The sequence below is a fragment of the Mesorhizobium sp. M7A.F.Ca.US.010.02.1.1 genome (assembly GCF_004023085.1).
Classification (GTDB): domain Bacteria; phylum Pseudomonadota; class Alphaproteobacteria; order Rhizobiales; family Rhizobiaceae; genus Mesorhizobium.
The window spans coordinates 1-55,441 of record NZ_RZRV01000009.1; the positions used below are offsets into that span (position 1 = coordinate 1).

62 protein-coding genes and 1 tRNA gene (1 of these 63 cut by a window edge) are annotated in these 55,441 nt (G+C 61.9%); 31 read left to right on the plus strand and 32 right to left on the minus strand.

Annotated elements, in window-relative coordinates:
- On the plus strand, positions 1-458 hold a 458-nt coding region (locus EOA19_RS11735; protein WP_164892908.1), incomplete at its 5' end, for a 3-keto-5-aminohexanoate cleavage protein.
- Positions 455-883, plus strand: a complete 429-nt coding sequence (locus EOA19_RS11740) for an acyl-CoA thioesterase (RefSeq protein WP_128303675.1) — start codon at positions 455-457, stop codon at positions 881-883. The genes EOA19_RS11735 and EOA19_RS11740, both read left to right, overlap by 4 nt.
- A gap of 283 nt (positions 884-1,166) precedes the next feature.
- Here EOA19_RS11740 and EOA19_RS11745 read toward each other — a convergent pair whose 3' ends face one another.
- Together EOA19_RS11745 and EOA19_RS11750 are read right to left on the minus strand one after the other, a co-directional pair.
- Entirely contained in the window at positions 1,167-2,402 is a 1,236-nt protein-coding gene (locus EOA19_RS11745) for a site-specific integrase (RefSeq protein WP_128303676.1), read from the minus strand.
- 3 nt (positions 2,403-2,405) lie between these two features.
- Positions 2,406-3,032 (minus strand): hypothetical protein, encoded by a 627-nt coding sequence (locus EOA19_RS11750; RefSeq protein ID WP_128303677.1) that lies wholly within the window; start codon positions 3,030-3,032, stop codon positions 2,406-2,408.
- Positions 3,033-3,151: 119 nt separating this feature from the next.
- On the opposite strand from EOA19_RS11750, the gene EOA19_RS11755 reads away from it, so the two are divergent.
- The 13 genes from EOA19_RS11755 to EOA19_RS11815 all read left to right on the plus strand — a co-directional run bounded on the left by EOA19_RS11755 (position 3,152) and on the right by EOA19_RS11815 (position 12,566).
- A complete protein-coding gene (locus EOA19_RS11755) occupies positions 3,152-3,343 on the plus strand; it encodes a DNA-binding protein (protein ID WP_128303678.1) in 192 nt (63 codons plus the stop codon).
- 1 nt (position 3,344) lies between these two features.
- Positions 3,345-3,542, plus strand: a complete 198-nt coding sequence (locus EOA19_RS11760) for a hypothetical protein (protein ID WP_023748812.1) — start codon at positions 3,345-3,347, stop codon at positions 3,540-3,542.
- Complete coding sequence (locus EOA19_RS11765; RefSeq protein WP_164892909.1) at positions 3,529-4,266, plus strand: DUF3102 domain-containing protein; 738 nt, start codon at positions 3,529-3,531, stop codon at positions 4,264-4,266. The genes EOA19_RS11760 and EOA19_RS11765 overlap by 14 nt, the downstream gene beginning before the upstream one ends.
- Positions 4,263-4,712, plus strand: a complete 450-nt coding sequence (locus tag EOA19_RS11770) for a hypothetical protein (RefSeq protein ID WP_128303680.1) — start codon at positions 4,263-4,265, stop codon at positions 4,710-4,712. The genes EOA19_RS11765 and EOA19_RS11770 overlap by 4 nt, the downstream gene beginning before the upstream one ends.
- 173 nt (positions 4,713-4,885) lie before the next feature.
- Positions 4,886-5,287 carry a hypothetical protein gene (locus EOA19_RS11775; RefSeq protein WP_128303681.1) on the plus strand — a complete coding sequence of 134 codons (402 nt, stop codon included), beginning with the start codon at positions 4,886-4,888 and terminating at the stop codon, positions 5,285-5,287.
- 59 nt (positions 5,288-5,346) lie between these two features.
- The gene (locus EOA19_RS11780) at positions 5,347-6,606 is read left to right on the plus strand and encodes a hypothetical protein (RefSeq protein WP_128303682.1); all 1,260 of its coding nucleotides are present in this window, start codon (positions 5,347-5,349) and stop codon (positions 6,604-6,606) included.
- A 276-nt stretch (positions 6,607-6,882) separates the two neighbouring features.
- Complete coding sequence (locus EOA19_RS11785; RefSeq protein WP_023667640.1) at positions 6,883-7,377, plus strand: hypothetical protein; 495 nt, start codon at positions 6,883-6,885, stop codon at positions 7,375-7,377.
- 35 nt (positions 7,378-7,412) lie between these two features.
- Entirely contained in the window at positions 7,413-7,934 is a 522-nt protein-coding gene (locus tag EOA19_RS11790) for a hypothetical protein (RefSeq protein ID WP_128303683.1), read from the plus strand.
- 3 nt (positions 7,935-7,937) lie between these two features.
- Positions 7,938-10,844: a phage tail tape measure protein gene (locus EOA19_RS11795; protein ID WP_128303684.1), complete on the plus strand. Its 2,907-nt coding sequence runs from the start codon at positions 7,938-7,940 to the stop codon at positions 10,842-10,844.
- The gene (locus EOA19_RS11800; RefSeq protein ID WP_128303685.1) at positions 10,841-11,149 is read left to right on the plus strand and encodes a hypothetical protein; all 309 of its coding nucleotides are present in this window, start codon (positions 10,841-10,843) and stop codon (positions 11,147-11,149) included. The genes EOA19_RS11795 and EOA19_RS11800 overlap by 4 nt, the downstream gene beginning before the upstream one ends.
- Positions 11,150-11,352: 203 nt before the next feature.
- Complete coding sequence (locus tag EOA19_RS11805) at positions 11,353-11,655, plus strand: DUF4258 domain-containing protein (RefSeq protein WP_128303686.1); 303 nt, start codon at positions 11,353-11,355, stop codon at positions 11,653-11,655.
- 16 nt (positions 11,656-11,671) lie between these two features.
- Entirely contained in the window at positions 11,672-12,124 is a 453-nt protein-coding gene (locus EOA19_RS11810; protein WP_128303687.1) for a transcriptional regulator, read from the plus strand.
- 79 nt (positions 12,125-12,203) lie between these two features.
- Positions 12,204-12,566 carry a hypothetical protein gene (locus EOA19_RS11815; protein WP_128303688.1) on the plus strand — a complete coding sequence of 121 codons (363 nt, stop codon included), beginning with the start codon at positions 12,204-12,206 and terminating at the stop codon, positions 12,564-12,566.
- Between the two features lie 4 nt (positions 12,567-12,570).
- Here the strand turns inward: EOA19_RS11815 and EOA19_RS11820 are convergent, their stop codons facing one another.
- Entirely contained in the window at positions 12,571-12,792 is a 222-nt protein-coding gene (locus EOA19_RS11820; protein WP_128303689.1) for a hypothetical protein, read from the minus strand.
- Entirely contained in the window at positions 12,789-13,001 is a 213-nt protein-coding gene (locus EOA19_RS11825) for a hypothetical protein (RefSeq protein WP_128303690.1), read from the minus strand. Before EOA19_RS11825 ends, EOA19_RS11820 begins: the two co-directional genes overlap by 4 nt.
- 383 nt (positions 13,002-13,384) lie before the next feature.
- Here EOA19_RS11825 and EOA19_RS11835 point away from each other — a divergent pair, with 383 nt between their 5' ends.
- Positions 13,385-13,876 (plus strand): hypothetical protein, encoded by a 492-nt coding sequence (locus EOA19_RS11835; RefSeq protein ID WP_128303691.1) that lies wholly within the window; start codon positions 13,385-13,387, stop codon positions 13,874-13,876.
- The gene (locus EOA19_RS11840) at positions 13,873-14,097 is read left to right on the plus strand and encodes a hypothetical protein (protein ID WP_128303692.1); all 225 of its coding nucleotides are present in this window, start codon (positions 13,873-13,875) and stop codon (positions 14,095-14,097) included. Before EOA19_RS11835 ends, EOA19_RS11840 begins: the two co-directional genes overlap by 4 nt.
- A gap of 23 nt (positions 14,098-14,120) precedes the next feature.
- Here EOA19_RS11840 and EOA19_RS11845 read toward each other — a convergent pair whose 3' ends face one another.
- Positions 14,121-14,717 (minus strand): hypothetical protein, encoded by a 597-nt coding sequence (locus tag EOA19_RS11845; RefSeq protein WP_128303693.1) that lies wholly within the window; start codon positions 14,715-14,717, stop codon positions 14,121-14,123.
- A gap of 158 nt (positions 14,718-14,875) precedes the next feature.
- A tRNA-Met gene (locus EOA19_RS11850) sits at positions 14,876-14,952 on the minus strand.
- A 240-nt stretch (positions 14,953-15,192) separates the two neighbouring features.
- On the opposite strand from EOA19_RS11850, the gene EOA19_RS11855 reads away from it, so the two are divergent.
- Positions 15,193-16,158, plus strand: a complete 966-nt coding sequence (locus EOA19_RS11855; protein ID WP_128303694.1) for a Gfo/Idh/MocA family oxidoreductase — start codon at positions 15,193-15,195, stop codon at positions 16,156-16,158.
- A gap of 40 nt (positions 16,159-16,198) precedes the next feature.
- Here EOA19_RS11855 and mnmA read toward each other — a convergent pair whose 3' ends face one another.
- Positions 16,199-17,389 carry a tRNA 2-thiouridine(34) synthase MnmA gene (gene mnmA / locus EOA19_RS11860; protein ID WP_023809913.1) on the minus strand — a complete coding sequence of 397 codons (1,191 nt, stop codon included), beginning with the start codon at positions 17,387-17,389 and terminating at the stop codon, positions 16,199-16,201.
- 288 nt (positions 17,390-17,677) lie between these two features.
- On the opposite strand from mnmA, the gene EOA19_RS11865 reads away from it, so the two are divergent.
- Positions 17,678-17,953 carry a DUF1153 domain-containing protein gene (locus EOA19_RS11865; RefSeq protein ID WP_013529904.1) on the plus strand — a complete coding sequence of 92 codons (276 nt, stop codon included), beginning with the start codon at positions 17,678-17,680 and terminating at the stop codon, positions 17,951-17,953.
- A gap of 64 nt (positions 17,954-18,017) precedes the next feature.
- Here EOA19_RS11865 and EOA19_RS11870 read toward each other — a convergent pair whose 3' ends face one another.
- Positions 18,018-18,944, minus strand: coding sequence for an NADP-dependent oxidoreductase (locus tag EOA19_RS11870; protein ID WP_128303695.1), 927 nt, complete (start codon positions 18,942-18,944; stop codon positions 18,018-18,020).
- Positions 18,945-19,029: 85 nt separating this feature from the next.
- On the opposite strand from EOA19_RS11870, the gene EOA19_RS11875 reads away from it, so the two are divergent.
- Complete coding sequence (locus EOA19_RS11875; protein ID WP_023809911.1) at positions 19,030-19,428, plus strand: helix-turn-helix domain-containing protein; 399 nt, start codon at positions 19,030-19,032, stop codon at positions 19,426-19,428.
- Positions 19,429-19,514: 86 nt separating this feature from the next.
- Here the strand turns inward: EOA19_RS11875 and EOA19_RS11880 are convergent, their stop codons facing one another.
- A complete protein-coding gene (locus EOA19_RS11880; protein ID WP_013529907.1) occupies positions 19,515-19,892 on the minus strand; it encodes a flagellar export protein FliJ in 378 nt (125 codons plus the stop codon).
- 452 nt (positions 19,893-20,344) lie between these two features.
- Between EOA19_RS11880 and ctrA the strand changes: the two genes are divergently transcribed.
- Complete coding sequence (ctrA, locus tag EOA19_RS11885; protein WP_006203583.1) at positions 20,345-21,040, plus strand: cell cycle two-component system response regulator CtrA; 696 nt, start codon at positions 20,345-20,347, stop codon at positions 21,038-21,040.
- Positions 21,041-21,142: 102 nt separating this feature from the next.
- Here ctrA and EOA19_RS11890 read toward each other — a convergent pair whose 3' ends face one another.
- On the minus strand, positions 21,143-21,547 hold the full coding sequence (locus EOA19_RS11890) for a response regulator (RefSeq protein ID WP_128303696.1): 405 nt from the start codon (positions 21,545-21,547) through the stop codon (positions 21,143-21,145).
- A 239-nt stretch (positions 21,548-21,786) separates the two neighbouring features.
- Entirely contained in the window at positions 21,787-22,416 is a 630-nt protein-coding gene (locus EOA19_RS11895; protein WP_024504504.1) for a histidine phosphotransferase family protein, read from the minus strand.
- 391 nt (positions 22,417-22,807) lie between these two features.
- Between EOA19_RS11895 and EOA19_RS11900 the strand changes: the two genes are divergently transcribed.
- A complete protein-coding gene (locus tag EOA19_RS11900) occupies positions 22,808-23,344 on the plus strand; it encodes an EipA family protein (protein WP_245273156.1) in 537 nt (178 codons plus the stop codon).
- 189 nt (positions 23,345-23,533) lie between these two features.
- Complete coding sequence (locus tag EOA19_RS11905) at positions 23,534-24,670, plus strand: hypothetical protein (protein WP_128303697.1); 1,137 nt, start codon at positions 23,534-23,536, stop codon at positions 24,668-24,670.
- A gap of 91 nt (positions 24,671-24,761) precedes the next feature.
- Here the strand turns inward: EOA19_RS11905 and EOA19_RS11910 are convergent, their stop codons facing one another.
- The 6 genes from EOA19_RS11910 to EOA19_RS11935 form a co-directional block, all read right to left on the minus strand.
- The gene (locus EOA19_RS11910) at positions 24,762-25,577 is read right to left on the minus strand and encodes an RNA methyltransferase (protein WP_128303698.1); all 816 of its coding nucleotides are present in this window, start codon (positions 25,575-25,577) and stop codon (positions 24,762-24,764) included.
- A gap of 164 nt (positions 25,578-25,741) precedes the next feature.
- Positions 25,742-26,086: a metalloregulator ArsR/SmtB family transcription factor gene (locus tag EOA19_RS11915; RefSeq protein ID WP_023809905.1), complete on the minus strand. Its 345-nt coding sequence runs from the start codon at positions 26,084-26,086 to the stop codon at positions 25,742-25,744.
- Between the two features lie 152 nt (positions 26,087-26,238).
- A complete protein-coding gene (locus EOA19_RS11920; protein ID WP_128303699.1) occupies positions 26,239-27,018 on the minus strand; it encodes a HugZ family protein in 780 nt (259 codons plus the stop codon).
- Positions 27,019-27,049: 31 nt separating this feature from the next.
- Positions 27,050-28,225 (minus strand): CaiB/BaiF CoA-transferase family protein, encoded by a 1,176-nt coding sequence (locus EOA19_RS11925; RefSeq protein ID WP_128303700.1) that lies wholly within the window; start codon positions 28,223-28,225, stop codon positions 27,050-27,052.
- 6 nt (positions 28,226-28,231) lie between these two features.
- Positions 28,232-28,993 (minus strand): 3-hydroxyacyl-CoA dehydrogenase, encoded by a 762-nt coding sequence (locus EOA19_RS11930; protein ID WP_128303701.1) that lies wholly within the window; start codon positions 28,991-28,993, stop codon positions 28,232-28,234.
- A 61-nt stretch (positions 28,994-29,054) separates the two neighbouring features.
- Positions 29,055-29,591, minus strand: a complete 537-nt coding sequence (locus tag EOA19_RS11935) for an N-acetyltransferase (RefSeq protein WP_023809901.1) — start codon at positions 29,589-29,591, stop codon at positions 29,055-29,057.
- 275 nt (positions 29,592-29,866) lie between these two features.
- Here EOA19_RS11935 and EOA19_RS11940 point away from each other — a divergent pair, with 275 nt between their 5' ends.
- Positions 29,867-30,859: a glutathione S-transferase family protein gene (locus EOA19_RS11940; protein WP_023809900.1), complete on the plus strand. Its 993-nt coding sequence runs from the start codon at positions 29,867-29,869 to the stop codon at positions 30,857-30,859.
- Between the two features lies 1 nt (position 30,860).
- Here the strand turns inward: EOA19_RS11940 and EOA19_RS11945 are convergent, their stop codons facing one another.
- Complete coding sequence (locus EOA19_RS11945; RefSeq protein WP_023809899.1) at positions 30,861-31,355, minus strand: NUDIX domain-containing protein; 495 nt, start codon at positions 31,353-31,355, stop codon at positions 30,861-30,863.
- 53 nt (positions 31,356-31,408) lie between these two features.
- On the opposite strand from EOA19_RS11945, the gene EOA19_RS11950 reads away from it, so the two are divergent.
- Positions 31,409-32,338: a metallophosphoesterase gene (locus EOA19_RS11950; RefSeq protein ID WP_128303702.1), complete on the plus strand. Its 930-nt coding sequence runs from the start codon at positions 31,409-31,411 to the stop codon at positions 32,336-32,338.
- Here EOA19_RS11950 and EOA19_RS11955 read toward each other — a convergent pair.
- From EOA19_RS11955 to leuA, 4 genes are all read right to left on the minus strand, one after another.
- Complete coding sequence (locus EOA19_RS11955) at positions 32,322-32,939, minus strand: hypothetical protein (RefSeq protein WP_128303703.1); 618 nt, start codon at positions 32,937-32,939, stop codon at positions 32,322-32,324. The two genes, EOA19_RS11950 and EOA19_RS11955, sit on opposite strands and share 17 nt — an antisense overlap.
- Positions 32,940-33,051: 112 nt before the next feature.
- Positions 33,052-33,855, minus strand: coding sequence for an alpha/beta fold hydrolase (locus EOA19_RS11960; protein ID WP_128303704.1), 804 nt, complete (start codon positions 33,853-33,855; stop codon positions 33,052-33,054).
- Positions 33,856-34,051: 196 nt separating this feature from the next.
- Positions 34,052-35,827: a hypothetical protein gene (locus EOA19_RS11965; protein WP_128303705.1), complete on the minus strand. Its 1,776-nt coding sequence runs from the start codon at positions 35,825-35,827 to the stop codon at positions 34,052-34,054.
- Positions 35,828-36,011: 184 nt separating this feature from the next.
- Positions 36,012-37,688 carry a 2-isopropylmalate synthase gene (gene leuA, locus EOA19_RS11970; protein WP_023809894.1) on the minus strand — a complete coding sequence of 559 codons (1,677 nt, stop codon included), beginning with the start codon at positions 37,686-37,688 and terminating at the stop codon, positions 36,012-36,014.
- A 713-nt stretch (positions 37,689-38,401) separates the two neighbouring features.
- Here leuA and EOA19_RS11980 point away from each other — a divergent pair.
- Both EOA19_RS11980 and EOA19_RS11985 read left to right on the plus strand, forming a co-directional pair.
- Complete coding sequence (locus tag EOA19_RS11980) at positions 38,402-39,568, plus strand: ATP-grasp domain-containing protein (protein ID WP_023809892.1); 1,167 nt, start codon at positions 38,402-38,404, stop codon at positions 39,566-39,568.
- 4 nt (positions 39,569-39,572) lie between these two features.
- A complete protein-coding gene (locus tag EOA19_RS11985) occupies positions 39,573-40,349 on the plus strand; it encodes an esterase family protein (RefSeq protein WP_023809891.1) in 777 nt (258 codons plus the stop codon).
- A 23-nt stretch (positions 40,350-40,372) separates the two neighbouring features.
- On the opposite strand, the gene EOA19_RS11990 is transcribed toward EOA19_RS11985, so the two are convergent.
- Positions 40,373-41,908, minus strand: a complete 1,536-nt coding sequence (locus EOA19_RS11990) for an MFS transporter (RefSeq protein WP_128303706.1) — start codon at positions 41,906-41,908, stop codon at positions 40,373-40,375.
- Positions 41,909-42,055: 147 nt separating this feature from the next.
- Here EOA19_RS11990 and EOA19_RS11995 point away from each other — a divergent pair, with 147 nt between their 5' ends.
- Complete coding sequence (locus EOA19_RS11995) at positions 42,056-42,949, plus strand: LysR family transcriptional regulator (RefSeq protein WP_128303707.1); 894 nt, start codon at positions 42,056-42,058, stop codon at positions 42,947-42,949.
- A gap of 130 nt (positions 42,950-43,079) precedes the next feature.
- Positions 43,080-44,159, plus strand: coding sequence for a siderophore-interacting protein (locus EOA19_RS12000; RefSeq protein WP_128303708.1), 1,080 nt, complete (start codon positions 43,080-43,082; stop codon positions 44,157-44,159).
- A gap of 36 nt (positions 44,160-44,195) precedes the next feature.
- On the opposite strand, the gene EOA19_RS12005 is transcribed toward EOA19_RS12000, so the two are convergent.
- From EOA19_RS12005 to EOA19_RS12025, 5 genes are all read right to left on the minus strand, one after another.
- Positions 44,196-45,299, minus strand: a complete 1,104-nt coding sequence (locus EOA19_RS12005) for an AbrB family transcriptional regulator (RefSeq protein ID WP_128303709.1) — start codon at positions 45,297-45,299, stop codon at positions 44,196-44,198.
- A 90-nt stretch (positions 45,300-45,389) separates the two neighbouring features.
- Positions 45,390-45,638: a type II toxin-antitoxin system Phd/YefM family antitoxin gene (locus EOA19_RS12010; protein ID WP_128303710.1), complete on the minus strand. Its 249-nt coding sequence runs from the start codon at positions 45,636-45,638 to the stop codon at positions 45,390-45,392.
- A 24-nt stretch (positions 45,639-45,662) separates the two neighbouring features.
- Positions 45,663-45,971 (minus strand): putative quinol monooxygenase, encoded by a 309-nt coding sequence (locus tag EOA19_RS12015; RefSeq protein ID WP_023809886.1) that lies wholly within the window; start codon positions 45,969-45,971, stop codon positions 45,663-45,665.
- A 62-nt stretch (positions 45,972-46,033) separates the two neighbouring features.
- A complete protein-coding gene (locus tag EOA19_RS12020) occupies positions 46,034-46,813 on the minus strand; it encodes an SDR family oxidoreductase (protein WP_023809885.1) in 780 nt (259 codons plus the stop codon).
- A 151-nt stretch (positions 46,814-46,964) separates the two neighbouring features.
- Complete coding sequence (locus EOA19_RS12025; protein WP_128303711.1) at positions 46,965-47,402, minus strand: DsrE family protein; 438 nt, start codon at positions 47,400-47,402, stop codon at positions 46,965-46,967.
- A gap of 102 nt (positions 47,403-47,504) precedes the next feature.
- On the opposite strand from EOA19_RS12025, the gene EOA19_RS12030 reads away from it, so the two are divergent.
- Entirely contained in the window at positions 47,505-48,596 is a 1,092-nt protein-coding gene (locus EOA19_RS12030; protein ID WP_164892910.1) for a hypothetical protein, read from the plus strand.
- A gap of 245 nt (positions 48,597-48,841) precedes the next feature.
- Here the strand turns inward: EOA19_RS12030 and EOA19_RS12035 are convergent, their stop codons facing one another.
- Positions 48,842-49,789, minus strand: a complete 948-nt coding sequence (locus EOA19_RS12035) for a cation diffusion facilitator family transporter (protein ID WP_128303713.1) — start codon at positions 49,787-49,789, stop codon at positions 48,842-48,844.
- A gap of 5 nt (positions 49,790-49,794) precedes the next feature.
- Positions 49,795-51,984 carry an anthranilate synthase gene (locus EOA19_RS12040; protein WP_128303714.1) on the minus strand — a complete coding sequence of 730 codons (2,190 nt, stop codon included), beginning with the start codon at positions 51,982-51,984 and terminating at the stop codon, positions 49,795-49,797.
- Positions 51,985-52,303: 319 nt separating this feature from the next.
- Here EOA19_RS12040 and EOA19_RS12045 point away from each other — a divergent pair, with 319 nt between their 5' ends.
- Positions 52,304-53,074, plus strand: coding sequence for an isocitrate lyase/phosphoenolpyruvate mutase family protein (locus EOA19_RS12045; RefSeq protein WP_128303715.1), 771 nt, complete (start codon positions 52,304-52,306; stop codon positions 53,072-53,074).
- A gap of 273 nt (positions 53,075-53,347) precedes the next feature.
- On the opposite strand, the gene EOA19_RS12050 is transcribed toward EOA19_RS12045, so the two are convergent.
- Entirely contained in the window at positions 53,348-54,403 is a 1,056-nt protein-coding gene (locus EOA19_RS12050; RefSeq protein WP_128303716.1) for a succinylglutamate desuccinylase/aspartoacylase family protein, read from the minus strand.
- Positions 54,404-54,489: 86 nt separating this feature from the next.
- On the minus strand, positions 54,490-55,441 hold the 3' portion of the coding sequence (locus EOA19_RS12055) for an MFS transporter (protein ID WP_128303717.1). 221 nt of this gene lie beyond the right edge of the window; only the last 952 of its 1,173 coding nucleotides appear in the window; the start codon falls outside the window, past its right edge; it ends in the stop codon at positions 54,490-54,492.

A 55,441-nucleotide genomic window follows, 5' to 3' on the forward strand; every position in this document is an offset into this window, starting at 1 on the left:
AAGTCGGCCAGGCTTATGGCACGAAATTCGAGTTCGAGTGCTACGATGTCAGTCACCTCTACACGCTTGCGCACTTTCTAGACCGCAAGCTGCTGAAGCCGCCGCTTTTCGTCCAGACGATCTTCGGGCTGCTGGGCGGAATCGGCGCCGACCCAGAAGACATGATGCACATGCGCAGGACGGCTGATCGGCTGTTCGGAGACGACTATCTCTGGTCGATCCTTGCCGCGGGCAAGCACCAGATAAATCTCTGCACGATGGGCGCGATCATGGGCGGCAATGTACGGGTCGGTTTGGAAGACAGCCTCTATGTCGGCAAGGGCACGCTCGCTAAGAGCAATGCCGAACAGGTTGCCAAGATAAAGCGCATTCTCAACGAGTTGTCGCTCGAAATCGCGACGCCCGACGAAGCCCGTCAACTGCTGGATCTCAAGGGCGCAAACGAGGTCGGGTTTTGACGCCCGGCATCGAAACCTATGTCGGCGTCGTGCATCCTTGGATGTGCGACGCGATGGGCCATCTCAACGTTCGTCATTATGTGGCCATGTTTGATGACGCCAGTTTCCAGTTGCTGGGCAGGATTGCCGATCCTCGTTTGACGCCGACCCTCGGCTGGGCGGATGTGAGGATGGAGATCGACTACGTGCATGAAACCGCGGTGGGAACTCTGGTCACCGTTCGCAGCGTTATAGAAAAGCTTGGGAAATCGTCGCTGGCTTATCTACATGAAATGCGCGGTACGCTGGACGGAGTCCTGCATGCGCGCATGCGCACCGTAACGGTGCGCTTCGATCTTCAAGCGCGGAGCAAGATCGAGATCGAAGGCGAAGCCCGGCAGGCGAGCGCGAAACTCCCGAGGGGTGAAGCCGATACGCGTGGGTGACGGCGAGAATGTCTGGTGACGCCATCGTTAGCCACATTGGCGTCACTGAGCGAGATGATGTAGGTCGCTGAAGGCTTCTACTCGCCCTAGGAAGGTCAGATATAGCCGCTATCGCACAGGACACCGCATTGGGCAGCCCGCCACAATCGGCCATTGCGTACGATAGTGGGGTTTGAAGTGGTAGCGGGAGAGGGACTTGAACCCCCGACCCCAGGATTATGATGCTTGGGGCAAATACTGATTTCGTTGCGGAATTTGGCTCTTTGTCGCGTCTATGTCGCACTCAACCCAAAAGCGACCGCTCTGCTGCAGCCATTTCATCGGCATCATCGCCGCGCGGGAATAGGTGCCCATAGACGTCCATCGTCATCATGATCGAGCTATGCCCGAGCCGTTCCTGAATGACCTTTGGGGGAAGACCGAGCCCGCCATCCTGCGGGCGATTGATCGACCATGAGGCATAGAAATGGCGAAGGGCGTGCATGCCGCCATACTTGCCCACCATGACGACCTCGCCAGCGTCGTCTCGCTCATCGCTCGGCACAGTCACGCCGGCTAGCACCTGGGTCGGCAGGAAACCGCGCTTGGTCATGTTCGAGCGGCTTTCGATGTTGCCGCTTCCCGTCGGGAAAACGTAGTGCAGTTCTCTCACCGGATTGCCGTCAATGTCGTTGCCAGTCAGGCGGCGAGGGCAGGCGAGCTTCCATTCTCTCAGGGCGTTGATGACCATCGGCGGAACCGGAATCGTCCTTTCTCCCGCTTCCGATTTTGGCCGGCCGATCTCGCCATAGTCGTCGGCGCGCTGATGCACGCTGATCTGCGCACGCTCGAAATCGACATCCTGCCAGCGAAGGCCGCGCAGCTCTGATGATCGCATGCCTGTGAAAATTGCGGTGATCAGGAGAGGGCGCCAGCGGCCCGTCGCCGCGCCGACGATAGCCTTGATCTCCTCACGGGTTGGAATGTCGACACCAATCTTGAGTTTGCTTTTCTGGCGCTTGTCGGCTTGGCGTTCCTTGCCTCTCCGGCGGGCGCCGCGGAGATCCTTGACCGGATTCCGGGTAGCAAGGCCGCGTTCCTGTGCGTCTGAAAAGATGGAGGCCAATGAACCCATGACCTTTCGAACCATGGCCGGCGAGCGGCTGTTCTCTCGCAGTTTGTCGGCGAACTCGCGGGCGCCCGGCACTGTGAAATGCGATAGCAGCGTATGGCCGATGAACGGCTCGATGTGCAGTTGCAGGTGGCGCTTGCGCTGGTCGATCGAGGAACGCTCGAGCCCGTCCTGTTCACCGGTCGCGATCCAGAAGGCACCCGCAGCCTTCACAGTGACGCTCGCACTGTCAGCAACGTGCGAGCCTTCCCTGACCTCAACCTTGGCTGTTGCGGCGAAGCTGTCGGCGTCCTTTTTCTTGGCGAAGGTTTTCAACCTGCGAACGCCTTTGCCGTCGGCATAGTCGACAACCCAGGCGGTCTTTTCCTCGCCCTTGCCATTGGTCCATGTGCGCTTTCGGATGGACATTTTTCAACCTTTCTCGGCGTTTCTGGCGCGCATCGCGGCAACGCGGCACCGGTCGGAACAATAGACGGCATGTGAGCGCCGGCCGGTAAGAGGGCCGGTGAGATAGAGCTTTCGGCAATGGCTGCAGGCAGTCACCACGGCACCGACCTGATGGATGGTGGCGATCTCCATCAGCATAAAATCGTAGAGGGACTCGGCCGTGAGGACGATCTGTGGCGTCTGCGCGCCATCCGGGAAGTAGACCTGGGGTCGCAGCGACACGCTTGCCAAAAGATCATTGACCAAGCCAATCCGGTTCGGCCGTGGCGGCGCAATTCTCAGGTAGAGGTCGAAACGCTCGCGAGCTTCGTTCATCGTGAGCCACGAATTATTCCCCCCCTCGACCAGCGGGTCCGTCAACGGCCCGAAACGCTTTTGGAAAGCGTCAAGCGCCACGTCGTCCCGCGCGTTCATCAGGTGCATGACAATGGGCGAATCTGGCGATGCCGCCGAGCCGGCCAGATCGTTTAATTCGTAGGTGACGAGATCAAGGCGATTCTCCTTGAGCGCCTGAAGCAGGTCGACCACGTCGCCGAATTGAGCCTGCTCCCCTTCTGGAAAGCGCCGCCAATTCAACCTGATAGGGACCATGTTACGCTTTCTTAGCCGAAAACTGTATGTGGAGTTTTACCAGCGCTTTCAGAATGGCGCAATGCCTACCCGTTTGTTACATTTATTTTCATTAAAACGTAACCGATAGGAGATGGCAGTTGAACGCGACAAACGACATTGAGCTTGTGTGGGGAGCCGAAGCTATCGCCCTCGTTATCGGGGCGAAACCACGCCAGACATTCCACCTTCTGGAGACAGGTCAGATCCCCGCAAAGAAGGTCGGCGGCCGCTGGGTGGCCGACCGGGGTAAGCTCGCGCGTTTCTTCATGGATGAAGGGGAGACGGCATAAAATGGGCCAGACCGACCTCGACCCGAACTTCGTCATCCAAGAGGCAGCGCGCTTCATCGTCGAGACGCCCAAGGCGCAGCGCCCTGGCGCGGCCATCGTAGAGATCAGGAGCCGGTACCCGCTCGATGCGCAGGACGCCTGCGCTGCGATCCGCCTCGCCAACCTCATTAGGGCAGGAGGTGTGGATGCAGCCGCCTGACATGGAAAACCCGGCGCCGCGGGCAGGCGGCAACCGGGCAGATTTCGAAAGCAGCAGTGTTCAAGAAAATAGTGAAAATCCCGGCGATCGTCAAGGAGCGATGAACAGTAACCGTCTGCCGGTCCTCGCTGCTGAGATCAAAAACGCCAGTGTCGTTTTTGCCCAGGCTCAGCGGATGTCGGCGGATTGCATCATCGTCATGGGCAAATCACTGGTCGAGGCGAAGGAACTCTGTGCGCATGGAGAGTGGACGGGCTTCCTGAAAGCGGCCGGCATTTCGCCTCGGTCCGCACAGCGCTACATGCGAATCGTCAAGTCTGGAATCGGCTCCGACTATCTTTCGATCGTCGGTCTAACGGATGCGCTCGATGAGATCGACGCCGCGGTTGCGGCTATGCCGGATCCAGGATGGGCGACGTTCATCTCCTATGAAAACGAAGACGGTCCCCCAGATGTCATGATGTGGTGGTCGACTGGGTCGCTCACCGGCGGCTTCCTCCAGACATGGAAAAACTATGAGGAGCCGGACAGTCATACGTGCCTAATCGTCGAGAGCATGCCGGTCTTCTACATCGCGTTCATAGCGGAGGTGATGGCGTCGGGTATCGAAGGCAACAACCCACGCCGGCAGATCGTCCGCCAGTCGATCCCGTTTTCGGAGCGCGATGAGAAGATCGCCTTTGCCCGCTCAGAAATCGCGCGCTACCGGGAAACTCGCCCATGAGCCGGCGCGAGTTCTCCAAGGTGTCGTCGGCTCTGTGGCGATCAAAGCGCTTCCTGGGCCTCACCAGTGATCGCGCGCGCCTATTGCTGGTGTATTTCATCACATGCTCGCACCAGAACAGCGCAGGCGCCTATAGCCTGCCGGTTGGCTATGCGCTGGCCGATCTTGGATGGACGGCGGAGGAATACCGGCAACACCTAGACGAGCTTATTGAGGCCTGCCTGGTCGCCTATGACGAAGAGACCAGTGAGATATTCGTGACAGGCTGGTTCAAGGTCTGTCCACCGATGAACGAGAAGCACGCGTCAGGCACGATGACGCGCGTGAATGAGATCGAGAGTGAGCAGGTCCGCGCCGTCGTGATCGGCGAGTTTAAGGCGGCTCAAAAGGTCCGGTTGTTGCTCCAGGGAGAGGCTCGACGCCAGCGCGCGGAGATCGAGCAATGACCAGCCAGAGATACGCTATCGATACGGTATCCAAAGGGTATCGATATATAAGACACAGACACAGAGCAGACACAGAACGGAGACGCAGACCAGAGAGCGAGACGCAGACACAGATTCAGACCGTCTCTTTCCAATGCCATAGCGCTTCCTCTGCGCGCGCGAGGGGCTGACCGATGTTCGCCGCGATCCTCGCCGAGGCGACAGCCGAGATCGTGCTGGCTGATCTGGCGCCGGCCGACCAGGCTGCGCTCGTCGGCGTTCCGGCGACATCACTGCTCGCCTTCGCCGGCCGATGTTCCCCGACGCTACGGCAACGCGCTGCGCTGCTTGTGCGTGATCGCTGCCTCGTTGCTCTTGCTGAAGATGGATTCTCGGCTGCCGAGATCGCCCGCGACATGGAACGCTACGCCGGCAACGGGTGGAAGCGGGATCTGACTTTGGACGCGTGTCCGGACCGCTATTCCGGCCGACCGCAAGGCTGGCTGTGGCTCGCGTTCAAGGCGTATCCGGAGCCTCTTTCTCGCCGGCGTATCGCCGAAGTCATTGAAAACATTGAATCCATGTGGCGGCCGTAGGCCTATTCGTACCGCCAACCATGTCGGCGATACTGATTCGAACGAAGGAGTTTCACCCAATGTCCGACCGACCCGACACGCTCGCCGCCGCCATGTTCGGCAACTCGCCTTTCCCCGAAAGTTCGGAACCCGCGAAAGGCTCGTCTGCATGGGCCGACTTCCGCGCCAAGCAGTCCGGCGCAACCTGGGATGACGCAATCGCCAAGGTCAACGCCGAGATGGGCTATCAGGCGCCAGCGCCGACCGCGCGCAGCAGCGCCAGTGCCGATGCCGGATGGTCGGCGCCCGCGGCATCTCCCACGCCGGCCGCGCCACATGGCGGGATCAATGCGGGATCATCGGAGGGCTATCCGGTCAGCAATCTGATGAGCCGTTTTTCCAACCCGGCGATGATCGCGGAAAAGCTGCCTGGCCTTGGCGCTGAGCGCTATCGCACCCTCACCGAGAAAAAGGACGAGTGGTTCCTACTCGGCCGCGCGGTGCAGGACACCATCAACGAGAAGGTGCTCGAGCGCCAAAAGGTCAACATCCGGCTGCGCCAGATCGAGCGCGACACGAATTCCCAAAAGCTCGACGAGAACAGGGAATACCAGAATTTTCAGTCGAAGCTTGCTGACCTCACCGCGGAAATCGAGCGACTTGAGCAGCGCCGCGACCCGTGGATATCGAAAGCCAATGTCGTCGGTCGACTGATCAATACGCTCGACCGCTACCTCGGCGAGACGTCGATCGCAGCGCTGAAGGAATGGTCATCGCCGATCAAGGCAGGCAAGGCCGATACCATCCCTGCCGTGCTTGATCGCCTCACAGGGTTGCGCGCCGACTTGGCCGACGTCGAGACCCGGCCCTGGCCGGCTGCTGATGCCAAGCGCCGAGCACTCGAGGAGATCGAATACCTCGCACTGAAGGGCACGGTCTCGGTTAGCAAGTCCATCGATTATCGGAACCAATTGGGATGGCCTCTCGCCTCTGCCGACGTGGTGCTGCGCGGCTACGGTAAGCGTGACGCGCAAGGGCGGCCGGACCTTTACAACGAACACACGGTATCGCCTGACGTCGCGCTGACTGTCTGGCTGTTCAAGGACCAGGTGACCGCACGCATCCTTGGCGAGATCGACGAGTTCGCCAACGAGGAGCGCGCACTATCCGAAGAGCAGCGGGCCAGCATGACCGCACGCATCAATGGCAGCCTGCTTGCCGAACAGCGTCTCCTCTCGCAGTTGGTGTGGGCTGATGATCTTCATGACCAATGGCCGGATGACATCGACCCGCGCGCCGTCCTCTCTCTCGACGGGCCGGGTCTGCGTGCGGATTACTAGTATGCTTCGCGCTCTCGAGCTGGGTGACGCGATGCTGATTGGACGGCGGATACTCGCGAGGTTGAGCCGTCCATCACTGTCGATCGGATCTTCTCCGTTCGATTGGCAGTCAAGGGCGGCCGGTGACTCTGGACGGTGGCCGGCCGCCACCACCCACCCCCCCATTAAGGTTCCGGTTGAATTTTCGTACCACGGATACGGGACCGCGAGGGGCATTTTTTCTGCGTTTTTGGGATTTTCGAAATCGCACTTTCACTTTCACACGGGTGTTCACAAATGCTGAACGCCGACGAGCTCGTTTCCACCGGGTTCCTGGCCGATTTGCTGGGCATTTCGAAACAGGCAATCGCGCGTCTGGCGCGGACAGGCGTGCTGTCCAAGGCCTCCCGAGGACTGTTCCCGCTCGGCGAATCCGTCCGCTCATATCTCGACTTCAAGGTGGCCGGCGAGGCGGCCCGCCGCGGCACCGGCTCATCCGACCGCGTTCGCGATGCCAGGGCGACCGAGATCGAACTCAGGATCGCCCGAGAAGAGCGAAAGCTCATCACCATGGACGAGTGCAACGGCTGTCTCGACCAGGTGGTCGGCGGCTTCATCACCATGCTTTCCGTGCTGCCCGCGCAAATCACGAAGGACATTCGCGAACGCCAGCGCATCGAAACGATCATCGATGCCGGCCGGCAGCGGCTTTCCGACAAGTTCGACGAAATGTCCAACAACCTTCGCGCCGGCCTTCCCGACGACGAGCCAGACGACGAGGAGGATTCCTGATGCCTTTCATTCTCGATCAATGGGGCCAGCCCGTCTTGATCAGCCAGCAGCGAGCGTTCATCGGCGACGACGACGTGGCCCCGGTGCAGATCGATCACGATCTCATTGCAGCCATGGAGCGCCGGCATCTGGCGGCTTATGAGCAAAGCGGCATTGATGCCGACCGAATCCGTAGTGAGCCGCCTTCCTTCGACTGGAACGCGCACAAGGCTCAGAACGCGGCCAGACAAAAGGCCGAACGGGAAGCCGAGCGCGCCGAACTCGAACAGGCCAAAGCGGCGGGCTATGCCGAGGGCAAGGCCAGCGGTCTGGCAGAGGGCAGGAAGATCGGCCGCAAGGCTTTCTACCAGCGCATGACTGACATCGTGCGCGGTGCCCATGGCAACGGAGCGCTGGCACAGGCCGCGCTCGAGCTTGCCCTCGATGCTCCCGACATCTCGGCCGCCGTCGCGATCAGCATCGCAAGTCGTGGCGTTCGCGGATCGGCTTCGCTGGCAAATCGCGACACGCTGCCGGACAGCCTGGCAATCGCCAAATCTCAACTTGCGGGGGCATAACCCATGGCCGCGACGATCAAGCAACGCATCGAACTGGACGGCGGAAAAGAATTAAAGCGTGAACTCCAAGAATTCGGCGCGGCCGGTGAGAAAGCCTTTCGCGCACTCCAGAAAGCAGCCGCTGAGACCAAAGGGCTATCGCCCGGGTTTTTCAATTCGCTCAAACAAGCCCAGGTCCAGCTTCAGAGCCTCGGCAAGCAGTTCAACGACGTCGGCAAGAGCGTGCAGAACCTCGGCAAAACCTTTGCCACGCACCTGACTCTTCCTCTCGTCGGCGCCGGTGTGGGCATCCTGAAACAAGCGGCCGACTTCGAGAAGGCCGGCAACAGTTTTGCCGCGAACGCCGGTGTCGTCGGCAGCGCGTTTGAAGATGCCACAAAAAAAGCTCAGGAACTCGGCCAGGCGTCAGTGTTTTCCTCGACGGAAGCCCTTCAGGGGATGACGGAGCTCAGTAAGGTCGGTATCGACTTTCAGACCATCATGGGCGGCGCGGCGAAGGCGATGGTCGATCTCGCCGCCGCCAATGATACGCAACTGGCGCCGGCAGCGACTGCCATAGGCGATCTCATCAACCAGTTTGGCCTGAAGGTCTCACAGCTTCCCGCAATTGTTAATTCCGTCACCGGCGCGACCATAGAATCCAAGCTGTCGTTTGAAGGTTATGCTCTGGCCCTAGGCCAGGCCGGCGGTGCCGCTGGTGCGCTGGGTGTGAACTTCGAAGAATTCAATGCCGTGCTGGCAGCGACGGCGACCAGCTTCAGTTCCGGCTCCGACGCCGGCACCTCTTTTAAAACCTTCCTCACCAGGCTGGTGCCTCAGTCCAAACAAGCCGCGGCGATGATGGAAAAGCTCGGCATCCGTTTCTTTGACGCCTCTGGCAAGATGAAATCCATGTCGGAGATTGCCCAGATCCTGCAGGACAAGCTTTCGAACCTCTCCCAGGAAGATCGAAACGACGCCGTCTCCACCATCTTCGGCACCGATGCGCTGCGCACCGCATTGGCTCTGATGAAGTTGGGCGGCAAGGGCATCGACGAAATGATGGCGAGGTTGCTGGCGACAAACGCCGCCGATATCGCCGCCACCAGGGTGAAGGGCCTTGCCGGCGAACTTAACCAATTCAACAGCGCCGTTGAAAACCTGTCGATTGCGATCGGCAAGTCAGGCCTGCTCGACTTCGTCACGAAGCTTGTGGAGAAGGCCACAGACCTCACGCAGAAAATCAGCAACCTCGACCCGGCCATGCTCCGGCTCGGCACGCAGGTCGCCGCTGTCGCTGCGGCGATCGGTCCGGTGCTCATTGCCCTGGGCCTACTCGGTCGCGGAATCGGTTTCGTTTTCGGCGGCATCGGGCAGTTGATCGGAGCGATTGTCTTCCTGCGAAACGCCTTCCTGACGCTGACCCCGTTGGGCCGGTTGATCCTGCTTATAGCCGCCGGAATCAAGGGCGCCGGGATTGTTCTCGACCTCATCAAGAACAAGCAATTTGACAGCGCAGCTGCGGCCGATGCGCATAAAAAGGCGCTTTCCGAACTCGACGGCGCCATCCGCAATGTGAAGGCAGGGGTTCCTGGCGCGGAAGAAGCGCTGAAACGTCTGGCGCAGTCGCATGTCGACGCGGCCAAGGCAGCCATTGCGGACGCCGAGGCTCAGGCTAAGGGTGCACGCGCAGCTTTCGAAGCGGCGAAGTTGAGCCAGGAACAGAGCGCGCTCGGCCCTATGGAAAAGCGGCTTGGACTGGACGTCGACCCGGCGCTTGAACAGTTGATTATCCGTGAGAAAGCCGTTGCTCAGGCGAAACGCGAACTCGAAGAAATTCAGGCCAAGATTGATGGCAAGGTCGTCTCGAACATCATCGATCTGCGGAACAATGCGGCTGCCACGGAAAGCAGCTTGAAGGGTGTCGCCGCGGCTACAGGCGAGACCGCCGCGCAAGTCGGCAACCTCGACCATCAAATTCGTGTTTTCAGGGGCGGCGGCGCCGACGGCAAGCTTACCTCCGAAACCTTCAACGTCATCGATGGCGTTGCGCATCGTGCCGAGGAAGGCAAGAAAGCCCTCGACGGTCTCAAGAGCAGCGTAGACGATACCAGCGGTGCAGTGGGCGGCGTCTCCGATGAAATCACCAACTCAATCGGCACCATTGCGCCGGCCGCACAGCAGGCCGCAGACGGCTTCACCAGTGCACTCGGCAACCTCGACGCTGGAGCCGCCCAGGCGGCCGCAGAGGCCATTGTGGCGCCCTTCACGACGCTGCCCGGCAAGATCAGCGCCATCTTGAGCGGCATTCGTGCGCTGCTGCAAGGCGGCTTCTCTGGCCTTCAGGGCATCGTGTCCAGCCTGGCCAGTCAGATCGAAAGCGCCATCAACCGGATTCTTGCATCGCTTCGCGCGGCAGCAGCGGCCGCACAGTCGCTCCGCGCGGCGGCGGCAGGCTCTGGGTCATCCGACGGCGGCGGCTCGCATGGCGGCTTCGCTCGTGGCGGACATCTCGCCCATGGTCCTGGCACCGGTACGAGCGACAGCATCCTGGCCCGGCTGAGCGTCGGCGAATTCGTGGTCAGGGCGAAAATCGTGAAAGCTCTTGGCGCTGATTTCTTTGCCGCCCTCAATGCCGGCATCATGCCCAATATCGACGCCTTCCGCGGCCTGTCGAAGGGCTTCAGCATGGGCGGGATCGCCGATGGCCTCACTCGTGGCATGTCCGTCCAGCGCTTTGCCGGAGGAGGCCTCGCCAAGATGCAGATGGCGCCGGCATCGGCCGGCAACAACCGAACGCCCATTGTCCTACAACTGCCAGGCGGCGAGCAGATCGACGACCTTACGATTGGCGACATCGCGCTCAACAGGTTGCAGCAGTTCCTGGTCAAAGAATCCTATACGAGCCTAGGCCGGAGGCCACGCCGATGACCGACAAGCCCGAAGCATGGTGGCGGCCGACAACGCCCGAGGAAGCCGCTGATCTCGAACAGCAACAGGCCGGTTTCAAGGCGCAATTCGGCGACTTCACGTCGGTGCTGGCTGATGGCTTCTGGCTGGGGTGTTCTCCCGATGGGCAGTACCTCGCTTTCCAGTTCAAGGGCCTCGACGGATCGATCCATCGACACACCCTGCCGTGGCACATCGTCGACGTATTCTTCACGCAGTTCTCCGTCGCAGTCGACGAGATGGGGCAACGGCAGTTTGCGCTGAAGGAACCGGCGGGCGCCGCATGATGCACAGGGGCTGATCGTAGCGAATACGCGACGCGGATCTCCGTAACGGCAACTCACTGCGACGAATGGCGTGTACCAAACGTGGAAATTGGCTACGGCAATTAACGACGAACTCCGTTTTTCATCGAAATCACCCAAAACGTGCCTACTGGAACCAAAGTGTTCATTGACTGTTTACATCTGCCTATCATATTGATAGGTGCATGGCAGAGATCGTACCGCTCAGATTGACGACCAACCAAGCCTTGCAGATGATCCGCAGACTCGCTGCGGACACCGAAAACATCGTTGTGATCGGTCATGCAAAGAAGCGACGTCATCAGCGTAGGATCTCCCGAAGGCAAATAGAGCTGTGTGTGCAGCGTGGAACGATCACAGAGGGGCCCTTCTATAACTCGAAGGGCAACTGGCAGGTGAATCTGTACCGACACGCTGCCGGTGAAGAGTTGACGTGTACCGTCGCCATAGAGTGGGCGACCCGCCTTATCGTGGTGACGGTATTTTAGAAAGGAAGACAGGGAGATGGCTTACCACTATACCGATAGCGGTCTCGACAACGTATGGCTCGAGAATGGCTATACCAAGCACGAAACAGCATACGGTGAAGGTATCTCTATCCAGGACACCGAGGGTCTACACAAAGCAATCGGCGCGTGGCTAATCGAAGCCCCAAAGCCGCTTACCGGAGCCGAGCTACGCTTCATCCGCATGGAAATGGAACTCACGCAGCGCGACCTCGCAGGCATCCTAGGGGCCGACGAGCAAGCCGTACGTCGATGGGAGAAGCATCGGAATAAGCCATTCAACGGTCCCGCCGATAGGCTCCTGCGCGCAGTGTATCATGAATACCTCGACGGGGACGGCTCTGTCAGGCGTATGGTCGACCGGTTGGCTCATCTTGACCAGATTGACCGGGTCGATGTCCGGTTCTGCGAGACCACCAAAGGTTGGCAACCACAAGATTGCGCAGCCTAAGCTCGCGGGACGTGTGCGGGACTTGCCTATAAGTTTCGGCTTATGCAATATCCGCCACGTTCCAACGACGAGGCGTGGAGTGCGCGACAGCGACTTGACAGAGAGACCCGGCAAGGGCTGGACACCATGGAAAGAAGGCCCGGTCGACCTCGAAATCGATCGGGTCTGGTGGGCGGCTCGAGTTCTCCACTTCGCCAAGCTGAACGTCTCATGCTGGTTTGATGGCTCGGATCTCGTCGCGATCGAGCACTGGGGATTCCGCCGGCCGAAGTGGACGATGAAGAACAAGCCGCGCGACTGGCAGCCGCTGCCCGAGGTGTATCGAATAGCCCGTGAGGAGGAGCAGGCGGCGGCCCTGGAGCGGTTCCGTGCTTCGCAGGCAGTGAACAGGGCAAGGGTGCTGAAGCTCTCGGAGGGACGCCCTACGCCAGCGCAGCCTTGAGTAGCTAATCCACCTTCTGAATGATCTCGTCAGTGCTGAGTATCTGAAACGTGTTTTCGTCGATGAAGTTGACAGCGCCGCCATGCTCTAAGCGAAGCTCTTTCGTCCCCGGCCTATACTGTCGACCGCTCATGCCGTCGAAGGCGACCATGTTCTGGTATTCAACGACAATGTATTCCCGCCCGTCGCTGCCGCGGCATCGATAGCGTCCAACTTCCTGCCTCATTGGTCGCCCTTGTTCGGCCAGTCGCCGCGATCGATGATCTTCTCTTGCGACACGGTCTTGATCCGCTCCTGATAGACACCACCGGCGACAAGCACCAGCACGATCAAGTAAGCCCACCAAGGCAGGCCAGGTATGAAATACCACAGGCCGCCGGTGAAGATTGCAGCCGCAATAAACGCCTGCATCGAAATCTTATCGGTCTCTTTCATTGACTTGCCCTCCATTCCCCAAGGGCAGCATTGCGCCGTTCATGTGGAAAGGCAAGCGATGGCCGGTTACGGCTTTGCGAGCCGCACGCCAGCGCCGCCGCCGTTCTCGGGGATGAACTCGACGCCGGCAGATTCGAGGGCGGCGCGCATCTTATCCACGCTGCTCACCCGAGCGTCCTGGCCTGCCTCAAAACGGTTGACCGTGTTCCCTCCAACACCAGCCGCCTTGGCGAGGTCGAGAGTGCTCCAATTGAGGGCTGCACGCCCCATGCGGCATTGAACTGGCTTCATATGGTGTTTTTATCACCAAATGTCATTGACATCAAATAGGGTATGGAATTATCGTTAATGGTGTAAATATCACCATTTGGAGCAATCACACCATGCCGAACACCCTTGTTCCGGCGGCCGGCGAAGCTATGCCCGCTGCATTTCCTGGAAGATTTTCCCGCCGCGCCGCGCTTGGCGCAATCGCCTCCCTCCCGGTTGTAGGTGGCGCTGCAGCGGCAAACGCCGCGTTGGCCAAGCACACACCCGTCGACCGCTTCCAAGCGGCTGTAGCCGAACTGAAGGCTGCCGCAGAGGCACTGGATCCCGATATCTACAACTGGACCGTCAACACCAACGGCGACAAGCAATGCGGTGTCTTGATTGCAGCGTTCCGCACGACGACGAAGTACGAGGGCGATGGCTGGTATGCGTCCCCCTACGAATGGGGCGACGTCACGCAGATCTTCGTCCGGCGCGCGCCAGAGCATGACCGCAAAGGCGAGCGCTGGTTTCGCGTCGGCCCGTCTGCCACCAGCAACCACAAGAGCGTCCTGATGACCGAGGAGCGTTTCCGCGTCAACTACGGCCCAAAGGTGCAGGCATGAGCGGCCCGAGCGACAATCTCAACGACCTCGAAGGCGATATCACGAATCTGTCGACGCTCATCAGCACGATCGTCACAGTCTCCGACGCGGGCTCAGACGATAAGACCATGCAGCAGGTCCAGCATCTGCTTTGGATAGCCCGAGACTTGACAGAGCGATTGAGCGAAACCGCTGCGGCTTGCCACCAGAAGGTGATGGACGAGCGCAAAGCCGCCGCCTGATCAAAACCTGCAAATATGCAGGATTAGCCCGCTGCCGGTGGTGGCGGGCTATCTGCTGGATATCGGAGCGGGAGATTGCTGTTGCCAATGCCGAGATACTGGCCAAGGAACAAGCGGCAGTCAAAGGTAGCCTGGAGGCGTTCCCGGTGTCCATCGTAGTTGATGACTTCAAACCCAAATACGCACTGCGTGTCGTTCAAATCGCCCACGCCAGAAAGATAGCTCTCAAGGGTATCGAAGCGAGCGCGGTCAGCAAAGTGAACTCGCAGCGTCTGTGAACCTTCGGCCGGAATGACACTTTCACCCTCCTCGAGATCGAGCCGCAGGTTTCCGCTAAAGGTCGACTTTATCGTCCCGGCAAAATGGAACTCGCCACTCACCCTGCCTATTGACGCCGGCCGATTTCCTTCATTCTCGGCAAGGAAACGCATGTACTCTTTCGTAGATGCGATTGGCCGTATTGTTACGTAGGACGTCGCGAATCCGAACCAGTCGCGATGGGAGTAGACGGCGACTGCCCCGCCAACAATGACGCCCAAACCGCCAATAGCCGCCACCGCGGCGCCGAAGTATTGCTTGGCGTAATCAAGCAGCTTCGCCGGCTTTTGCCGCTTCGGCATTCGGTCCCCCATGTCGCATCCATGTCGCACGGACTAGCCGATAGTCGCAGGAAACCCTTGGAAATCAATGGTAGCGGCTTGCAACATGGCGCGACATAGAAACAGCAACAGAGGCGCGCTGGATGGCACCTAAGTTGCTGATTTAGTTTGAAGAAATTTGGTAGCGGGAGAGGGACTTGAACCCCCGACCCCAGGATTATGATTCCCGTGCTCTAACCAACTGAGCTACCCCGCCAAGGCGGCGAAAGGCCCGAAATCCGCCTCAAATCGAAAGGCATGTCGGGGGCGTTCGCCAAGGTCGCGCGGATATAAGGTTGGGAGGGTGAGCCTGTCAAGCTTCGAAGCAACCGGCTTGGCGGCTTATCGTCATTATCGAAAAGCTTTGCCGTGCGGACATTTGGTTGCCGCCGCCGGGGTTGAGTTCGAAGGGGCACGTCGCTATGTCTCGGCCAAGAGTTTTTAGAGTTTGAAACAGATGAAGCCGCGCATAGCAGTCCTCGGTTGCGGATACTGGGGCAGCAACCACATCCGCACTCTAAAGGCGCTCGGCGCGCTGCACGCGGTCTCCGATACCAACCGGGCTCGGGCAGAAGGCTTCGCCAGCGAGCAGGACTGCCTGGCGATCGAGCCGGACCAGCTGTTCGTGCGTGACGATATCGACGCCATCGTCATGGCGCTGCCGCCGCAATTCCATGCCGACCTTGCGGTACGCGCCGTCGAGAACGGCAAGGACGTGCTGGTGGAAAAGCCGATCGCGCTGACGGTTGCCGACGCCGAGCGTGCGGTGCAGGCGGCCAAGGACAATGGCCGCGTCTTCATGGTCGGCCATGTCCTGCGGTTCCACCCCGCTTTCGAGACGCTGAAAGGGCTGATCGACAAGGGCGAACTCGGCGAAGTGCGCTACATCCACTCGCACCGCCTCGGCCTCGGCAAGTTCCACACCGAGAACGATGCGCTGTGGGACCTGGCGCCGCACGATTTGTCGATGATCCTGGCGATCACCGGCACCGAGCCGATCGAGGTGCGCGGCGAGGGCGCCGCTCTGCTCGACAGTCTCAGCGATTTCGCCCATCTGCACATGCGCTTTCCCAACGGCCTGCGCAGCCATCTCTTCACCTCGCGGCTCAACCCCTATCGCGAGCGGCGGCTCACCGTGGTCGGCACCAAGGCGATGGCGGTGTTCGACGACGTCGAGCCATGGGAACGCAAGCTAGCCGTCTACCGCCACGCGGTGTGGCAGGACAGCGGCCAATGGGCCTTCACCACCAATGAGCCGTCCTATGTCGCGGTTGCCCAGGGCATGCCGCTGACACGCGAGCTGGAGCATTTCATCCAGTGCATCGAGACGCGTGCCGAACCGCGTACCAGCGGCGAGGAAGCGATCAGGGTGCTGCGCATCCTGACCGCCGGCACGGTCACCCACACCAAGTCGAATTCCTGAAGCGCGGATTATTCGGCGGGAACCTTATTCGGCAGGTATCTTATTCGGCAGGTATCTGGGCCGGCCTGGCGGCAAGCCGGGTCAGCATCGCCTCGGCCTCGGCGCCACGCTCCGAACGCTCGATGAAGCCGCCGCCGAACACGCGAGCTTCGTTGCCGTCGTCGGAGTAGAGCACGCAGGCCTGGCCCGGCGCGATGCCGGACTCGCCGTCGATCAGTTCCACCCATGTGGCACCGGCACGATGATGCAGCACGGCCGGGCGCGGCGGCCGCGTCGAGCGGACCTTGGCGAACAGCTCCAGGCCGCCAGCAGGGACGTCTGTGAGCGGTCCGTCGCCCAGCCAGTTCATATTGCGCAGATAGATCTTGTGCGTCTCCAGCGCCTCGCGCGGGCCGACCACGACGCGAGCGCGGTCGGCATCGAGGTGGACGACGTAAAGCGGCTCGCCGGAAGCGATGCCGATGCCACGGCGCTGGCCGATCGTGTAGCGCAGGATGCCCTCATGGCGGCCGAGCACGCGGCCGTCGATGTGGACGATGTCGCCCGGATTGGCGGCGGTTGGCTTCAGCTTGGCGATGATGTCGGAATACTTGCCCTGCGGCACGAAGCAGATGTCCTGACTGTCCTGCTTGGCGGCAACCGCCAGCCCCATCTCCTCGGCAATGGCGCGAACCTGAGGCTTCGGCAGGCCGCCAAGGGGAAAGCGCAGATAATCGATCTGTGCCTGCGTGGTGGCGAACAGGAAATAACTCTGGTCACGGTCGGCGTCGACCGGCCTGTAGAGCGCGCGGTGGGCGCCGTTGGCGCCGGAACGGATGTAGTGGCCGGTGGCCAGCGCGTCGGCGCCGAGCTCCTTGGCGGTGGCCAGGAGGTCGGCGAACTTCACCGTCTGATTGCAGGAAACGCACGGGATCGGCGTCTCGCCGGCGACGTAGCTCTCGGCGAAGGGATCGATGACCGCCTTGCGGAAGCGTTCCTCGTAGTCGAGCACATAATGGGGGATGCCGAGCGTCTCGGAGACACGGCGGGCATCGTCGATGTCCTGCCCGGCGCAGCATGAGCCGGCCCGGTGCGTCGCCGCGCCGTGGTCGTAGAGCTGCAAGGTGACGCCGACGACGTCGTAGCCCTCACGTTTCAGCAGGCCGGCGACGACAGAGGAATCGACACCGCCCGACATGGCGACGACGATGCGGGTGTTTTCGGGACGTCCGGGAAGATCGAGACTGTTCATGATGCTTTCGTTCTGCACGGCGCCTCAATGCCAATGTCGAGAATATAGGTCAAGCTTTACCGGCGCGCCAGCGTGCAGGGCGATTCACCGGTTGCGTCCGATCTCCGCCAGGGGATGCATTTTCCCCGGCAAATCAGGGTTTGCGGGCAGATGTTTCAAATGCCGGCGAAAAGACTAACGCGGCGTTCATGATCCTTACCTAGTCATTAGGGTCTGCTTAGGCAATTTTTAAAGCTGTGGCGGTAACGTGGCGGGGATTGGGTCTTTGAGTTTTTTGTAGAGAGTACGATGACCGATCTGGTTAGACCGAGAGTCAAATATGTTATCGGGCCTGACGGCAGCCCTCTTACGATTGCCGATCTGCCGCCGACCAATACACGTCGCTGGGTTATCCGGCGTAAGGCGGAAGTGGTTGCGGCCGTGCGCGGCGGGCTTTTGAGCCTGGACGAGGCATGCCAACGCTACAAGCTTACCACCGAGGAATTCCTGTCCTGGCAGGCGTCGATCGACGAATATGGCCTTGCCGGGCTGCGCACGACACGCATCCAGCAATACCGGCACTGACCATTGCGAATTTAGACGAAGGGCGCGGCTAACCCCGCGCCCTTCTGTTTTTCACCGCTCCCGCTCAGAGCGATAGCACAACCTTGCCGATCGGCTTGGTGGCGAGGAAGGCGTGAGCGGCTCCCGCATGGTCCAGCGGGAAGCTCTTCGTCACATGGACGGCAAGCTTGTTGGCATCGATCAACCGAGCCAGTTCCAGCAGGCCCTCACTGTCGGGCACGACGGACATACGCTCGACCCGAATGTCTCGCGCGCCGGCCTGGGCCCTTGTGTTGTCGCTGACATCGAGCAATGACACCAGCACGCCGCCACGCTTGAGCACCTTCAGCGAGCGTTGGGCGTGGTCGCCGCCCATTGGATCCAGCACCAGATCGATGTCGCGGATCTGATCGGTGAAATCGCCCTTGGTGTAGTCGATGACTTCGTCGGCGCCCAGTTTGCGGACGAAATCGAGCTTGCCCGGGCTGGCCGTGGCGACGACGTAGGCGCTGCGCGCCTTGGCGATCTGCACCGCCAGATGACCGACGCCGCCGGCTCCCGCATGCACCAATACGCGCCGATCCGATTTCAGTCTGCCGTGACGAACAAGCCCTTGCCAGGCGGTGAGGCCGGCCAGCGGCAAGGCGCCCGTCTGGAGGTGGTCCGCGCCCTTCGGCTTCAGTGCGATTTGATCGGCAGGCACGGCAGCCAGCTCGGCATAGGCCGCCGCCTGCTTGGGGAAGCGCGGCATGCCGAACACCTCGTCGCCGATCTTGAAGCCGGTGACGCCGGGGCCGAGTGCTTCGACAGTTCCCGAGATGTCCCAACCCAGGATGAAGGGCGGCTCGCCGAGCAAGGGGTAGTAGCCGGCACGGACGGCGCCGTCGACCGGATTGATGCCTGCGGCCTTGACGCGAACCAGCACTTCGCCGGCCTTTGGCGTGGGATCCGGCTGATCGGCGATGACAAGGACGTCGGGTCCGCCGACGGAATTCTGGATAACGGCACGCATTGAGATGTCTCCTGTTGATGCCGCTATCATTTGGATAGTAATAGTCTCTTGTCCAGTATGTACCTTTCTGATACATACGCACCTCATGGATAGTGAAGATGATTGCGGTTTCGGCTATGATGCGTTCCGGCGGACGTGTCCTTCGCACACCGTGCTGGAGATGCTGGCCAGCAAATGGGTCTATCTGGTGGTTTGCGCGCTGCGCAAAGGCCGGCTGCGCAATGGCGAGCTCGCCCGCAAGCTCGAAGGCATCACGCCGAAGATGCTGACGCAGACGCTGCGGGTGCTCGAGCGCGACGGCCTGGTGCGGCGCGAGATCTTCCCGGTCATTCCGCCGCGCGTCGAATATGAATTGACCGAGCTCGGCCAGAACCTGGCGGGACTGCTTACCCAGATCAGGTCATGGGCGGAGCAGCATGCGCCGGATATCAAGGATGCCCGTGCAAGGGCAATTGCCGAGAGTGAAGGGGATTGGGCCGCGTAGGGCGGATTCATTTTTCCCGCCGGAGCCGCAAGCCGCGACAATGCGCCAGCCTGATGGCGGGCGTTGGCGCGGCAAACCGCCAGGTCTTAGCCGATCATGGCGCTGCGGCCACCGACTTCCGCTTCGCGGATCTTCGTGTCGCGCGATTCCAGCATTTCCGCCTTGGAAAGCTCCGCTTCAGCTTCGCCGAGTAATGATTCGGCGGCGCTTCGCTGCTGGGCGAGGTCGCTTTGGGAATTCCTGAGGTTGTCGCGGCGCAGGCGAGCCGCCTTGGCGAAGGTCGGATAGGCGAAATGGTTGATGTCGGTGATGCCGGCCTTCTTTTCCTCGGCGGTGATCTGAAGCTCCAGTTCGACGGCCATGCGTTCGAACTCGGCGATCATCATGTCGAGCTGCAGCAGCTGCCGCCGCTTCTCATTCACCTGAAACTGTTTCAGCCGAACGAGGTTTTCACGTGACTTCATGATTCGGTACTCCCGGAAACGCACACCCGCATCTATCGTCCAAACCACCTGGAAACGCCCAGGCCGCACCCGTGTCCACCGCCTTTCCCCTAACTATGGGAAACAAAACCCTAAAGTTTTTTGCCGACGGTAACCATTCGTTTACGGGCATTGTTAATCATACGGGTCAGGACTTAAGGCCGGGTAAAAATTCCGGCCACCGATGCGGAAGCGACGTCGATGAGTCCCTGGAGTCGCTTAGTCCAGGTTGTTAATGTGTTGCATTAGGAATTTGGTTCTGAGATTCGTTATTAGATTCAAGAGGGTGTAGAAAGAGGTTAAAAAATCTGGTACCGTCATGGACGGGAAATTAGGATTTGTTAACCATTCAATGGCAGCCTCTGCACAAGGCAACCACTGCTCCGGGTCCGGACGGGTCGTGAAATGGTCCGGCAGCAGAAAAGGGGAATGAAATGCGTGTTCTGCTGATAGAAGATGACAGTGCAACCGCACAAAGCATCGAACTGATGCTGAAATCGGAAAGTTTCAACGTCTACACGACCGATCTCGGTGAAGAGGGCGTCGATCTAGGCAAGCTCTACGACTACGATATCATTCTTCTCGATCTCAACCTGCCTGACATGTCGGGCTACGAGGTCTTGAGAACGCTTCGCCTTTCCAAGGTCAAAACACCTATTCTCATCCTCTCCGGCATGGCCGGCATCGAGGACAAGGTGCGCGGCCTCGGCTTCGGTGCAGACGACTACATGACCAAGCCGTTCCACAAGGATGAGCTGGTTGCCCGCATTCATGCCATCGTGCGGCGCTCCAAGGGCCACGCCCAGTCGGTCATCACCACCGGCGACCTGGTGGTCAACCTCGATGCGAAGACAGTCGAAGTCGGCGGCCAGCGCGTGCACCTGACCGGCAAGGAATACCAGATGCTGGAGTTGCTTTCGCTGCGCAAAGGCACCACGCTGACCAAGGAAATGTTCCTCAACCACCTCTATGGCGGCATGGACGAGCCTGAGTTGAAGATCATCGACGTCTTCATCTGCAAGCTGCGCAAAAAGCTCGATGCGGCATCGGGCGGTCAGAACTACATTGAAACGGTCTGGGGGCGCGGCTATGTGCTGCGCGAACCGGAAGACATTCGCGTCAGCGCCTGAGCGACGAATCGTTCGAATCTTTTCAAAAAAACCCGGCTTCGTCCGGGTTTTTGCATGACGGGCTGGTAACGGTCTGTTTTTGGGCTTCCGAGCAGGAAACCGTCACGCACTTTTTCTGGAATTGCTCAAGGGTGCCGAATCAGTTGCGCTCTTCAAGGTGCGAAAGCGCTCGAGCAGTTGCGGGCGGTTGAACGGCTTCAAGAGATAGCCCTGGGCGCCGGCGCGCTTGGCCCGCATGATCGAAGCAATATCGAGCTCGACCAGGGAAATCAGGATCTGCGGCCTTATCGGGCTCTCCATGGCGCGGACGCGACGGATGAGATCGACCGCCGGTACGTCGGGCAAGGCGCCATCGACGACGATGATGTCGGGCATGTCGGCGGCGCACATCTCCAGCGCGTCAAGTCCGCTGGCGGCCTCGATGACAATCATTTCGGAGCCGCCCAGGATGCGTTTTGCAACCTTCCTGATGACGCTTGAATCGTCGACGAACATGCAGCGTTTCATTTCCGGGTCCTCTTTGCCTTCTGGCAGTCCGGTAGCGTCGGGGGCATCCAGGGCGGACCATAGGCCAATCTGGTAAAGAAGCCGAAAAGGCGTTAGGTAAAATTTTTACAAAGATAGGCAGGTGCCTGCTTTTATTCGCGAATGCTTTGGCACTGCCTGGACGACCAGATGCATCTCAAGTCGATGAGCTGGAATTACAGATTTCAATGTAGAAATACTTCGCTTTATCGGCTGCGCAATCAGGCCGCAGAAAGGACGATTTCTTCCGGCGTCGCGTGGATCGATATCGTCATGCCGGCTTCGCGCGCCAGAAGCAGCGTGTAGTAGGGCTGCACGGAATGCGCGTCGATCGGTTCCTCCGGCTTGTGGCCGGAATGCAGTTCGAGGAACTTCGGCGGCACACGCAGCATCGGGCCGGCCGACGCAAGCGCGAAACGCGGTTCGGTCTCAAGATTTTCCAGCGTCACGGAAAGCTTGCCGCCGCGCGGAATGGCGGCATTGGCGACGAGGATCAGGTTGAGCAGCAGCTTGACCTTGTTCTTGGGCAGCAACGCGCGGGGCCCGTTCCAGGTCAGTTCCGGCTTTTCGTTCTTGAGGAAGGCGATGGCGACCGCTTCGGCATCGCCGGTATCGATCAACATGCCGGCCGAGCCGGCGGCACCGAAGGCGATGCGGGCGAACTGCAGGCGGGCCGAAGCGTTGCGGGCGCTCTGGCGGATCAGCTTCATCGCGTCCTCGTCGGCGCCGCCTTCATCAAGCAATTCGAGCCCGTTGTTGATCGCGCCGACCGGCGAGATGATGTCGTGGCAGACCCGACTGCACAAAAGCGCTGCCAGATCGGGTGCGGAAAGGGTGAACAGATCGGCCATCGGCGAAAAATCCCTGCAAAATCTCACAACTCATGGCCGGGCGATCGATCGTCGCCTGCCACACGAATCACGCACTCTCTCCTCGGGCTTTCTGAATACACAGCGCCCGTGCGTGCAGCAACAAATCCAAATTGTGGTTGTGGCAAATGGCGTGTTCACGCAGGCTGCCGGCCCCACTTGAGCGACCCCAAACAGCCTTCGAACCGCCATGTTCATGTGTGAGCTTAATGGTTGAAAAAGGATTACGGCATAGTTTGCCCCTAACAGTTACCCTTAACGGCCGGCTAAAAGAGCCGTACGGGGTGCGAGGCGTCGGCGAAGGTGCTCCCTGACGGAGATTGGAAGCATGTTTTCCCGATACTACGACCGGAGCTTTCTCCGTGTCTTCTCAATGGCGGTCACGCTCCTGGGCGTTCTCGTCTTCTCGACTTCAGCCCTGCGGGCCCAGGAATACACCGCTCAGGAGATTGTCGATTCCGGTCACAAATTTTTTGGCGCGACATCGGGCGGGCTCGCCACGGTGATCGAGAAGATTTTTGCCTCCTACGGCCTGCCCAACGGCTATCTGCTGGGCGAAGAAGGCTCGGGTGCGCTGATCGGTGGCCTGACCTATGGCGAAGGCACGCTCTACACCAAGAATGCCGGCGACCACAAAGTGTTCTGGCAAGGCCCGTCACTCGGCTGGGATTTCGGCGGCGAGGGGTCGCGGGTGATGATGCTGGTCTACAATCTCGACGATGTGGGCAGCCTCTACAACCGCTATGGCGGCGTCGCCGGTTCGGCCTATGTGGTGGCTGGCGTCGGCTTCAACGTGCTGAAGAACAACAATGTGATTTTGGTGCCGATCCGCACCGGTGTCGGTGCCCGGCTTGGCGTCAATCTCGGCTATCTGAAGCTTACCGAGCGCGCCACCTGGAATCCGTTCTAAGCTGAAGTCCTTGGCTGTCGTTGCCCAAAACCGGGACCGCTTTTGGGTCGACATGCATTAAACTCGTGGCGTTGCGGCAAACCCTTGCCGCAACGCTGGATTTCCGCCATGTCAACGTGGCACAGTCAAGCGCTCTATGCGCTTTTGGTTTATCTGGTTTGATGCTTACCGGCCACAACGGGTAGTCACTTGGTCCAGTCGGTCCTGTTCTTCGTCCTCGGCTTTCTCTGCGCTGGCTTTCTGGCGCTCATGGTGGCTCCGGCCATATGGCGTCGTGCGGTCGCGCTTACACGCAGACGCGTCGAATCCTCGATCCCTCTGACGCAAACCGAGATCCAGGCGGACAAGGATCGCATCCGCGCCGAATACGCTATGACGACGCGCCGCCTGGAAATCAGCGTCAAGGCGTTGCGAGAGAAGGCGGCCGAACAACTCGTCGAGATCAATCGCGGTCGCGAGGCCATGAAGGGCCTGGCGGTCGAGCGGACGGACAAGAACCAGGCGCTGACCGAGCTGGGCGCGAAGAACGAAGCGCTGCGCCAACGAGAGGGCGAGTTGCAGCAGCTTTCGGAGCGGCTGAAGGAAACCGAGCGCAAGCTGGAAAAGCGCGCAGTTGAGCTGGAAAAGCTGGAGCGCATGTATGACGACGCCAGTTTTTCCTCAAGCAGCCGGCAGATCGAGCTCGTGGCGCGAGAGTCCGAAATGCAGAAGCTCGCCAGTGACATTGCGATGCTGCGTGGCCAGCGCAAGGAAGCCGACAGGCGCGGCCAGGAAATCGCGGCTGAAAGCAAGGCCGCGCGGGAGGCCCTGAAAGCCGAGAAGAAAAGGACCGCCGAGCTCGACAAGAAGGTCGAACGGCTGCTGGCCACACTTGCCGATCGCGAAGACAAACTCGACCGCCGCGAAAAGGAACTGGCACGCATGCGCGAAAGATCGAAATCCGAAGACAGCGCGCCAGCCTTGCGGCTGGTCGGCAAGGGCGGCGATGTCGCGGGGAGCGATGATTTCGACAAGGCAATCGCCAAGCTCGACAGCGACCGTGAGCAGCTCGAGGCGAGGCTGGCGGCGCTGGCGCGAGAGAACAAGCGGCTGAAGGCGGATCTCACCGCACTGGCAGTGTCCAAGGCCACGGACAGCAGCTCCGCCTTGCGCGAGCAGATGAACGAACTGGCGGCGGAGGTCGTCCATCTGACGGCCAAGCTCGAGGGGCCTGGTTCGCCGATCGCCAAGGCATTGGCGATACCGTCGGACGCACGCTCCGGCAATGGTGACCGCAGTCTTGCCGACCGCGTGCGCGCGCTGCAGAAGGCTGACGCGACAAGCTGAATCAGGCCTCTTTAGAGTATTTCACCGTTTCACGGAAACGGCGAAATGCCCGAACTCTTTGCTTTGACGCAATTCTGGACGGAAAACCGCTTCACACTTTTCCTAGAATTGCTCTAGCCGAAAAATGATGCAGCGCGATGGCTGAAGCCGCGGCGACATTCAGGCTGTCGAAGCCTTCCGCCATGGTAATCCGCACGTTGCGCAGGCTTGCGAGCAGGTTGTCCGGCAAGCCTTCGCCCTCGGTGCCGAGATAGAGCGCCAGGCGCTTACTGCGCTGCGCATCGCGGATGTCGGTCTTCCCGCGTGGCGACAGCGCGAATTGTTCGAAGCCACGTCGGGCGAGCATCGTTGTGAAGCCGGCGGTATCGGAGAACGATGCGAAGGGGATCTTGAGCGCGGCGCCGACCGAAACGCGGATCGCCTTGCGATAGAGCGGGTCGCAGCATGTCGCATCCAGCAGAACAGCGTCAGCGCCAAAGGCGGCGGCATTGCGGAAGATCGAGCCCACATTGTCATGGTTGGCGATGCCGACGAGCACTACGACCAGCGCCCGAGGCGGCAAGCCATCGAGCAGGTCATCGGCCGGCTGCGGCTCTCCTTTGCGGCCAATGGCCAGGATGCCGCGATGCATATGAAATCCGGCGATAGCGTCCATCACCGCGCTGGTGGCGACATAGACCGGGAGGTCGGCGGGCGCCTTGCTCAGGATGTTGTCGAGACCTGCCAGCCGGTTTTCCAGGACCAGGATCGATTCGGCGGCAAAGCGCCCGGTCGAGAGCAGCAGGTCGAGCACCACCTTGCCTTCGGCGACGAAGCGGCCTTGCCGGCCGGCGAGGTCACGCTCGCGAATGTCGAGATAGGCAGCGACGCGCGGATCTTGCGGGTCGTCGATGCGAATGGAATCCATGCATTCCTCGCGACCGTCGCATCGGCCCGAAAATCCGGACCGCTTCCCGGCGCTCACCTTGTTTGGAAAGCACGATGCGACAATTCGGGACAATCAGCCAGCTCTGTACGCCCCGGATGGGCGCATGTCGCTCTGAAATCACCGGCGAGATCGGCGCTATGTGGTCAGGTTCCAGCACGGCGCAAACGGTGCGCCATCTGGGACAGGTCATCCTTGCCGCTGCCGAAAATGCCGTCCAGCATGACAAGCAGTTCTCGCACGGCGTCGGATTTGCAGGAGTAGTAGATCATCTGCCGGTCGCGGCGGGTCTCGACCAGGTCGAGCGCCCGCAACTTGGCGAGGTGCTGGGACAGGGCGGATTGGCTGAGCATCACCTTCTCAGCAATGGCTCCAACCGACATTTCACCTTCGGCGAGATAGCTCATGATCAACAGTCGCTTCTCATTGCCCATCAGCATGAGAAACTCTGCCGCCGATTCGGCGTTCACGATTAGCTTTGTCGAGACCATCGATCCCCCATGCTTCCTGTTCATCCCGACGCCATGGGGGCAATGGCGTCTGATTCCATAAATTCACTTGTCGATCGGCGCTGGCGATTCAGCGTCACCAAAAGGTAGAGCATTTCACTTAAATCTCAAGTGTTGCTTTTGATCCAGCATAATTAAGTCTCAGTCCCGGCGTCGGCCATGGCTCGGCCGGCCTTGGCCATATCGACCAGAACGTGCCGCAATTCGCCTGCCGCCGCCAAAGGGTGTGGGTAAAAGACCCGGCAAACATCGTCGCCCGACACCAGGTCCATGCCATCGGCATCGAATCCGGCAACACGCCAGCCGTTTCCGGATGCTTTGGCGAAATGCTGTGCGTAAACGGCGATTGCGTCGAGATGGTCGGCGTTCATGTGGTCGATGGCCGATTGTTCGCGCGCCGCGAGTTCCTCGACGACCGGTCCGCTGGCGAGCAAATCCGATCGATCGAGCTGATAGGCCTTGCCGAAGCCGCCGTTGAGGTTGGCGCGTTGCGGATCGAGGCGAAAGATCGAAAAGTCGCCGAGACCGGCGTAAAGATTCGCCCTGGGATTGTGATTGAGATAACGGCGCTCGGTGCGGGCGTGTTCGGCTGATCCGCGCTCAAGCCGTGCCGCCTGGCAGATCAATGTCAGGCGCGGGTGCGCCAGCGGGTCGCCCTTGCCCGGTTCGCCGAGCAACAGGGAACAGCGCGGATCGGCAAGCAGAGCGCCGGTGTGCGCCGAAAGCATCGAAACTAGGATCAGCGGCGCGCCGTCGATGTCGGTGGCCACGCCGACCCTGCTGGCCAGCGGCGAGCCGGTTTGCGGTTCGATCACCGCCAGGGCGCCAAAGCGGGCGCTGCGCAGAAGCGTCTTCGCCAGCCGGATCGCTTCGGCGTCCGTCTCGCGGATCACGTCCGTTTTCGGCTCGTCCAAGGCAGCACCACAGTAAGTTGATCTTTCTTCTCTAGTTATCGGTCAGCAAGCTGGATTTGACAAGGTCGTCGATCTCGGCTTTCGCAAAGCCGAAACGTGCCAGAATTTCCGATGGCGACACATCCTCATTGCCTGGCATAGGGGCCAAGGTCGGTTGCGAGCTCGAGAAACGCGGCGCGGGGGCCGGGCGCTCAAATGCACCTGTCGTCACAGAGGCGTTGCGTGCCCGATTGTGCGGGTGGTGCTTCGCCTCCTGCAGCGACAGAACGGGTGCAACGCAGGCATCGGTTTGCGCGAACAGAAGGTCCCAGTCGTCGCGGGTTTTCTGCCGGATCCGATCGGTAATGGCGGCGCGCATCGGCGGCCACAGGGCCTTGTCGTACTGGCCGGACGCAAAGTGCTCGTCGAGCGGCAGCAGCCTGGCGAATTCGGCGAAGAATTGCGGCTCGAGGCAGCCAATGGCGATGTGCCCGCCATCCGCCGTCTCATAGGTGTCGTAGAACGGGGCGCCGGAATCGAGCAGGTTCGCGCCGCGCTTGTCGCTCCACAAGCCGGCCGCCGTCAAGGCGTGCAGGGGCACCGCCAGCATCGAGGCGCCGTCGACCATCGCTGCGTCGATGACGTCACCCTTGCCCGTGCGCGAACGTTGGAACAGGGCGGCCAGCACGCCGGCAATCAGCATCATGGCGCCACCGCCATAGTCGGCGACAAGGTTGAGCGGCGGGACGGGACGGCCGTCGGCATGGCCGATGGCGTGCAGCACGCCGCTATAGGCGAGGTAGGTGATGTCGTGGCCGGCGCGGCCGGCGAGCGGACCGTCCTGGCCGAAGCCGGTCATACGGCCGTAGATCAGCGCCGGATTACGCGCCTGCACCGCTTCCGGGCCGAGGCCGAGCCGTTCCATGACACCCGGGCGAAAGCCTTCGAGCAACATGTCCGCCTTTTCGGCAAGGCGCAACAACAGATCGGTGCCTTCACGGCGCTTCAGGTCGAGGCGCAGGACGGCGCGGCCATGGCGGTTGATGTTGTACTCATCAGGCAGCGACAGGAACTGGCTCGTCCCCGCCCGTTCGATGCGCAACACTTGCGCGCCCATCTCCGACAGCATCAGGCCGGCCAGCGGCACCGGGCCGAGCCCGGCCATCTCGATCACCTTCAGCCCGGCCAGCGGCCCGGTTTTAGCGGCAGCGGACAGGCCGGCGCTCATGACCTTCTATTTCGGCGCCATGCGAATGGCGCCGTCGAGGCGAATGGTCTCGCCATTCAGCATCTGGTTCTCGACGATGTGCAGGGCGAGAGCGGCATATTCGGATGGTTCGCCCAGGCGCGACGGGAATGGCACGGCGGCGCCCAGCGAATCCTGAACTTCCTGCGGCATGCCGGCCATCATAGGCGTCTTGAAGATGCCGGGTGCGATGGTGCAGACGCGGATGCCGGAACGGGCAAGATCGCGCGCCACCGGCAGCGTCATGCCGACGACGCCGCCCTTGGAAGCCGCATAGGCGGCCTGACCGATCTGGCCATCATAAGCGGCAACCGAAGCGGTGTTGACGATGACGCCGCGCTCGCCGCCCTGCAGCGGCTCGAGCTTCGACGCGCGCTCGGCAACGAGGCGGATCATGTTGAACGTGCCGATCAGATTGACCTCGATCACCTTGCGATACTGATCAAGGGGGTGGGGACCATCCTTGCCGATCGTCTTCACGCCGATGGCGATGCCGGCGCAGTTGACCAGGATCCGTGGCTGGCCAAGCTTGGCCGTAACGTCGGCGAGGGCAGCGGTCCCGCTGTCGGCGCTGCTGACGTCGCACTGGACGGCTATACCGCCGATCTCGGCCGCGACCTTGGCCGCGCGATCGATACCGACATCGAAGATGGCGACGCGGGCGCCCTTGGCCGCCAGCGCGCGCGCCGTTGCCTCGCCAAGGCCGGAGCCGCCGCCGGTGACGATCGCGATCTGGCCGTTCGGGTTCATGGCGTCATCCTTTGATCTCGGGAACAGTGGGATGGATCAGGCGCCAGATCGAAGGGAAAGGTCAAGCCATCGCCGCGGTAGGATCGGCCACCCTGGCCTGATCGGCGTGGCCGACCTCGCCCAAGAGCCTGGCTACCGCGCCCGGCGCGATCTCGTGCGACAGCAGCCGGTCGAGATCGACGGGGCGCGGCATCGAAATCTGGCCGCGCGGAATCCGCTTGAAACCGAGCGGCCCGTAATAGGGCTCGTCACCGACCAGCATTACGGCAGGTGCGCCGGCCCGGGCGGCGGCCTCCAGCGCGATCGCCACCAGCCGGCGGCCGATGCCGAGATTCTTGAAGGCCGGCCGCACCGCGAGCGGCCCGAGCATCAATGCGCGGCCGGCGCCGGCGGCGATGCGGGTCATGCGCACCGAGGCGACGACAAGGTCGCCGTCGACGGCGACAAAGGACAGCGAGCGCTCGTGCCCTCCGGCTTCACGGATCTTGTAAGCGGCCAGCACAAAGCGGCCGGGCCCGAAGGCTTCGTCGTTGATGGCTTCGATCTCGGGGTCGTGCGCCGGGGTTTCCGGCAGGTATTTCACGTCGGCAAGGCTCATGGTCGTTGCGGTCCGATACAAGGAGGAGAGGTTTGCTGCAAACGGCAGCATTCGCCAGTCAGCGCTTCATCAAGCGCGGGCGCCCTTTCGTCGTCGGTCAAACCGGATCAAAGCAAAGTCGAACATGCGGATTGTCCGCTAGCATCAATTTCCCGCCGCTGCAATCGGCCGTTTTTGTCCGTCATTTCTGCCAAGTGACGGTCTGTTCAGCACCTGACGTCTTCGACAGGGCAGCCTTGTGCCTACATCAACCAACAGGACGCAAGGAGATTTGCATGGGATTGCTGGTTGAAGGAAGATGGCAGGATCGCTGGTATGATACGGCGGACAATGGTGGCAGCTTCGTGCGGACGCAGTCGCAATGGCGCGACTGGATCACTGTTGACGGCAAGCCGGCTGAAGGCCGGACGCGCGGTTTCAAGGCCGAGCCCGGCCGCTATCACCTCTATGTCTCGCTTGCCTGTCCGTGGGCCCACCGGACGTTGATCTTTCGCGCGCTGAAGAAGCTGGAAGGCGTCATATCGGTGTCGGTGGTGCATCATTTCATGGGCGCCAACGGCTGGACGTTCGTGGCTGAGGACGGCGCCACGGGCGACACGCTTTACGGCCTCGACTTCCTGCACCAGATCTATGCCAAGGCCGATCCCGCCTATTCGGGCCGGGTGACGGTGCCGGTGCTGTGGGACAAAAAGGAGCAGACCATCGTCTCCAATGAGTCTTCCGAAATCATCCGCATGCTGAATTCAGCCTTCGACGAATGGGGCGACGCCAGCCTCGATTTCTATCCGAAGGCGTTGCGCGGCGAGATCGATCGGATCAATGCGCTGGTCTATCCCGCGGTCAACAACGGCGTCTATCGCGCCGGCTTCGCCACCACGCAACGTGCCTATGAAGAGGCGTTCGGTGAATTGTTCACAGCGCTGGATACGCTGGAGGAGCGGCTGTCGAAGCAGCGCTATCTCGTCGGCGATCGTATCACCGAAGCCGACTGGCGGCTGTTCACCACGCTGGTGCGCTTCGATCCGGTCTATGTCGGCCATTTCAAATGCAATCTGCGCCGTATCGCCGACTACCCGAACCTGTCCAACTATCTGCGCGATCTCTATCAGGTGCCTGATGTGGCCGGGACGGTGAATCTGCATCATATCAAGGCGCATTATTACGGCAGCCACCAGACAATCAATCCGACGCGGATCGTGCCTGTCGGACCGGATCTGGATTATGCCGCACGGCATGACCGGGCGCGCTTCGAGAAAGCGGCAGCCTGATCTACCAGTAGGGCGAGGGCTGCTCGCCGTCAAAAACCTCGGCGATCCGGCGCAGCGTCGCCGGCGTCGTGCCCTGCGGCAAGCCGTCGAGCGGGAAGAAGCCGGCTTCGGCGATTTCGTGGTCCGGCAGCTTCGGCGCCGTCTGGCTGAAATGCTCGAGCAAATAAAAGCCGACATGGTCGCGGCGGCTGGAGCGGCGGTTGAAATGCATCGATTTGAGCACCGGCGGGGCGGTGAGAGCGATGTTGCCTTCCTCGGCCAGTTCACGGGCCAGTGCCTCGTTCATCGTCTCGCCGACTTCGACGCCGCCGCCGGGAAGCTGCCAGCCCGGTACATAGGTATGGCGAATAAGGAAGACGGACCTGGACGCCCTGTCGTGGATCAAGCCGCGCACGCCAAGCGTCATCGGCCTCCGCAGCACGAAATAGAGATGGAACAGCCTGGCCCTCAAACCTGGCCAGCCGGTCTGGCGGAAGGCATCTTCAGGGCTCGTCATTGATAGCGAAACCGTGGGTGGAAAGCCGCGCGCGGGTCGCCTATGAAGGTTGTATGTTCAGGCTCGCGCATATTTCCGATGTCCATCTGGGGCCGCTCCCCGATGTATCCTATCGCGATCTCGCCTCCAAGCGCGTGCTCGGCTATGTCAACTGGCAGCGCAACCGCCGCCGCCATATGCATGATGCGGTGATTGACACGATCGTCGCCGACATCAAGGCGAACACGCCTGACCACCTCGCCGTCACCGGCGACCTGGTCAATCTGGCGCTCGACGGCGAGATCGAGATGGCCAGGCACTGGTTGGAGACGCTGGGGCCGGCGCATGATGTTTCGGTCGTTCCGGGCAACCACGACGCCTATGTGCCAGGCGCCTTCGACAAGGTCTGCCGATCCTGGGCGGCGTGGATGAGCGGCGACGGCGTCAACACGCCGGTCGATCGTAACGCATTTCCCTATCTGCGCGTGCGCGGCAACGTCGCGCTGATCGGTGTCTCGACGGCGCGCGCCACGGCACCCTTCATGGCCAATGGTTTCTTCATGGAAGGCCAGGCGAAGCGGCTCGGCAAAATCCTCGGGGATACCGCCGGACAGGGGCTGTTCCGCGCCATCATGATCCATCATCCGCCGGTGCGCGGCGCGGTCCCGCAGCACAAGCGGCTGTTCGGCATTGCCCGCTTCAACAAGATCATTCGCCGCCACGGCGCCGACCTTGTCCTGCACGGCCATTCACATCTGCCGTCGCTGTTCTTCATCGGCGATCGCGGCGTCAGGATCCCAGCGGTCGGCGTCGCCGCCGCCGGCCAGGCGCCGGGCGGCAAGAACCCGGCGGCGCAGTACAATCTGTTCGACATTGACGGCGAGACGGGCAATTGGCGGATCCGGCTGACGCGGCGCGGCCTGACCGGGCCGTCCATGCCGCCATCCGATCTGCAGACGCTGGAACTCGGTGCCGTGACTGGCGCCGCTATGGCCGCAAGCTGACTACCATGGCGACGATGCGGTCCCAGAACAGGACGATGGACACGAGAAGACCGACCAGGGCACCGGCAGCCACAAGGCCAAGCCCGGACAGAAAGGCCGACCAGCGTTTGCCGCGCGCCGTCGCGTGCAGCGGCGGTTCGGCTTCCGGCACATAGGCACGTTTCATGCCGGCGACGGCCGGTTCGACGCCGCCTTCCAGCATCCTCTGACGCTCGACAATGCGCTCGGCGACATAGCGTGTCACGGAATCGGCAACCGGCTTCGTCTCGGTGGATTCGGCAAGCACCACCCGGCCGATACCAGTGTCCTTGAGGAAGCGATAGGTCCGGCGGTCGCGCCCCATGGCGACATGACTGATGGCGTCGATCCACAGGCGCGGCTGCAAGCCGGACGAGACGACAAAGTCGAAATTGTCCATGTCGGCCGGAACATCGGCAAAAACCGGTGCCAGTTCGGCGGCGAGCAGATCGAGGCGCATGCGATGCGCCTCGCGCATGTCGACGACGACATCGTCGCGGTCGGCGAAGGCATTTTTGACATCACGGATGGCATCGGACAGTTTCTTCGACTGGTCGATGGTCTTCTCGCCTGCTTCCTTCATCGGCGTCTGCCTCGTGGGTTTGGTTAACACCGGGTTAACACAGCCGCCGGCAAAATGCACTGGCGAGATCGACGGCCCTGGGGTGCCCAGGAAGGTTGTCGTGCGCGAAAAATCAGCTGGCTGCTGCGGCGAATTTCTGGCGATGTGGCCTGGCGCGACGATTGGTGTTGCGGCGAATGATCTCGGCAACAAGGTCGGGGGCTTCCTCAGCCAGCATATGGCCGGCCTCCAGCACGTGGTGCACGTGAAAATGCGCCGGCAGGTCATCCGCCTGGGTAAAGGGCAGCACCGCATCGTTGGTTCCCCATGCCACCATCACCGGCATGTTCAGTCCATCGAGGCGATCGTGCGGGATGACGCCTTGCCGACCGTCCACGGTCATGGCGGCTGCGATCTCGACGAGCTTTTCGAGTTGGCCGGGTCGCCTGCGCATTTCCCAAAGGGTGTCGACCGTATGTTCGAGCGGCACGGCTGAAGGTCCCGACATGACGGCGAGGCAGGAGCGGATCTCGGACCGATCCGAGGCTTCGGCATAGCGGCGCAACAGCGGTCCATTGATTTCGGGGCCAAGGCCGCCCGGCGCCAGAAGCGTCAGCGAGGCTATCTTTTCGGGCTCGGCCAGCGCCATCAGCGCCGCCACGGCACCGCCCATTGAGTGGCCCACGAGATGAACGTGCTTCAGGCGACGCTCCGAGAGATCGGCGAGCACGGCCTTCGCCGCCACCCTGGCCGGACCGGCGGCGAAAAAATCGAGCGACATCCCGTGCCCAGGCAGATCATAGGCCAGCGTATGCGTGAGAGGCGTCAAGGCGGAAATCACCTCGCGCCATACATCATGGCAGCCGCCGAAACCGTGCAGCAGGACGATGGCCTTCGAGCCAACACCCTCTTCGGCGGCAAAAAGTGATGCGGTCATGAAAGCTGATTTTTTGTTATTGCAGAATGCGCGACACCAATGGTGGCTGAATTGCTCCTAGTCCAACGTGATGACCAGTAAAATTTTCGCGATTTGTACGGTTGTGTACAGAACTTGGCGACCAATCGGCAATCGGCGATCGAGCGCAGGAAATCCATCGGGACGCGGCGCAGCCAGTGCGCGGACGTCGATGGTGTCAGCTTGGGCTGCCGAGCCCGGCGGCGCGGAGTGCCTGGACCAGCCGGTCGGTCAGGTCGGCCGGATATTTCCGCTCGACGAAAGTCGCCCGCGGATCGGCGGCAAATTTGGGGAACTCGGTGGTCAGCTGTTTCAGCAGCGTGCTCACCAGGTGGTCCTGTCCGGCTGCCTTGGCGCCGACCAGCCGTGCCGCCAGATAGTGTGATTTCGTTGCCGTCGTTCTCAGTGCCATGCTGGCCGCGACTGCCTTGTTCATGTCGCCGAGCATGAGCTCACCGACGAACAGCCCATAATCCCACCATGTCGGGTGCCCGCTGAAGGTCTCCGCCGCATGATCGAGGATCGGCGTTCCCTCGGCATATCGCCCGGCAAAGATCAGCCCGTAGCCGTAAGCGGCGGCCATGCCGAGGTCGTAGGGGTTGAGTTCATAGGCCTTGCGCATCCAGCGGATCGCTTCGTCCGTATTGCCGAGGCGCGAACTGACATAGCCGTAGGAGCGATGGGCATAAGGGCTGGTCGGACCCATCTGCACGCCGCGATGGGCAAACTCGACGGCTGTCTCAATCGTCGCATTGGGCGGATAGGCGTAATGATCGGACACCGCCTCGAGATGCAGGGAAGCAAGTTCCGAATAGACGAGCGAGGACTTGGTTCCACCATTGGCCAGCCTCTCGAGGCAACGGTAGGCTGCCTCATGGGTCCTGGCGTTCTGGTCGAGATAATATTTGCCGTTGAGCAGCAGACATTGCGTCAGGCCGTTTGGCGTGCCGGTCTGCTCGATATAGTTGTAGATGGTGCCGGAGGCGGGGAGTGCCGAGCTCAGCATGTCGGCGATACGGTCTTCGACCGCGGCAGGTGCGCTGTCGGCGGGGGTGAGATTGCGCGATAGAAGCACCCGTCCGGACGCCATGCTTTGCAGTTCGATCGTGATGTCGCCCGCGTCCGGTCCGGGCAGGACGTCGAATATGAAGCTCGCAGCGTCGTCAGCCGGATCGCCGACGGTGTCGCGGCCGATGAAGTCGATGGTATCGAAGCCACTCAGGCCGGCGCGCAGCGATGCGGCGACACGGCTGGCGTCGGGGCCGTCAGCCTTGAGTCCGATATAGACTTGCGGAAGGGCGTCAGCCCTTGCCGATGCCGTGACGCTTGCGCTTGCGCCAGCGATCTCCGGCGTTGCCGAGATGTCGCCGCCTGCCAGCAAGGCAGTGCTGCCCTGGCGAAGGATCAGTACGCCCAGCATGGCGATGACCAAGGCGATCGCCATCCAGAAAAAGCGGAGATGGCGCGCCACCGAGGGGGCAGGCGAAATCGGTACGGAAGCCAGAGACATCGCGTCCAGCATGCCCGTGCCGGCTTCGTTGGACCGATCGGCGGATACGACGCCGTCCAGCCTGAGTTCGGGAACAGCCTCGGCAATATCCGGCAGGCGGATCGCGTTCAATTCATAGGCAGGAACATAGCCGCCGCGCGGAATGGCGATGCGGACCGGCTCGGCAACGCCCTCATTGGCAAAATAGTGCTGCAGAAGCTCGCGCAGCCTGCCTGCCTGCACCCGCACCACGGCATCGGTGGACGGATCGAAATCGCCGTCCTTGCCGAAAACATCCATGGCGATGGAGAAGCCCTTGAGCCTGTCGGCTTCGCCGGCCTGTTCACGTTCGACAAGATAACGCAGCAGCTTGCGCGCGCGTTCGGATCGTCCGAACGTTTGGCTGGCAAGCAGTCGCTCCAGTGTCTCGCGCACTGCGGGGGCGGCAGGCGTGGCATGCTGCAAGTGTCGATCCTCTCGAAGTCGGCACAGGTTGAGGCGCGATCATATAGGTCCCGCACCACCACACAAGTATACACCCCGTTATGCGATCACGTACCCACCGGATAATTCCGCGGTGGTTAATGGCCCGAAAGATCGGAACCGTTCACCAGGTTGGAAGGGTTCCGATCTTTGTTCCCGTCGGGCGTCAGCCGGCTTTTTTACCGACGATACGGTTCGCGGCAGACATCACCGCCTCCAGTGAGGCGGCGACGATGTTGGTGTTGATGCCGGCGCCGAACAGCTTGCCCTGGGGATACTCCATCTCGACATACGAAATGGCTGACGCGTTCGAGCCGCGCTGCATCGAGTGCTCGGAATAGTCGAGCACCGACATCTCGACGCCGACATGGCGCGACAGCGCATCGACGAAGCCGTCGATCGGACCGGTGCCTGTGCCGGAGATCGTCACTTCCTTGCCATTGTCCAGGATGACCGCCTCGACGACGCGCCGGCCCTTGATTTCGGTGCTGGGATAGGTGTGGTGATCGAGGAATTTCAGCCGCGCGGCCGGCTGATCGACATAGGTCTCGAGAAAGCGCTCGTAGATACGCCTGGCCGGCACTTCCTTGCCCTCGGCGTCGGTGATCGCCTGGATTTCCTGGCTAAATTCGATCTGCAGATTGCGCGGCAAGTTGAGGCCGTAATCGGCCTGCAGCACATAAGCGATGCCACCCTTGCCGGACTGCGAGTTGATGCGGATAATGGCTTCATAGCTGCGGCCGACATCGGCCGGATCGATCGGCAGATAGGGCACTTCCCACAGGCTCGTATTGGCCTTCTTCAGCGCCTTCATGCCCTTGTTGATGGCATCCTGGTGCGAACCGGAAAAGGCGGTGTAGACGAGTTCGCCGACATAGGGGTGGCGCTCGGGGATCTTCAACTGGTTCGAATATTCGTAGACGTCCTTCATCCGGTTGATGTCGGAGCAGTCGATCAACGGATCGACACCTTGCGTGTACATGTTCAGCGCCAGCGTGACGATGTCGACATTGCCGGTGCGCTCGCCATTGCCGAACAGCGTGCCTTCGACACGGTCGGCGCCGGCCATCAGGCCGAGTTCGGTGGTGGCGATGCCGGTGCCGCGGTCATTGTGCGGATGCAGCGAGACCAGCAGGTTCTCCCGGTTGTCGAGGTTGCGGCACATCCACTCGATGCGGTCGGCATAGATGTTGGGTGTCGACATCTCGACCGTCGAGGGCAGGTTGACGATCAGCTTGTTGTCCGCCGTCGGCCTGACGATCTCGGTGACGGCGTTGCAGATCTCCAGCGCCACTTCGAGTTCGGTGCCGGTAAAGCTCTCCGGCGAATACTCGAAGCGAAAGCCTCCGCCGGCCTTGGCCGCCATGTCGGTGATCATCTTGGCGGCGTCGGTGGCGATCCGCTTGATGCCGCCGACGTCCTTTTCGAAGACGACGCGACGCTGCAGCTCGCTGGTCGAATTGTAGAAATGGACGATCGGGTTGGTGGCGCCCTTCAGCGCCTCGAAGGTGCGGGTGATCAGCTCCGGCCGGCACTGCACCAGCACCTGCAGCGAGACATCGGCGGGCACGTTGCCTTCCTCGATGCACCAGCGGGCAAAGTCGAAATCGGTCTGCGAGGCCGACGGGAAGCCGATCTCGATCTCCTTGAAGCCCATGTCGAGCAGCAGGCCGAACATGCGTGCCTTGCGCTCATGGCCCATCGGATCGATCAGCGCCTGGTTGCCGTCGCGCAGGTCGACCGAGCACCAGATCGGCGCCTTGTCGATGACCTTCGAGGGCCATGTGCGGTCGGTGAGGCCGACGGTCGGATAGGGCTGATATTTGCGGGCTGCGTCGGACATGCCCTTGTTCTGGATGCTTCGTTCCGCATCCTTGCCGGCTACCGCGGCATCGGAACGGATTTCTTCTCGTGCGTTCATCGTCGTTTCTCCCGGCGGCTCATGGATCCACCTTCAGGTGGATTGATGGCGAGCGGCGCCTTTACCAGAATTTCGTTCGCTTGATGTGATTGCCAAGGAGCATGCGCTTGCGCGGCGGTTCGACCGCCGGGCGCTCCTTCAGCGAACCCGGCGATCGCCGATAAGGCCGAGAAGAAGCAGGGTCGAAGCCAGCGCGCGCACGGTCTCGCCGGAAAAACCGGTCGGACGGGAAGCGTTGGTGGTGCGCGTGTTCATGGCTGATCTCATATAGGAGCGGCTTGTGGGAGGCAAGTGGGGCCGCATTGCGAGTAATGCTGATGACTGCGAGTTCGGCAGTGTTGGCAGCTTTTGTGCCGGCAGCTTTCCACGATAGGAATTTTTTCTTGACTCGGTGACCTCAGCTATGGTACATATTCGTCCATGGTGCTGATCTGCGCCAGTGACCCGCCGCACAGGCGGGTTTTTCGTTTGATGCTCCGTCAGCCAACGCGCCGAAGGCTCCGAGGGAACCCGAGTTCGGTGCCTTGGCATTGCTGGCCGGATCTTGCTGGATATTGTCCCCACCGCACGTGCCCTTCCCCAGGCGCTGCAAATGCGCCAGACTTGGGCATCGACGGGTTGCGATGGGGTTGTCCATGAATTTCGTGTTCTTCTCGCCGCATTTTCCCGCCAACGGCGCGGATTTCTGCGACCGTTTGAAGAAGGCCGGAGCCAGGGTGCTCGGCATCGGCGACGCACCCTATGACGCACTCGACGCCAAGCTGAAGGCGGCGCTTTCGGAATATTACCGTGTCGCCGACATGGAAGACTACGATCCGGTGTTCCGGGCGATGGGGCATTTCATCCACAAATGGGGCCGCATCGACCGTTTCGAATCGCTCAATGAACATTGGCTGGAGCTGGAAGCCAACATCCGCTCCGACTTCAACATCTACGGCACCAAGCTCGATTTCGTGAAGAATCTGAAGCGCAAGAGCCGCATGCGCGCCTTCTTCCGCAAGAGTGGCGTCGACACCATCGCGCAGCGCAAATGCTCCGACCGTGCCGGGGCCATGACTTTCATCCGGCGCGTCGGCTATCCGGTGGTGGTCAAGCCCGACAGCGGTTCCGGCGCATCGAACACCTTCAAGATCTCCAACGCCAAAGAGCTCGACCAGTTCTTCCGGGACAAGCCCGAGGACGTGACCTTCGTCATGGAGCAGTTCATCGAGGGACTGGTGGTGACTTATGACGGGCTGGTCAACCGCGACGGCGAGGTGGTGCTGGCGGCCAGCCACCGCTATGACCAGAGCATCATGGAGGTGGTCAACAAGGACCGCCACATGAGCTACACCTGCTTTCCCAAGGTTAGACCGGCGATCGAGGAGGCCGGCCGCAAAATACTGAAGGCGTTCGACGTGCGCGAACGCTTCTTCCACATCGAGCTGTTCGAGACCAAGGACGACCGGGTCATCGCGCTGGAGGTCAACATGCGCCCGCCCGGCGCCTGGATGACCGATGCGATCAACTATACGTTCGACGTCGACGTCTATGCGGCATGGGCCGATATGGTGGTCAGAGATGCCGCCGGCGGCCCTTACGAGGGCAAATACTTCACCGCCTATGCCAGCCGCAAGCGACGCCTCCACTATTTGCACAGCCATGAGGACGTGCTAGCCGCGCACCGCGACAAGATCGTCCACCATCAGGCCATCGAAGAGGTTTTCAGCCGCGCCATGGGAAATTACGCCTATCAGATGCGCTCGAAGGACGAAGCAGCGTTGCGCGAGGCAGTCGCCTATATCCACGCGGAAAAGGCGTGAGGCGATGGACATTTCCTATCACAAGAATTTCTCGAGCCAGCTCGGCCGCGACATGGAATACAAGCGCTACGGCCATGCCGGCCGGCCGGTGGTGGTGTTTCCGACCTCGCAGGGCCGGTTCTACCAGTTCGAGGATTCCGGCGGCGTAGGCGCACTGGCCGAATTCATCGACACCGGCCGCATCCAGCTGTTCACGGTCGACGGCGTCGATTCGGAATCCTTCTTCGACAAGCATGCGGACGCCGCGCACCGCATCGCCCGCCACGAGGCCTATTTCCGCTATGTGCGCGAGGAGGCGCTGCCGGAGTTCCTGTCAGCAGCCGAGCAGGCCAATGGCGGCCGCAAGCTGAAGCCGCTGTTCTCGGGCTGTTCGATGGGCGGCTATCACTCGTCGAACTTCGTCTTCCGCTTTCCCGAACTTGCCAGCGGCGTCATCGCGCTGTCGGGCGTCTATTCGGCGCGCGACTTCTTCGGCAAAGCGCTCGAGGGCGACATTTTCTACAACTCGCCGCTGGACTATCTGCCCGGCATCGTCGATCCCAAACTGCTGACCCGGCTGAAGGCGCTCAGGCTGATCTTCTGCTGCGGGCAGGGCGCATGGGAAGAGCGGATGCTGGTCGAGACGCGCAGGTTGGAACAAATCCTGCGCGACAAGTCCATTCCCGCCTGGGTCGATTATTGGGGTGGCGATGTCAGCCACGACTGGCCGTGGTGGCACAAGCAACTGGTCTATTTCTTCGGCCGCTGGCTGGATGAGGACCTGATGCACAGGCTCGATTGATAGCGGGGGCCGTCCGCTGACTGCTACCCTTCCTGCGGCACTGCCTGGACGTCGACACTTTCACCTGAAGCCGATCCGCGACGCAGGCCAAGGAAGACGACGATGGCGGTCATGACGGTGATTGCCGCCAGCACGATCAGCAGCCTGTCGAACGCCGTCTCGTAGGCCTGGACCAGAACAGCGGCTCCGGCTTGGGGCAGATGTTGTGCTGCTTCGCCGAGATTGCCGGTCACCAGCAGCTGGGCTGCCGCCGCCGCCTCCGTCGAAGATGCCGTTTCCTCGGCGGCGACCTGCGCGGCGGTAAAGCCGGAAAGGGTCGCCATGACGATCGCGAGCGCCACACCCTCGCAGGCGACGCGGGTGGTGTTGAAGATGCCGACCGCCATGCCGGCGCGCTCTCTCGGCACGACACTGACGGCAAGCCCGTCCATCAATCCCCAGGGCAGGGCGATGCCGACGCCGATCAGCATCAGCGGCGCCACCAGCGCACTATCGACCGGTGGTGTCAGGCTCAGCCAGACAAGCCCGGCGGCAGCGACAAGCAGGCCGACGCCGCAGATCGTGGCCGGCGCGATCCAGCGCGCCAGCTGTCCGGCGAGCATCGGCAGGATCAGCAGCGGGCCTGATAGGCAGATCATCAATTGCCCGGCCTTGATCTCGCTCATGCCCTCGATGCCGATGAAGCGGATCGGCAACAGGACGAGCAGGACGACGAAGGCGTAAGCGGGTGCCGCAGCTAGAAACTGGACGCCGACGAAGCGGGGATAGGCAAATAGCGTGAGGTCAAGCATCGGCCGTTGTGCGCGCCGCTCGACAAAGACGAAGGCGACAAAACAGATCACAGAAGCGGCCAGAAGCGTGATGACGAGGGGATCGGCCCAGCCGCTCTGCGGGGCCTGGAGCACGCCATAGGTCAGCGACGCCAGCGCGATCGTGAAGGTGCCGGCTCCCGCCCAGTCGAGGCCAGTCGCATCCGGGTCTCGCGATTCCCTGACGGTGCGCAGGCCGAGCATGGCGGCGGCAATCGCGAGTGCTGCAACCAGAAGAAAAATCGACCGCCAGCCGAATGCAGAGATGAGCAGGCCCGACGCGATCGGGCCGAAGGCGAGGCCGATGCCGAAACTGGTGCCGAGGAAGCTGAAGGCGCGCAGCCGCAATGGCCCTTCGAATTCCTGGGCGAGTGCCGAGGCGCCGCCAGCGAAGGCGGCCGCACTGCCGATCCCCTGCACGGCCCGTAAAATGTCGAACCAGATGATGTCCGGCGCCAGCATCGCGCCCAGCGACGCCAGGACATAGAGGGAGAGGCCGACGAGGAAGAGGCGCTTGCGGCCGTGATTGTCGGCCAGAGCGCCCGACGCCATCAGGGTGGCGCCGAAGGTCAGCATAAAGGCGTTGGTCACCCAGTTGAGCTCGATCGGACTGCCGCCGAGATCGGCCGCGATGTGCGACAGAGCGACGGCCGGACCGGTGAAGGTCAAGGGCATCGTCATCGCGGCAAGGCACACGGACAAGAGCACGAGCCATCTCTCGGCAGAGCCGGTTGTGGTCCTAGAAGTCATGGATTTCCCTATCTGAAACAGCACTCGCCGGTCGGCCGCGCGTTTGCGGAGCCGGTCGTGACGACAAGATAGGTCGTCGGCATTTCAGGAAGAATGGTGTTATATCTCCTGGTATATCGGACTGAAACGCTCGAATGGAATGACACGATGGATCGTCTCAACGGGCTCCTGGCCTTCGCCCGCACCGCCGAATTCGGCAGTTTCGTCGCTGCAGGGCGGGCGCTCGGCATCTCGGCTTCCGCCGTCGGCAAGAGCGTCGCGCGGCTCGAACAGGAGCTCGGCGTGCGGCTCCTGCAGCGCAGCACGCGGCGCATTGGCCTGACGGAAGAGGGCAGACTGTTCAACGAGCGCGTGCGCCGCATCCTCGACGACATCGGCGATGCCGAGGCGATGCTGTCGCGGACACGGGAAACGCCGCATGGGCGGCTGCGCATATCCACTCCGATCGTCACCTATCATTTGCTGCTGCCGGTGCTGTCGGAGTTCATGGCCCGCTATCCGGAGATAGAGCTCGACATCGATTTCAACGACCGGATCGTCGACGTGATCGACGAGGGCATCGATGTCGCGATCCGAAGCGGCGAGCTGCCCGATTCACGCTTGGTGTCCAGGCCCGTTGCGCCCTTTCGCATGCTGTTGTGCGCGGCGCCCTCCTACCTCGACCGCCATGGCACACCCGGCGAGCCGGCTGATCTCATCAGGCATTTCGGCATAAACTTCCGCTTCCTCAACAGCGGCAGGCTGTTGGAGTGGCCGTTCATTACCGGAAGCGCCCAACCGCAGATCCGCTCGATGCTGACCTGCAACAACATGGAAGCGTTGAAGGGCGCCACACTCGCCGGCCTCGGCATCGCCTGCATGCCGAATTTCCTGATCCGCGAGGTGCTGCACGAAGACAGGCTGCGCACCGTCCTTGACGATCATGTTGATGGCCGCGGCCAGTTCCGGATGCTGTGGCCCTCCAATCGCCATTTGTCGCCGAAGGTGCGCGTCTTCGTCGACTTCCTTCCCGAGCGGCTTGCTGCGACAAGCGGTTCGTAGCCAACTCATCGAATAAATATGATTATTATTATCATGTTTCTGTGGAAACATCGGAGCGGCTGTGGCATGCCGCTGACGGTGAGGGTGCCGCGCGGCGCCTTGCCCCGAACTGTTTCGAAGGACTTGAGCGATGGACCAACTGAGCGCGCAAACCCGGATCAGCGACGCGGCGATCAGGTTGGTGATGGATCGGCTGCGCGCAGAGCACAGCGAATTCGAGATTGACACTGGCGTTGCCGACCAGTGGGAGCTCCGCCTCTATTACGGCTCGTTGAGCGCTACGCTCGATGATGAAAGCGTGCTGATCCGGGTCGCGGCGACCGACGAAACCTGCCTCTCCTACATGAAGATGACGGTTGCCGGCCATGTCGCCGAACATCTCGGCACGACCAGGGGCATCCATTGGCAAGGTGACGGCAGCGACGCCGGTACGCCGGTCTTCTTCCGCGAGATCGCGGTGATGTCGTCAACGCGGATATCGGCGCACATGCAGCGTCTGCGCTTCGCCGGCAAGGATCTCGGCCGATTTACCCATGGCGGCCTGCACATGCGGCTGCTGCTGCCGCCGCCTGGCCGCCGGCTGGTTTGGCCGACGATGGGCGCTGACGGCTTGATCGTCTGGCCTTCTGGCGACGATGCGCTTGCCGTGCGGGTCTACACGATCCGGGCGGTGGACGCCGCAAGCGGTTGGCTCGACGTCGATTTCGTGTTGCATCCAGGCCAGGAGACGCCCGCCGCCGCCTTCGCGCAAAGCGCACAGGCAGGAGACGTGATCGGCATGATCGGACCCGGTGGCGGCGACGCCCCGGTGGCGCAGACCTTGCTTCTGCTCGGCGACGACACCGCACTGCCAGCCATCGGCCGGATTTTGGAGCATTTGCCGGCGTCAACCCGCGCCGAGGCACTGATCGAGGTCGATGGCCCGGATGACCGGATCGCGCTGGCGCAAGGGGACAATATCGATATCACCTGGCTCTACCGGCACGGCCGAGAGGCCGGCACCGCCGGCCTATTGTCGACCGCCTTGCGTGAGCGCAATCACATGGCGCTTGCCGACGGCCTGTACGTCTGGGCAAGTTGCGAATTCGGCGATTTCCGGGAGATACGCAACATCGTGCGCAAGCAGTGGGGTCTGCCGCGCGACCGGCACCTGGTCACCGCCTACTGGCGCCGCGACGCGCAAAGCGAGGATGAGGGCGGCGAGGAATAATCCGCGGCTTATGACCGTCTCCGGCGGCGATTTTGCCTATTGCCTGACGCTTCTCGCCACCAGCCGCGCGACGCTCGGGCCGACCAACAGCACGATCAGGAAGCGTGCCGATTGCAGCGCCATAACGAAGGAGATGTCGACGTTCTGCGCGGCGGCGGCGATGATGGCGATGCTGTCCATGCCGCCGGGGCTGGTCGCCAGATAGGCGGTCAGCGGATCGATGCCCAGGAGATGGCTGATCATGAAGGCAAGGCCGCCGCAAAAGGCGATCAGCGCCACGATCGAGGCGATGATCTGCGGCAGCGCGCGTGTCGCATGGCGCAGGATCGCCCTGGTGAAATTCAGCCCGATCGACCAGCCGACCATGGCGTAGCTGACAGCCAGCAGCCATTCCGGCAATTGCATTTCCACGCCCAAGCCGAGATGGACGACGGTGCCGAAGACGAAGGTGCCGAGAAAGAAGGGCGAAGGCAGCCGGCACAGCTTTCCCGCCAAGCCGCCGATAAACGCGATGCCGATGGTGGCGGCGAAGGCTTGGGCATCGATCGGCGGAAACCAGACGATGGCGGGGATTTCGACGCCCGAGGTGTCGACCCACATCTTGGCAACGAGCGCTGCCGTCATCGAGACGAAGATGACGCGCAGATACTGCATGAAAGCGACGAGGCGCTGGTCGGCGCCGAAGGCACCGGCCATCAGCACCATGGCGGTGGCCGCACCCGGCGACGAGCCCCAGACAGCGGTGGTGCCGGGCAGGATGCGCCAGCGGCTGATCAGCCAGCCGAGCAGGCTGGAGGCCGTGACGGTCGCCACCACCACGCCGAGAAACAGCGGCCATTCCTTGTAGAAGACCGGAAAGATGTCGGCCGAGATCGACGCCGCGACGAGGCAGCCGACGATCGCCTGGGCGGCGCCGAACAGAAGGCGCGGCACGCGCACCGTGGCGCCATTGGTGCCGGCGACGATGGCCGCCAGCATCGGCCCGATCAGCAGTGCCGCCGGCAGGGTGGCGAGTTCCAGCGCGCCGGCAAACAGCATGGAAACAACCAGCAGGGCAAGCCACTGCCAGAGCTTGCGCATCCGCGCCATGCGCCCGAGTGTGGGCAGGTCCGGGGAGGGCTGCTCGGCCGAGGAATCCATGTTTCGCTCTTAGACCCGCAGGGCGAAAAATGCGAACCGCGATTCATAGAAAACTATTGTTTCACCCGTCCAGGTGTCGAGTAACAGGTTTCATAAGCCGGCGTCGAACCGTTGCTCGATCTCATTGCGACCCATGCGGTCGAAATCGTCGGGGACGGAAAACTGGCCGGCCATAAAACCGACCCGTCGCGCCTGCAGAGCCGGTTGTTCGATCGGCACGATTCTGGCCAACGGCTTGCCGGCTTTGGCAATAACAAACGACTCGCCTTGGGCTGCACGTCTCACAAGGCGCGACAGATGGGCTTTCGCATCGCGAATGTTTACTGTCTGCGTCCAGATTGCTCCTCAAAGTTGGCATCGAACTCACCCCGTCTTGCCGTCAGCCAGCCCGAAACCGCCGACGGGGTGGGTTTCGACCTGGAATTCAAAACCGGCGATGAACGGCCGCGCCTTGGCGATCGCCGCCTGGACTTCGGGAAGCTGCAGCGAGGCCTTGTGGCTTTCGGCGTCGGTCCACACTTCGGTGACCCAGATCGCGTCGGCATCGGCGGGGTCGCGCGCGATGATATAGCTCAGGCAGCCTGGCAGGGCGCCTGTACTGTCGCGCAGGAGGTCCATGACCGCGTCGCGCTGGCCGCGCGCCGCCCGCATCTTGCCGATCAGTCCATACATTCCGTTGTCTCCCTTTGAGATTTCGACAAGAGCGTGCAGATCGCCAGTATGCCGATAGCCGCTCAAGGCATCAACTGGCCGCCATTCACCTCGATGACCTGGCCGGTGATGTAGCCGCTGAGAAGATCGGAAGAGAGGAACAGATAGGCGCCGACGCAATCCTGCGCCGTGCCGGCGCGTCCCTGCGGAATGGTGGCGACCATGCCTTTGATCTGCTCGTCGGTCGAATAGCGCTCGTGGAACGGGGTGAGAATGGTGCCGGGCGCCACCGCGTTGACGCGGATGCCGAAGCCGATCAGTTCCTTGGCCATGCCGCGCGTCACATTGGAGACGAAGGCCTTGGCCGAGCCGTAAAGCCCGGCGCCGCCGCCGGCGCCATTGCGGGCGGCGATCGAGGAGGTGTTGACGATGAAGCCGCCCTGTTTCTTGAGCCACGGGATCGCCTTGCGCGAAGCAGTCAGTACCGAACGGGCGTTGAGGTCCATCACAGCGTCGTAATGCGCCTCGGTCTGCTCGGCATAGGGAATGCGGCCAAGCATGCCGCCGGCATTGTTGACCAGCCCGTCGAGGCGGCCGAAATATTGCGCGCTATCCTCGACGACGCGCTCGACATCGGCGGCAACGGAGAAATCGCCCTGAACGAGAAACACCTCGCCGCCCTTGTCGGCAATCGTCAGGCCGAGCTTCTCGGCGGCGTCTTGACTCGAATTGTAGTGCAGCGCCACCTTGCATTTCTGCGCTGCATAGGCCAGCGCGAGCGCCGCTCCGATGCCGGTCGACGCACCGGTGACCAGCACTGCCTTGCCGGCAAGATCGGGTATGCTGAGTGTGGTGGCTGGCACGGTTCTTCCTCCGGGACGTCTGCCTGTCCTTCGTAGGCCCTTGCCACCCGGGTGTTCAAGCCTTTGAGCAATTCAAGGAAACGTGTGGAAACGGTTTCCCGGGAAAAGGAGTAGCGCTTTCCCTCGGGGAATTTGCGCCAAGCAAACCGCTCTACGGGTGCAGATAGGCGTAACCTTGGCCTTGCAGTTCGGCGAGTTTGACGACGCCGCCCTTGTCGGCGGCATGAAACCCGGCGAGCAGGTCGGGGAGCGAAATATCCATGCCTTGCATGGTGTTGGCGCAAGCATGGGATTCCAGCCCCTGCCGCACCAGGCCGGCGAAGCGCCCGGAAATCGCGGCCGATATTCCCTTCGACTTGAAGCTGGCCAAGGCCGGACCATGCACGACCAGCACGATGTCGACATTGCCGCCGGTGCCCTCATAGTGGTTCTTGATGTTGCCGAGCACGAAATTGACCTTGTCGGTGTCGCTCAAGTGGTAGGCGACTTTTTGCCCTGTGGGCTCGGTGGCGGCTGCCTGTGCTGCCCGCAAACCAAGAAGCGTTCCGGTTCCGGCAAGAACCGCGCGGAACATGTCGCGCCGACGCATGGCATCCTCCTTCGCTTGGCGGCCCGCCGCGAATTGCGTGGCTGCGGCCGCAATACTAGCATAAATTGATGTTGCGTCCTGTCGATGCGGAGGAGAGATCACGTGGCGTTCAGGGCAGGGGAATGGAAGACAATTGCTGGCGCGGCGCTGATTGCCACGCTTGCCGGCTCGGCCTTCGCCGATGATGCACTCAAGCTCACTGAACTCAGTCCCAACGGCACTGACGCCTGTTTCGGCCGCGTCTATGATGCGGCGCATCTCAAGGCGCACCCGAAGCAGAAGGTGGCGCGGATCTTCTTCTACTACGGCCATGATCCGGTCAGCCGGCCGAATGAAGAGCCGACCGTGAATTCCGACACTTCTTACAATGCCTTCATCGCCACCTCCGTGCGCGGCGCCAAGGCGCCGGAATGGGCCGGCGGCTGGTGCAATCATGTGTCGGAGGACGGCAAGACAGGCCCCATCCATTGCGGTATGGAGTGCGACCGGACGCTTGCATCGCTGAAGGTCGACGACAAGGGCCGGCTGCTTCTCTCGGATCTGCAGCCCGACATCTATCTCGATGCCGGATCGGAAGAGGAGCTTGGCGCAGCGGAGTATGACAGGCAGGCGCTCGGCTCGGAGGACGACAATTTCCGCCTCGACCCGATGCCGGCGGCGACCTGCAAGGCCGAGTTCGCGCGCATCGATCCGATCGCCCCTGCGCTCGGGGCTCCACTGCGCGAGCGGCTGAAGCCGGACCAGGCATTCTGCTATGGGCGCGACTACGATGCAGCGCATCTCGGCTCGCACCCCGATCAGCTCACCAAGTCGATCCGGGTTTTCCGCGGCCCGGTCGAACTGGCGTCGTTTGCTTCAGGGGGCGACGCAGCCAACTGGCCTGATGGCGCCGACATTGCCGTTACCGTCACCACACGGCAGAAATCGGCCAAAGTCACGCAGACCTATTCCTGCCAGGCCGAAGCCGACCAGTGGCGCTGCGCGGCCAGTTCGAAGATGAGCGATTTCTCCTGCGACATCGCGCAGAAGGAGATTTTCCTCAAGCGTGGTGCCGATGGCACGATGATGCTGGCCAATCCCAACAGTGCACTCGCGATCGTCGACCTGTGTTCGAAGGCCGCCGACGGCAAGACGAAATCCGACGACAAGGTCTATCGGCTGCAGCCGATGCCGCAATCGGCATGCGCTCCGTAAGCACCCAGCGTTTTCGTCATCCTATGGCGGAGCAAGGAGCGAAGCGACGCGGCGCAGACCATAGGATCCATGCCGTGACATCCGAGCGCTGCTGCGGTGCAGAATTCTGTTCCGCTTCACTCTACGGCCAAGGTCGCGGCCTGGATCCTCGGGTCTCCGCGACGGAGCTTCGCTCCTGCTCCGCCCGTGGATGACGAAGTCGCGAGGCTTCGGTTAATTTTCCCAAGTCGCTACAGGAAATCGCCTCAGGCGAACGGCACGGCCGTCGTGCCCTTCGGCAGCTTGGCCTCGTCGTCGGGCTCGACATGGATGGTGACGCGCACCGAAGGGATTTCGGCCTTCAGCGCGTCCTCGATGCGGTCGCAGATGACATGGCTGGCGCCGACCGACATGTCTGCGTCGACGACCAGATGAAACTCGATGAAGGTGGCGCGGCCGGCGATGCGCGTCTTGAGATCGTGAACCTCCAGCGCGCCCTTGCAGTTGGCCGAGATGACGTCACGGATGCGCATGTGTTCCTGGGTGTCGACGGCGCGGTCCATCAGGCCGTTCATCGACGAGCCGATGACATGCCAGCCCTGCCACAGGATGTTCAAAGCCACGAGGACGGCAAGTGCGGGGTCAAGGATCTGCCAACCGGTCAGGATCGCTCCGACCAGGCCGCCGAAGACGCCGATCGAGGTGACCACGTCGGTCATGATGTGGTTGCCGTCGGCGACCAGTGCCGGTGATTTCTCAGCCCTACCGGCGCGGATCAGCGTCCAGGCCCAGAAGGCGTTGATGACCGTGGCAACGCCGTTGACCGCAAGACCTTCCCAAGGCTGTTCCAAGGGTGACGGGGTCTGCCAGGAGCGCCAGACCTCGTTGAGGATCAAGAGCGCGGCAAGCACGATCAGCACGCCTTCCAGCACTGCCGAGAAATACTCGGCCTTGTGGTGGCCGAAGGGATGATCCTGGTCGGCCGGCTTGTGGCTGACCTGGATCGCCCAGAAGGCGGCGACCGAGGCGATGACGTTGACGATCGATTCCAGTGCGTCCGAATAAAGCGCGACAGAGCCGGTGACGTACCAGGCGGCAGCTTTCAGCGCGAGCACGACAAAGGCGACGATAATCGACCAGAAGGCGAGATTGGCGATCTTGCGCTTCGCGGCCGCCTTGGCCGCGATCGCCGTCGTGTTCTCGGCTTCAGCCATGATCGTCAGGCGGCCTTTTCCTTGGCCTTGCGCGGCAGGTGGGCGACGATGTTCTCGATGATGCGCATGCCGGCATTGTGGCCGAGCGTCATGATCGATTCCGGGTGGAACTGTACCGCGGCGATCGGCTCCTTGCGGTGTTCGAAGGCCATGATGACACCGTCCTCGGTTTCGGCCGTGACGATGAAATCGTCGGGCAGGCGAACCGGATCGGCGAAGATCGAATGGTAGCGGCCGACGGTGACTTCCTTGGGCAGGCCGGAGAAGATGATGCCCGGCTTGGAAACGCGGATGCGCGACGGCTTGCCGTGCATCGGCACATGCAGCTGCCTGAGTTCGCCGCCATAGGCCTCGGCCAGTGCCTGCAGGCCAAGGCAGACGCCGAAGATCGGCAGGTCGCGGGCGCGCGCCTTCTTGATGGTGGCGGCGCAGTCGAAATCTTTCGGCGTGCCGGGGCCGGGCGACAGCACGACGAGATCGGGTTTCAGCCGGTCGAAGACTTCCTCCGGCACCGGCGAGCGAACGGTCGAGACGTTGGCACCGGTCTGGCGAAAATAATTGGCCAGCGTGTGGACGAAACTGTCCTCGTGGTCGACCAGCAGGATGTTGACGCCGTCGCCGACGCGCGCGGTGGTGCGCTCGGTGCTGGCGGAATTTCCTGTCTTGGCGTCGCGGATGGCGGAGAGCATGGCGGATGCCTTCAGTTCGGTTTCGGCTTCTTCTTCCTCGGGAATGCTGTCGAACAGCAATGTGGCGCCGGCGCGCACTTCGGCAATGCCGTCCTTGATACGGATGGTGCGCAGGGTGAGGCCGGTGTTCATGTCGCCGTTGAAATTGACCATGCCGATCGCACCGCCATACCAGGCGCGCGGGCTTTTCTCGTTCTGCTCGATGAAGCGCATGGCCCACAATTTCGGCGCGCCGGTAACGGTGACCGCCCAGGCATGCGACAGGAAGGCGTCGAAGGCATCCATGCCTTCGCGCAGCCGGCCTTCGATGTGGTCGACCGTGTGGATCAGGCGCGAATACATTTCGATCTGCCGACGGCCGATGACGCGCACCGAACCCGGCTCGCAGACCCGCGACTTGTCGTTGCGGTCGACGTCCGAGCACATGGTCAGCTCGGATTCGTCTTTCTTCGAGTTGAGCAGTTTCAGGATCTGCTCTGAGTCGGAAATGGCGTCGTCGCCGCGCTTGATGGTGCCCGAGATCGGGCAGGTCTCGACGCGGCGGCCGTTGACGCGCACGAACATTTCCGGCGAGGCGCCGATCAGATATTCGCCTTCGCCCAGATTGATGAAGAAGGAATAGGGTGACGGATTGATGGCCTTCAGCTTGCGCGAAATCTCGGACGGCTGCGTCTCGCAGCGCTCGTAGAACATCTGGCCGGGCACGACCTCGAACAGGTCGCCGCGCTTGAACGAATCCATCGCCTTGCGCACCAGATTGGCGTATTCGCCCGGTTCATGGTCGCCGCGCGGCGGGATGCGGTCGGGGCTCTTGAACGGCTCGGCGATTTCGTCGCGCGGCAGCCCTTCGGTTGAAAACCCGTCGCCGGCATAGTCGTAGCGGTCGGTCCAGGCCTTGGCCGAATAATGGTCGACGACCAGGATCTCGTCGGGCAGGAACAGCACCAGGTCGCGCTGGCTTGGCTTGCGCTCGAGCTTGTAGTCGACCGGGTCGAACTGGAAGGCGAGGTCGTAGCCGAAAGCGCCGTAGAGGCCGAGATTGGCGTCTTCCTCGGTCTTGAACAGAGCGGTGATGGCGCGCAGAACGGTAAACACCGAGGGGACGCGGCTGCGTTCTTCTTCGGTGAAGACACGACCAGGCTTGGCGACGTCGAGGCGGATGAGCTTTTTCGACGTCTCGGCGATGGTGACATCGGCCAGGCCGGCGAGCGCCTTGCCGATGACCGGCAACAGCACCTCGCCACGGCCGTTCAGCGCCTCGACGCGCATGGCGCGGCCGCGCGCGGAGATAACCAGAGGCGGGTCGATGATGGCGGTGTCCCAGCGCGTGTAGCGGCCGGGATATTCATAGTTGGAGGAAAACACCGCGCCGCGGCGCGAATTCAGGCCGTCGACGTAAGCGTCGATCGCGCCCGCATAGGGCCGGTCGTGGCGCTCGCGGGTGATGGTGACGCCACCCGCGGTCAAGAAACTTTCCGCGCCGTTTTCCAGAACCTTCATCGTCATTGCCGTCTCCATCAGCTTCTTGGGGCAACGGACCCGGGAATGGCTTGGAAAAAACAAATGGCCGCCCGGACTTTCCGTTGCGGCCACCCTCTCTTTTCACGCGCACGTGTTCGAACAGGCCGCTGTCAGCAGGCCCACCACCAAATGGTCTTGGTCGAACGCATGTTCATGGCGAAATCCATAGCTGCGAAAAGAAGGATGCGCAACAGGTTTGAAAGTCTGTTCGTTGGCCGCCGCTTCTCAGGCTCATGGCACATCGCCAGAGCCGACAGAGCCGCTTAGACTGTTCATCCAACAGCAGGAAGACGGGAAAACAACCATGACCGAGCAGATCGAACGCGCGCGGATGTTTCATTCCCTCCACGTCAAGGGAAACCCGGTCGTTCTCTACAACGCCTGGGATCCGGGCTCGGCCAAGATCGTCGAAAAAGCGGGCGCCAAGGCGATCGCCACCGGAAGCTGGCCGGTCGCGGCCGCGTTCGGCTACGCCGATGGCGAGAAAATCCCGCTGGAGCTTGCGCTCGACAACATCGGGCGCATCGTCGGGTCGGTCGACCTGCCGGTCACCATGGATCTCGAGGGCGGTTACGGCGTCGATCCGGAAATCGTCGCGAGAACGGTAACGTTGGCGCTGCGGGCCGGCGCTGTTGGTTTCAACTTCGAAGACCAGATCGTCGGTGGCAGCGGCCTGCATGACATTTCTGTCCAGGTAAAGCGCATCGAAGCTGCTGCGGCGGCCGTCAAGGCTTCCGGCATACCGGCGTTCATCAACGCTCGAACCGACATCTTCCTCAAGGCGAAACCGGATGCGCACGATGACGTTCTGCTTGACCAGGCCATCGAGCGCGCACAGGCCTTCGAAAAAGCCGGCGCGCACGGCTTCTTTGCGCCGGGCCTTGGCGACGAGGGCCTGATCGAGACGCTCTGCAAGGAAATTGCGTTGCCGGTCAACATCATTGCGCTGGCGCATGTGCCGCCGCGCCAGCGGCTGGCGGAACTGGGTGTCGCCCGTATCAGCCACGGCCCGGTACCTTACCGGCAGATGGCGGAGTGGCTGGAGGGGAAGGCGCGACTGGCTATTTCGGGCTAGGCGGTGATGCTGCATGCAACGGGTTTGGGATTGGCCGAAGCCTCGCAACTTCGTCATCCTCGGGCGGAGCAGGAGCGAAGCGACGTCGCGGAGACCCGAGGATCCATGCCGCGACCTCAGTTGAAGGGCGCAGCGGAACAGAATTCTGAACGTAGCGACGCTTTGAAGTCGCGGCATGGATTCTAGGGTCTGCGCCGCGTCGCTTCGCTCCTTGCTTCGCCCTAGAATGACGAAGCTATGGAGTGCTTCGGCAAACTACGAGGCAAAGCTTTCTCAATCTTCCAGCGTTCCCGACCTGGCGTCGGTGCTCTTCCTGTCGCCGACCAGCTTCAAGAGATCCTCGCCGGCGCGGATGATGCGGCGCGAGCGGCGGGTCAGGATGATGCCATCCTGCGGCGCAAACACTTCGGTGCGGCCATCGGTTTCACCCGGTGCATGGACGATGGTGGCTAGGCGCGCGCCCTTGGCGACGTGGTCGCCGGGTTTGACGTCGTAGAGCACGGCACCGGCCCGTGGCGCCGGCATCATGTCGATGTTTTCCAATGGCGCCACTAAGCCGGTGAAAGGACCCGGCGCGGGCAGGGCGCTGTCGGCGATCACGCCGCGCGCCACCAGCAGCCGGTAGAGGCCGTCGGCGTCGGCCGCGGCCAGGGCGCCATCGACATCGAGTATGCCGCGATATTCGACGGTGGTGGCGACGCGACGGTCGAGCTTGGCCATATCGGCGGGGACGTTCTGGTAGGGCATGATCGAGGCGCCCTCGAAGGTGCCGTCGGTGTCCTCGCTCCACAGCACGACCGCGTCGACGCCCATGGCGGCGGCGCAATCGGCCATGGCCGGCCACAGGCTGGTGTGGACGTAGAGATAGGCGAGGCCCTCGTCATCGCAGTGCAGGTCGAGCACGATGTCATGGCCGAGCGAGAGCTGCACCAGCCGGGTCTTCAGCCGCTGGTCGACGCTGCCAAGGGTGGTGTCGGGCAAGAGCGCTGTGTCGGGCGCGGCGAGCAGCGGAAAGCCGCGGTTGAAATTGGTGCGCGTGCCCAGATGGAAGCGGCCCTGATGCTCACCGAAATGATATTGCGCCCGGCCGATCGGGTTGGCCCAGGGCACGATGGTGAGGTTACCCTTGATGCGGCCTTCGGCCTCCGCCCTGGCAAGCATCGGCATCAGCGCGTCGATGGCGACGACGCCCGGCAACTCGCCGGCATGGAGTGCCGCCTGCAGATAGGCCGAAGGAGCAGCCTTGTCGGCTCCGGCGAAGCGGAACAGCGGGAATTCGTAGGAAACCCCTTCGCTTTCGCCGGCGATGCGTTCGATCGATTTCTGCATGACTTCCTCCATCAAGAGCGAGAGACATGCGATTTGAAGACGCCGATGTCGATTGGTCCAGCCTGCCGCGCTATGGGCGCAAGAGACTATTCAGCCGGAAGCGGGATGACCGGTGCGCGCCGGTCCAGCGCCTGCGACAGCACAGCGACGGTGACCGCCAAAAGAGCGAGCGCTGCGCCGACCAGCGGCAAATTGGCATAGGAGACACCAGCGGACAGAGCCACGCCGCCGATCCAGGCGCCGCCGGCATTGCCGACATTGAAGGCGCCCTGGTTCAGCGTGGCGGCGAGATTGGGTCCCTCGGAGGCGGCCTCGACGACCCGGATCTGCAGCGGCGGCACGACGACGAAGATGAGCAGGCCCCACAGGAAGACGATGCCGACGGCAACGCTGGCGATTGCGCCGAACTGCCTGAAGCCAACGAAAAGCAGGGCCATCAGCAGCAGCGTGCCGATCACCGTCGGCATCAGTTTCCAGTCGGCCAGTCTGCCGCCGATAATGTTGCCGATGGTCATGCCCGCGCCGAACAGCAGCAGAACCCACGTGACTGCGGCGGTCGACAAGCCCGATACCTCGGTGAGGTAGGGCTTGATGTAGGTGAAGACGGTGAACAGGCTTGCGGAAGTCAGCGCCGCGATCAGCATGGCCAGCCAGACCTGCAGCTTGCCCAGCACGCGCAGCTCGCCGCGCAGGCCGCCACCGCTTGGCTGGGCGACATCGGACGGCACCAGCCAGGCGATCGCTGCCACCGAGATCAGGCCGATACCCACCACGGCAAGGAAGGTGGAGCGCCAGCCGAACGCTTCGCCAAGTGCGGTTCCGGCGGGAACACCCAGGATGTTGGACAGCGTCAGCCCGGCGAACATCAGCGCGATGGCGCTGGCGCGTTTGTTGCGCGGCACCAGGCTGGCGGCAACGACCGAGCCGATGCCGAAGAAGGCGCCATGGCCGAAAGCGGTGAAGACACGCGCGGCCATCAGCGTCCAGTAATTGGGCGAGATGGCGCAAAACAGATTGCCGATGACGAACAGCACGGCC

Coding starts and splice junctions, on each gene's coding strand:
- EOA19_RS11745 (WP_128303676.1), bottom strand. CDS start 2,402: ATGTCCATCCGAAAGCGCACATGGACCAATGGCAAGGGCGAGGAAAAG.
- EOA19_RS11750 (WP_128303677.1), bottom strand. CDS start 3,032: ATGGTCCCTATCAGGTTGAATTGGCGGCGCTTTCCAGAAGGGGAGCAG.
- EOA19_RS11760 (WP_023748812.1), top strand. CDS start 3,345: ATGGGCCAGACCGACCTCGACCCGAACTTCGTCATCCAAGAGGCAGCG.
- EOA19_RS11765 (WP_164892909.1), top strand. CDS start 3,529: ATGCAGCCGCCTGACATGGAAAACCCGGCGCCGCGGGCAGGCGGCAAC.
- EOA19_RS11770 (WP_128303680.1), top strand. CDS start 4,263: ATGAGCCGGCGCGAGTTCTCCAAGGTGTCGTCGGCTCTGTGGCGATCA.
- EOA19_RS11775 (WP_128303681.1), top strand. CDS start 4,886: ATGTTCGCCGCGATCCTCGCCGAGGCGACAGCCGAGATCGTGCTGGCT.
- EOA19_RS11780 (WP_128303682.1), top strand. CDS start 5,347: ATGTCCGACCGACCCGACACGCTCGCCGCCGCCATGTTCGGCAACTCG.
- EOA19_RS11785 (WP_023667640.1), top strand. CDS start 6,883: ATGCTGAACGCCGACGAGCTCGTTTCCACCGGGTTCCTGGCCGATTTG.
- EOA19_RS11795 (WP_128303684.1), top strand. CDS start 7,938: ATGGCCGCGACGATCAAGCAACGCATCGAACTGGACGGCGGAAAAGAA.
- EOA19_RS11800 (WP_128303685.1), top strand. CDS start 10,841: ATGACCGACAAGCCCGAAGCATGGTGGCGGCCGACAACGCCCGAGGAA.
- EOA19_RS11805 (WP_128303686.1), top strand. CDS start 11,353: ATGGCAGAGATCGTACCGCTCAGATTGACGACCAACCAAGCCTTGCAG.
- EOA19_RS11810 (WP_128303687.1), top strand. CDS start 11,672: ATGGCTTACCACTATACCGATAGCGGTCTCGACAACGTATGGCTCGAG.
- EOA19_RS11820 (WP_128303689.1), bottom strand. CDS start 12,792: ATGAGGCAGGAAGTTGGACGCTATCGATGCCGCGGCAGCGACGGGCGG.
- EOA19_RS11825 (WP_128303690.1), bottom strand. CDS start 13,001: ATGAAAGAGACCGATAAGATTTCGATGCAGGCGTTTATTGCGGCTGCA.
- EOA19_RS11835 (WP_128303691.1), top strand. CDS start 13,385: ATGCCGAACACCCTTGTTCCGGCGGCCGGCGAAGCTATGCCCGCTGCA.
- EOA19_RS11840 (WP_128303692.1), top strand. CDS start 13,873: ATGAGCGGCCCGAGCGACAATCTCAACGACCTCGAAGGCGATATCACG.
- EOA19_RS11845 (WP_128303693.1), bottom strand. CDS start 14,717: ATGCCGAAGCGGCAAAAGCCGGCGAAGCTGCTTGATTACGCCAAGCAA.
- EOA19_RS11855 (WP_128303694.1), top strand. CDS start 15,193: ATGAAGCCGCGCATAGCAGTCCTCGGTTGCGGATACTGGGGCAGCAAC.
- mnmA (WP_023809913.1), bottom strand. CDS start 17,389: ATGAACAGTCTCGATCTTCCCGGACGTCCCGAAAACACCCGCATCGTC.
- EOA19_RS11865 (WP_013529904.1), top strand. CDS start 17,678: ATGACCGATCTGGTTAGACCGAGAGTCAAATATGTTATCGGGCCTGAC.
- EOA19_RS11870 (WP_128303695.1), bottom strand. CDS start 18,944: ATGCGTGCCGTTATCCAGAATTCCGTCGGCGGACCCGACGTCCTTGTC.
- EOA19_RS11875 (WP_023809911.1), top strand. CDS start 19,030: ATGGATAGTGAAGATGATTGCGGTTTCGGCTATGATGCGTTCCGGCGG.
- EOA19_RS11880 (WP_013529907.1), bottom strand. CDS start 19,892: ATGAAGTCACGTGAAAACCTCGTTCGGCTGAAACAGTTTCAGGTGAAT.
- ctrA (WP_006203583.1), top strand. CDS start 20,345: ATGCGTGTTCTGCTGATAGAAGATGACAGTGCAACCGCACAAAGCATC.
- EOA19_RS11890 (WP_128303696.1), bottom strand. CDS start 21,547: ATGAAACGCTGCATGTTCGTCGACGATTCAAGCGTCATCAGGAAGGTT.
- EOA19_RS11895 (WP_024504504.1), bottom strand. CDS start 22,416: ATGGCCGATCTGTTCACCCTTTCCGCACCCGATCTGGCAGCGCTTTTG.
- EOA19_RS11900 (WP_245273156.1), top strand. CDS start 22,808: ATGGCGGTCACGCTCCTGGGCGTTCTCGTCTTCTCGACTTCAGCCCTG.
- EOA19_RS11910 (WP_128303698.1), bottom strand. CDS start 25,577: ATGGATTCCATTCGCATCGACGACCCGCAAGATCCGCGCGTCGCTGCC.
- EOA19_RS11915 (WP_023809905.1), bottom strand. CDS start 26,086: ATGGTCTCGACAAAGCTAATCGTGAACGCCGAATCGGCGGCAGAGTTT.
- EOA19_RS11925 (WP_128303700.1), bottom strand. CDS start 28,225: ATGAGCGCCGGCCTGTCCGCTGCCGCTAAAACCGGGCCGCTGGCCGGG.
- EOA19_RS11930 (WP_128303701.1), bottom strand. CDS start 28,993: ATGAACCCGAACGGCCAGATCGCGATCGTCACCGGCGGCGGCTCCGGC.
- EOA19_RS11935 (WP_023809901.1), bottom strand. CDS start 29,591: ATGAGCCTTGCCGACGTGAAATACCTGCCGGAAACCCCGGCGCACGAC.
- EOA19_RS11940 (WP_023809900.1), top strand. CDS start 29,867: ATGGGATTGCTGGTTGAAGGAAGATGGCAGGATCGCTGGTATGATACG.
- EOA19_RS11945 (WP_023809899.1), bottom strand. CDS start 31,355: ATGACGAGCCCTGAAGATGCCTTCCGCCAGACCGGCTGGCCAGGTTTG.
- EOA19_RS11950 (WP_128303702.1), top strand. CDS start 31,409: ATGTTCAGGCTCGCGCATATTTCCGATGTCCATCTGGGGCCGCTCCCC.
- EOA19_RS11955 (WP_128303703.1), bottom strand. CDS start 32,939: ATGAAGGAAGCAGGCGAGAAGACCATCGACCAGTCGAAGAAACTGTCC.
- EOA19_RS11960 (WP_128303704.1), bottom strand. CDS start 33,855: ATGACCGCATCACTTTTTGCCGCCGAAGAGGGTGTTGGCTCGAAGGCC.
- leuA (WP_023809894.1), bottom strand. CDS start 37,688: ATGTCCGACGCAGCCCGCAAATATCAGCCCTATCCGACCGTCGGCCTC.
- EOA19_RS11980 (WP_023809892.1), top strand. CDS start 38,402: ATGAATTTCGTGTTCTTCTCGCCGCATTTTCCCGCCAACGGCGCGGAT.
- EOA19_RS11985 (WP_023809891.1), top strand. CDS start 39,573: ATGGACATTTCCTATCACAAGAATTTCTCGAGCCAGCTCGGCCGCGAC.
- EOA19_RS11990 (WP_128303706.1), bottom strand. CDS start 41,908: ATGACTTCTAGGACCACAACCGGCTCTGCCGAGAGATGGCTCGTGCTC.
- EOA19_RS11995 (WP_128303707.1), top strand. CDS start 42,056: ATGGATCGTCTCAACGGGCTCCTGGCCTTCGCCCGCACCGCCGAATTC.
- EOA19_RS12000 (WP_128303708.1), top strand. CDS start 43,080: ATGGACCAACTGAGCGCGCAAACCCGGATCAGCGACGCGGCGATCAGG.
- EOA19_RS12005 (WP_128303709.1), bottom strand. CDS start 45,299: ATGGATTCCTCGGCCGAGCAGCCCTCCCCGGACCTGCCCACACTCGGG.
- EOA19_RS12015 (WP_023809886.1), bottom strand. CDS start 45,971: ATGTATGGACTGATCGGCAAGATGCGGGCGGCGCGCGGCCAGCGCGAC.
- EOA19_RS12025 (WP_128303711.1), bottom strand. CDS start 47,402: ATGCGTCGGCGCGACATGTTCCGCGCGGTTCTTGCCGGAACCGGAACG.
- EOA19_RS12035 (WP_128303713.1), bottom strand. CDS start 49,789: ATGGCTGAAGCCGAGAACACGACGGCGATCGCGGCCAAGGCGGCCGCG.
- EOA19_RS12040 (WP_128303714.1), bottom strand. CDS start 51,984: ATGACGATGAAGGTTCTGGAAAACGGCGCGGAAAGTTTCTTGACCGCG.
- EOA19_RS12045 (WP_128303715.1), top strand. CDS start 52,304: ATGACCGAGCAGATCGAACGCGCGCGGATGTTTCATTCCCTCCACGTC.
- EOA19_RS12050 (WP_128303716.1), bottom strand. CDS start 54,403: ATGCAGAAATCGATCGAACGCATCGCCGGCGAAAGCGAAGGGGTTTCC.